This window comes from Neobacillus novalis NBRC 102450 (genome assembly GCF_001591805.1).
Taxonomy (GTDB): domain Bacteria; phylum Bacillota; class Bacilli; order Bacillales; family Cytobacillaceae; genus Neobacillus; species Neobacillus novalis.
Window position 1 is genome coordinate 1 of sequence record NZ_BCVP01000042.1, and the last position, 43,554, is coordinate 43,554.

The window sequence follows — 43,554 nt, forward strand, 5'->3', positions numbered from 1 at the left end:
TAGAGGCCGGATTCGCAACGAAGCCGGCCTTTCTTCACAACACATTTAATATAGAAAGGAGCGAATACTCGTGGAAGAAATCATTTCATTCATTAGCCAGGTCGGATTCCCGATTGTGGTGACCCTCTATCTGCTGTATCGGATTGAGTCCAAGCTAGATGCGGTGGTCCGATCGATACAGGAACTGCCCAACCGGATGAATGCGAGATCATAGATTCAGTCATTTCGCTGCGATTACGGGTGGACCGCTCTGCTGGTATCAGTGCAGGGTGGTTTACTTATAATTCGGGTGGTGACACCGGGATCACTCTACCCCATTAGATTCAATTACTTTCTTATACCAATAAAAGCTCTTCTTTTTAATGCGCCGAAGGTCGTGGGTTCCTTCTTCATGCTGATTGACGTAGACGAATCCATACCGTTTTTGGAAGCCGTTTAGCCAGCTTAACAAATCGGTGAAGGACCAGACGCAGTAGCCCAGGACATCGACACCATCTGAAATGGCTTCCTGAATCGCTAGGACATGGGAACGGAGATAATCAATCCGATAGTCGTCATGGACGATGTCACCTGCTTCCAATTTGTCATATTCACCCAGGCCGTTTTCACTAATCAAAATGGGCAGATCATAGCGGCTTGTTATTCTGCGCAAGGCAATTCTTAGACCCTGAGGATCAATCGTCCAATCCCAGTTTGTTCGTTCTAAGTTTGGATTGGTGGTCGTTTTAAATACACCGGGAATTCCGGTATCCTTTGATGTCCCTTTTTTACCGGTTGTATTCATTTCTCCTACACTGACACCGCCTACTAATGGATTCTCTTCAAAGGTGGTGGACTGATAGTAGTTTAACCCCATAAAGTCTGGCTTACCTTCTTTTAATAATTCAAAGTCTCCCTCTTCCACAATAGGAGCAAGGCCTTTTTCCATTAAATAGTTCCAGGTGGCTGTTGGATAATTCCCCCAAGCATACATATCCATCCACCAATGGCTGTTCAGATCTTCGGCATTTTCAGCGGCTACAATATCTTTTGGGCTGGAGGATGCGGCATAGGCAGGTGAGTAGGCAAAGCTGGGACCAATTTTCCCATCGGGAACATAGTGATGGAATGCCTTAATCACACTCGCATTAGCAAGATTGGCATGGTGATTCACCTGGTAAAAAAGCCTTTCATCTTGAACACCTGGTGGATGGGTGGCGTGTTGATACCCATGGCTGGTGAAAATATTTTGTTCATTTAAGCTGACCCAATATTTCACACGGTCACCAAAGCGTTTAAATAATTCAATACTATAATTTGTAAAGTCTTCGATAATTTGCCGCGATTCCCAGCCGCCATATTCTTCCTGAAGTGCCTGTGGCAAGTCCCAGTGATACAAGGTCACAATCGGCTCAATCTGATGTTCCTTTAATTCATTAATTAACTGATCATAAAACGCAAGGCCCGATTGATTGAGTTCTCCTCTCCCCTTTGGAAAAATACGTGTCCAGGCAACAGAAAATCGATAGGTCTTCAGGCCCATTTCCGCCATCAAACGGACATCTTCTTTATAGCGATGATAGTGGTCTACTGCCACATCACCGGTGGTTCCTTTGAAGGTTTTTCCCGGTATCCGGACAAACGTATCCCAGTTCGAAATCCCTTTGCCATCCTCATCCCAAGCCCCTTCCACTTGGTAGGCGGCAGAGGCAGCTCCCCATAAAAAATCCTTTGGAAACGATTTACGTGTTCGATGTATCATTCTACCCTCTCCCTATTCGTTTCTTTAGACTGCCGCTGCAAGAAGTGGTATAAGGCACCAATTAAGTTCGAATCATTACCAAACTGACATCTCTCCACTTGAACGGGTAAGCTATCTTGATCCTGTTTCATTTGATGTAACGTTTCATTAATCCGTTCAATGAACCCCTCGCGACTACTGATGGCGCCGCCAATCAGAATTTTCTCAGGGTCCATCACATACTGTAAATTATAAATCCCCACAGCCAGTCGTTTAAAAAATTTATCTACTTCCACCCGAACTTCTTCATCGCCGTTTTCAGCCAGTTCAAACACCTTTTTGCCAGTAAGGGTGGTGGGATCCAGCCGTTTTCGCTTCGCAACTTGGGTAATCAGTCCCCCAATCGCAGCTAAAGAACTCCATGTTTCCCCCACTGGCTTTTCCAAATAATCCTCCATGACCATATAGCCAAATTCACCGGCAAAGCGATTTTTTCCATGGCGGATTTTTTTATCCAGAACTACTGCGCCGCCGATTCCGGTGCCAATCACAATGACAAGATAATCCTTTACAGCTTCCGCAGCACCGAGCCATCCTTCTGCTAATCCAGCACAATTCGCATCATTTTCGAATTCAACCGGTAGCTTTGTTCGTTCTTGAAGAAGTTCTTTCATATTCGGCCCATGGATATAAGGAAGCGCCGTGATTCCCTTAATATATCCGGTTTCTACATTCACGGCACCAGGCATACTAATAGCCAAACCTTGTAGGGCATGAACTTTTTGATAATCCTTCACGATGAAATCAACAGTATCCAGCAACAGGCCGAGACTCGTTTTCGGAGTAGGAACCGAGGACTTTCGAATAAATCCTCCAATCTCATCCATAAGGGCATATTTAATAGAGGAACCGCCAATGTCAAGAACCGCATAGTAATTCACCAAATGACCTCCAATCAACCCTTTTTATATCTTTTAATAATAGTTTCCTATTAAAAAGCGCCCACTATTTTTCAAATATTGTTACGGCACCTGCGTTCCACATGACTCCCTGATCATTAATTCGGAGTCAATCAAGACAGGCTTTAATTGGGACTTACCATTAATTAAATCATTCAACATATAGGCGGATAATTTCCCGAATTTCTCTTTATCTTGTTTAACCGTCGTCAGTTTTGGGTCACTAAAGCGGCAGGCGGCAATGTCATCACATCCCACAATTCGAATATCCTGGGGAACGCGAAGCCCCGCTTCTTTTATCGCTCTGATGGCACCAAGCGCCATCATGTCCGATGTGGCAAAAATAGCTTCAGGATACTCCTTGGATTGGAGTATTTTCTTCATGGTCTCATAGCCGCTTTCTTCATGAAAGTCACCATACTGAATCCATTCTTCTCTAATTTCAAGACCAAATTGATTCATGGCTTCGAAGAAACCTTGTTTTCGATAATGAGAGATAGCTGAATCCCATTTGCCTCCGATATAGCCAACTTTTCTGATCGCATGTAAATAAAAAAACTCAACTACTTTTCTCGATAAATCAATGTTATCCGTCATGATGTAGCTTGATTTAGGCCCTTCTAACTCAATATCAATTCCCATACAAGGTATGCCTTCCTTGGCCAAACCATAGATGGCCTCCTCCACTTCCTCCCCGGCAATCACCAAACAGCCATCGACATGGAAATGCCGGCATCGTGCTAAATAACTGCCATGATCCGATTGAAAGCGTTCATTCGAAAACATTAAAATATCATAACCGAGTAACCCAATATTTTTTTTAAATGAGGAGATGACCTCATTGAAATAAGGATGTGTCATATCGACATTAATTTTCCCGGCATAGATTAGTCCGATCAGATTGGACTTTTTCGTTGCCAGTGTTCTAGCGGAAAAGTTGGGCTCATAGCCCATTCGGGTAATGACATCCATAACTTGTTTCTTCGTACTTTCACTAATTCCCTCATAGTTATTTATGACTTTTGAGACAGTGCCTTGGGAAACACCTGCCATGTGCGCGATATCTTTAATTGTTAAATTCATGTTCATCCCTTCTAACTCACTCAAAATAATAGATGCATATTGTTAGCTTACTAATAGTTGAAACCAATCGCAATGGTAATGGGTTGAGCGCTTATTTCACCGAACCATCCGTGATACTTGAAATAAATAAACGATTAAATAATAAGAAAATAATCAACAATGGTACGGTTGCCCAGAATACACCAGATAAAATCATGCCAAAGTCCACATTTTGTGTATTGCTTAATTGGGCTAAGGCAACTTGAATCGTATACTTTTCCGGATCTCTTAGTACCGTAAACTGCCATAAGAATTCTCCCCACGCAGCTGAAAAGACAATAATCCCCAATGTTGCGAAGGCCGGTAGAATAATTGGAAGCACAATGCTGCGATAAATTTTAAAGTTTGAACACCCATCTAATTTTGCTGCTTCAATTAACTCGTCAGGTACAGATCCACTAATATATTGCCTCATGAGAAAAATGCCCAGTGGATTGAGGAAGAACAAAATCATTACACCTGGTAATGTATCAAGTAAGCCAACCTTAGAAATCAGGAAATATTGTGGGATTAATCCTAATTGCGGCGGGATAATCATCGTTAAGAGGATCGCAGTGAAAAAAATATTTTTTCCGCGAAAGTTAAATTTCGCAAAAGCGAATCCTGCTAATGAACTGATAAATAACACAACAATCGTCACAATGGAACAAACAAGAAACGAGTTCCACATGGCCTGAAAGAAATCGATATGATCGAGGACCTTTTTAAAGTTTTCCACCAACAAATTCCCCGGCACGATGGTGGGCGGAATGGAGTTATAGGCAGAGCTGGGCCTTGTGGCCATGACGAACATCCAATAAAACGGAAATAGCGAACATAACGAAGCAATCGCTAAAAGTACATAAATAAGGATCTTTCCAACGGATGATTTTCTTCCTTTTTCCGATTGATTCATTTGTTTCCCCCCCTCTTCCTGCCCATACCTGAGGTTAAGAATGTATTAATGGCTGCGAATGCTGTGATCAGCACTAATAGAATAATAGCGGTGGCAGATGCTGTACCAAAGGATTGTAATTTAAAGGCATCCCGATACAAATACATGACGATGGTCATCGCTTCATCTCTCGTAAACGCGCTATTTCCTAAGAAGACGGTCGGTTCAGAAAATAGCTGCAGGGCCCCAACCGTCGACGTGAATACCGTTAAGACGATAAATGGTTTCAGCATCGGCATGGTAATGTGCAGAAGCTGTTGAAATTTATTCGCCCCATCGATGGTGGCTGCTTCATACAAGTCATTGGGGATACTTTGAATACCCGCAAGATAGATAATGGTGTTATATCCCACCCATCGCCAAAATACCATAATCGAGATCGCTATTTTCGTTCCCCATTCCGAACTGCTCCAATTCACTGGATCTAGTCCCGCCAAACTTAATACATAATTGGCTAAAGAGGATTCGTGATCACTGAACAGGACACTGAAAATAAGGGCTACAGCCACCATCGATGTGATATATGGCAAGAAGATCGTGACTCTGAAAAAGTTTTTCAATTTGAGAAAGGCAAGATTCAACAAATAAGCAAAAATGATTCCGAAAACTAATTGCGGGGCCGTCCCCATGAGCCCAATGACAATGGTATTGTATACCGATTTCCAAAAAAGCGGGTCTGTTAAGACAATTTTAAAATTAGCGAATCCCACAAACGTCATCGGGCTTAAGCCGTTCCATTTTTGGAACCCTAAAAAAATGCTAAATAGTACAGGATATAACCCAATAACGGCAAAAATAATAAAGAAAGGGGCAATATATAAATAGCCGGAAATCATGTCTTTCTTCTCCTCCGACATGTACCTTTTCTTTCTTACCTTTCCCTTATTCCTCATGGTATTCACTTTCACAGGATCCATTTTCACACCCCATTTCCTCTCAAAGTAGGATATGGTGCCCTAATGGCCACCATATCCACTTCCATTTCTAGTAAACTTGTAAAATTAGCGCTTTAATAGATCTTTTGAACGCTTAACTGCTGCGTTCCATTCTTTTTCTGGATCCGCTCCCTTATTTTGAACATTCTTCAAGGCATTCAGCACTTCCTGATAAATTGGGAAGTATTTTTCCCCTTTATAAATCGCACCATTGATATCTTGCGCAGCCTTCGCAAATACTGGCGCTGTAGCTTGCCCGCCAAAGAACTCATCTTTATTATTCTTGAAGGCATCCATATCATAAACAGATGGTGCAGATGGGAAAAGCCCCTTGGCTTGGAATGATTTTAATTGATTGTCTGGAGAAACTAACCATGCGGCAAATTTATAGGCTTCCTTCGCATGTTTGGTTTCTTTTGGAATGGCGATAAAAGAGCCGCCCCAGTTTGCAGCAAATTCAGATGGAAGTGTAGCCACTTTCCATTTCCCAATCGCTTCCGTCGCATTGCCTTCCATCCAGCCTTTTAACCAGCCAGCACCTAATTCGGCAGCGAATTCACCTTTATTCACCGCATTTGCCCATTCAGGCGACCACATTTCGAATTTCCCAACGATGCCTAGTTTGTTTAATTTCACGGCATAATCATAGGCATTCTTAACAGCGTTTCCATCTTTTTCTAGCAATAGATCACCTTTTGGATTGAGAAAGGTTTCTTGCGCAGCATCTAAATATGCTCTGAAGGCCATTTCAATACTGTCAACAAACGGCTTTCCTGTTTTGTCTTTCACCTTTTGTCCAGCTTGTTCAAAGGATGTTGGCGAATTAATTAAACTAGCCACTTGATCTGGATCTGTTGGTAAACCGGCTGCTTCAAATACATCTGTACGATAGTATAAGGCTTTAGGACCGATATCTGTTGGCAAGCCAATGAGGAAATCACCAGCATTGTTTTCACCTGTTTTCCATTTCCAATCAAGGTATTGATTTTGTATATCCTTTGCACCAAGGTCATATAAGTTTTCAAAACGATCTTGTGCTACTTTAAAGCGGTCAAGTTGGTCAATTTCCAACATCGTAATATCCGGTGCCCCACTTCCAGCAGATAAAGCTGTAAATAAGGCGTCATGATGCTCTGCCGTTTCAGCCGCTCTTACTTTAATTTTGACATTAGGGTTTTCATCTTCATATTTTTTGGCTAAATCTTCGTATCCAGTCGCACCAAACGCCCAAAAGGTTAATGTAACTTGTTTATCACTGCTTTTACCTTTATCAGTACCAGTTGACGCCTTCTCCGTTCCACTACATGCTGCTAATGAAAAGGCAAGGGCTGCTGATAATCCAATAGCGGCTAATTTTTTTAAGCTTTTCAAAATAGATTCCCCCTACTATTTTTTCGCTAATCCTTACTTACAAGTGGATTGCTGCTACAAAAATAACCATTCATCTTATTTTTGTATCATTCACCTCCCCGTTCGAGTGCAGTTCATCCTAAAAACTAAATTATTGCTTACTCATTCGGAAACCGGTTTCCGAATACCGTAAAAAAAATACCCTAATCCACCTCAGAAAACGCTTTCAATACGAATTATATAGACAATTTTCCGAAAAATCAACCTTTTGTTTAAAAATTTTAGAAAGCGGTTTCCAACATTATCAGATGAATTATTAAACCATGAAGGTTGGGAGGTCTTAACTATAACCTATGTTAATATTGGAACGATCAGAATGAATCGGAATGAAAAGGAAACAAATGAATATGGTGTTTACTTCCCAACATTGGAGATCGAAGCACGATTAAAATGACCTGCAAAACCTCAACTCCAATACCCTTAAGAAAAGGGTGGTATTTACAAAAGTGGTCAGTCACCGCTGCATGAATTAAAAGTGCCCGAATAATGTCGAAGCTTTTCGACAAAATCCGAGGCGTGACTAGGCATCGCAATTACTCCACTCCAAAAAAAACGAAAGGTACCCCCAACATTTTGGGCAGTACCTTCGCTTTTTACTCTTATACGATTCCTTACAGATATGTAATGAGATCACTGGCAAACCAACTGGACTTATAAAATCTTTTTCATTGTTTAATGCTAAAGTACGACTTTACTCTCGGCCATTATCCAAATAACTATATAAAGTAAATTTGGAAATATCCAGGAATCGGCAAACCTGATCCCCAGCTTTCTTGATCAAAAACGCTCCTCGTTTATCCAAAAATTTAATAGCTCTAACTTTGTCTTCCTTCGTCATATGAACGACAGGTTTTCCAATCTCCTTCTGACATTCTTGGATGAGGTACTCAAGAAGTTCGCTTACGTCCTGTACAAATACTTCCTTTACATCTGTTTCCAAGCTATGCATGGTAACTGCTTTAAGTGTTTTTTCGACCATGATTAAATCGGAAATATCGAAGTTAATACAAACAGACCCGACAATATCCCCATTACTATTTTTAATATAAATGGAAGTGGAACGTAAAATTTTTCCACCACTAGTATGCGTAATGTAATTATATCGGTCACCATCTTTGACGGTTCCGCGTAAAACTTCTAGCCCCAAATTTGTTCCGCTGTCGCCAATTTTCCGACCAGTTATGTAGCCGTTCTCAATAGCCACGATTGAGTTCTCATAATTTCCGGTTAAGTCGTGCAAAACGACCTCACAATTTTCACCGAATTGTGCACTTATCCCCTTGATAACTGATTTTAGAAAATCAAGCTCATCATTAATATTTTCCACTATCATCACTCAATTCAAGATATAAATTTTTTAAAGGGAAGGTTAAGAAATTATTCCATGATTTCCGCAATAACATCAATCTCAACGAGAATATTATCTAATTGACTACCAACTGTCGTTCTAACCGGATACGGTTCAGAAAAAAACTGTTGATATACTTGATTATATTGAGCGAAATCCTTTAAGTCAGCCAAGTGTGCTGTCACTTTCACAACGTCATTTAATGAAGAACCTGCGGATTCCAAAATGTGTTGGATATTCATTAATACTTGCTCTGTTTGTTCTTCAATTGAGACAGGAGTTTTACCAGTTGCTTGATTTTTGGGCCCTTGACCTGCCACATAGATACGATTACCCACTTGTAGGCCTTGGGAATAGGATCCTACTGGAGTAGGAGCTTTTTTTGTTTTTATTGCTTGTTTCACTGTTTACCCTCCTTATTTTACCTTATTTTCTATTTTTTGCATATCCAATATTGCTAAATTATGATAGATTGCGCGAATTCGTTTAATTTTTTCATTTTCACGAGTTGGGTGGACCCGATTCGTCAGTAGGATGGCAAATACATCCTTCTCTGGATCCATCCATAAACTTGTTCCAGTAAAGCCAGTATGTCCATACGAAGTTGGAGAGAAAAGGTCTCCTGCAGGCGATCCTTTTAGATCCTTTCCTTGCCAGCCAAGTGCCCTTGCTAGATTCAAAGACTTTGTATGATTTTCCGTCATTAATTTAATGGTTAATGGGTTTAAGAATTCTTCATTATCCGTTCTGCCCATCCGTAACATCATCTGACAAATAATCGACAAATCCTTTGCTGTTCCAAACAATCCAGCATGACCCGCAATTCCTCCAAGAACTACACAGTTTTCATCATGCACCATTCCGCGGATGGTTTGGTTTCGCCATGAACAATATTCCGTAGCAGCCATTCGATTAATGTACTGCTCCGGTGGATTAAACATCGTATTCACAATCCCAAGGGGAGCAAAAACTAATTCCTTCATACCGGTATCCAGTCTATTTCCTGTCACAGATTCAATTATATCTCCTAGTATCATATAACCCTGTGAAGTATATTCAACGGTTGAACCAATTTTGTTGCGAAGTGGCAATTGACGAACTGCCTCCCTCATTTCCTCAGGTGTTTTTACTTGTTTGTACAATGGCTGTTGCCCCGGAATTCCACTTGTATGGGTTAATAACTCAAACAAGGTAATGTCCGCTTTATTTGTACCCAAATAGGATGGCAAGAAATAAGATATTGGATCATCAAGAGAAACTTCACCTTGTTCAACTAATTTCATCAACGAAAGCATGATAAGTGGTTTCGATACGGAAGCTAAATCCCACAAGCTATTACTCTCAACTGGTTCGCCATCCCAGGCTAGTGTTCCAACACTTCCCTCTGCCGTTATCCCTTTTGAATTTCCATAAATGAAAACAGCACCAGAGAATACCCGAACCGCCCTTGCCCTCTCTAGAAGTGTAGAAATATTATCCATAACTATCACCTTCTTAAAAATTTTCGTGCTATCTGTTCATAGATAACAACTGCCTGCTCCACTTGTGTGATTTCTACAAATTCATCCGGCACATGAGCCTGATCTAAACTTCCTGGTCCAACGACTACGGTTGGAATACCGGCAATGGTAACCAGCTTGCTCATATCACAACCCGCTGGGAAGCCTTTCGGTTGCTGAGCATTACCGGTCACATTTTTTACAGCCGCCAATGCTTCTTTCACGATGGCTTCTGACTGGTTGGTTTCGGAAGGAACCGTCGCTACAACCACTTCGATTTCTTCTACATGTAAACTTGAAACTTTATCCTTCGTATTGGCTAACACCATTTCTAGCTCTTCGTCCGCTTTAGCATGCGTTTCGCCAGGCAGAAGTCTTCTATCTATAATGATCTCAGTATTGCCAGGAATGGTATTCTGTCTAGTACCACCTTGAATAATGGTTACTTCTGCACTTGGTGGTCCAAGAAGCGGATGTGGACACTTTACAAGTTGATTCTTTAATTTCTCATACTCCACGGTAAAATAGGCGGTATGCAAAATCGAGTTCACACCTAAATGAGGACTACCGGAATGTGCGGCACGACCACGAAACCTTAGCCTTCTCATATAAGTCCCTTTATGTGCCGTGCAAACCCCAAGCTGCGTTGGTTCTCCGACGACAGCCCCGTCTGCTTCAATCCCCTGCTCCACCAAGTGTAAACTTCCTATTCCTCCAGCTTCTTCCCCCATCACTGCTGCTAAAATCATTTTCCCCTGTAATCCATTTTTGTTTCGTGCAAGGTGCTCCATTGCTGTAATCATTGCAACAAGACTTCCTTTGGCATCACAAGCACCCAATCCGTATAGACGGCCGTCAGCGATTTTAGGTTCAAAAGGGGGATTCGACCAAACCTGACCGGTTGGATTATTCACGTCCATATGCGAGTTGAAAAGTAAGGATGGGCCCGGACCAAAATCAAGGGTAGCAATGATGTTGTCTTTACCGGGTTCGACAGTCTGACGCTCCACTTTTGCTCCAAAGCTTTTCACCCAGGCTTCGATCCACGCAGCAACAGGTTCTACGTTGCCTGGTGGCTGTGGTGTCTGAAGGGAAATACATTCGATTAATTTAGCAATAACAGGATTGATTTTTTCCACCAAGAATCCCCCAATCAGTGACCCCAAATCTCGACCAATAATTTCGCTAGTTGATTATAATCTGCATCTAACCTTAACATCGATTCAGGGATTGCCCTTTGCACGGCGGAAGATTGTTTCAAACCACTTCCAGTAATGACACAAACTACACGTTCGTCAGGTTTAATACGTCCCTCCACTACAGCACGTTTTACTGCTGCAAGAGATGCTGCGGAAGCAGGTTCAGCACAAATTCCTTCTCTTCCTAGCCACCTCATTGCCTCTAATATTTCATCATCCGTCACTGATTCTGCAAATCCTCCCGAATCATAAATAGCGTTCATTACTCTCTCGCCGCCTTGAATCGGAGCATTTCCTGCAATGCTTTGAGCAATAGTTTTCGTCGAATCCCCATACCTCTCTGCTTTTCTTAATCCACTTTGGAAAGCCCGGGTAATCGGCCCTGTAGCAGTCGGTTGAACCGCCACCATTTTTGGCAACTTTTCAATCCAGCCTAATGTATGCAATTCACAAAAGCCTTTCCACGCTCCCCAAATACCGCCTCCGGTTCCAACGGGATGAACCATCACATCGGGGGCCTGCCAATTTAGTGTCTCACTAATTTCATAAGCATAGCTTTTCATCGCTTCATGTCTAACGGGATTAATGAAATTGACAAATTGATAGAGTCCTAGTTCTTTTACTCCTTTTTCCAGCATATCGGTAATTTCGGTCATGTTTTCAAAATGGAGTGTAGCCATTGTTGCACCATACAATCCAATCGTTGCTTTTTTCACAGGATTTGCTAAATATTCTACTAAGACAGTTGCTTCAATTCCAGCACGTGCAGCATATGCCGCAAAGGATGCCCCGGCGTTACCGGAGCTGTAGGTTAAACCACGGTGTATGCCTAGTTCCTTTGCAAAGCTAATCGCAAGGCTAAAGCCTCGATCTTTGAAGCTTCCCGTTGGCATCAGCGTGTCATTTTTAAAATATAAGTTTTCCAATCCTAGTTTCGGACCAGCATATATGGATGGTGTTAGCAATGTACCGCCTTCTCCAAGTGAAATCACATTTGCAGCATCCCTTAGAGGATAAAATTCATGCCAACGCCATATGGATGTATCACGCGATGCAAACATTTTTGGGGAAAGTTCCCGTTTCATTTTGGGCAAATCATATTGCACTTCAAGTAATCCGCCACATTTTGGACAGGTGTTCAAAGACTCGGATAACGAAAACTCTGAACTACAACGGTCGCAAAGAAAGTTTGTTGCATAGGACCAAGTCATATCGTATTCTCCTATTATTTTGATTTTGGATCGAATAAATCTCGGATCCAGTCACCTAAAATATTGATTGCTAGAACCACAAGCATGATTGCTATTCCCGGGAAGAGAGAAATCCACCACGCAGAACCAATATACAGTTGACCCTGGCTTAGCATATTTCCCCAGCTCGGAATATTTATCGGCACACCAAGTCCTAGGAAACTAAGCGAGGATTCTGCGATTATGGTTGATGCCACTTGGAAAGTAGCAATGGTTATGATGGGCGCAAGGATATTTGGTAATATATGACGGAATAATAATCTGCCATCACTAACACCAATTGTTCTGGCAGCTACCACAAAATCGCTTGATTTCATACTGAGTACTTCAGACCGAATAACTCTGGCATATTGAACCCAGCCAGTAATACCTAAGACAATGATTAGATTCATCATTCCGCCACCAAGGACAGCAACGATAGCTAGTGCCAATAGAATAGTAGGAAAAGCTAATTGTATATCGGCAATCCTCATCATAATCGCATCGACTGTCCGATAATAACCCGATAGCAAACCAATTACAGCGCCGATAACCCCTGAAATGATAACCGCCAGCACGCCGATTAAAATGGAAATACGGGATCCATATAAGATTCTGCTTAATAAGTCTCTCCCTAAATTATCTGTACCCAATAAATAACCAGATACCGAACCATCTATCCATGCAGGAGGCTTTAATCGTGCCGTAAGTTCTTGAGCGTTCGGATCGTACGGAGAAATGAATGGTGCAATAATCGCGATAATGGCAAACAGTACAAGTATAATGATTGAAAACCAATTAAAGAGATTACCTATGTTGCCTTTTCTCAAAATACTTATCATAGCGATTTCCTTTCTACTTGTACTGAATGCGTGGATCGATTACAACATAAAGTAAGTCCACGATCAGATTAATGATAACGAAAATTCCAGCTAGTAAAATAATCGCTGTCTGCACTAAGGCAAAATCCCGATTATTAATTGCTTGGATAATCATTTGACCTACACCCGGCCAAGCAAACACCACTTCTGTTACAACGGATCCCCCTAAAAGGGCTCCAATTTGTAATCCAACAATTGTTACAACTGGCAGTAAACTATTTCGCAGCGCATGCTTGCCAATCACTTTTCGAGGGAATAACCCTTTAGCTCTTGCTGTTCGAATATAATCAGAACTTAATGCTTCAATTAAGGAAGACCGTAACAACCTGGTAATCAACGCCATCATATGCAATCCTAGTGCGAATGCCGGCATGATCAGATGTTCCCAACCGCCAATTCCTCCTGTCGGCAGGAGTCTCCATGTTACCGAAAATAAGAGAATTAACAGGATTCCTACCCAGAATACAGGCATGGATTGACCAATTAATACTACGGACATTACCAATCTATCAAACCATGTTCCTCTTTTTATCGCAGAAATAATACCAGCTGGAATAGCTACGATTAAGGCGATAATAAGGGATGCACCTGCCAGCTCCAATGTTGCTGGCAGCCGTTCTGTAATTAAGGAAAGCGTGGGTTCGCCATACCTTATGGATTCACCCATATTAAAATGAACCAAGTCCCAGATAAACATTCCATATTGAACAACCAATGGTTTATCCATACCGAGTTGTGCTCGTAAATGATTCATTTGCTCAACCGTTGCATCAGGAGGCAACATGATTGCAACAGGATCACCTGTTAATCTAGCAATAAAAAATGCTACTGTCGCCACTCCTAATAAAACAAAGATTGCATAAATACATCGACGAAGTATATATGAAAACAACTGCTTTCACCTCCTGTGTGATTTGATTATTTAATGGAGGCATTGTACATATTGAGTACACCCATTACATTTGGCTTCCATTCTACATCCTTACTCATCCCATACAAACCATCAAGCTGATACAAAAATAAATATGGTGACTCATCTATTAGCAATTTTTGAATCTGTGAAAACGCATCTAAACGGGTTTTAGAATCAATCGATTGCTCTTCAATATCAACAAGTTTATCTGCTTCTGCATTTTTCCAAGCATTATATCGGCGATCACTCTTAATGTAGGATTGGAAGTTACTAAGTGCATCCATCGTCCAACCAGTATTCCCTAAATAATAAAGTGGAGAGGCTTTTTTAGCAGCAATATTATTGGTTAACGTTGCACCATCCATTAAATTCACTTTAACCTTGATTCCCACTTTTCCAAGTTCAGCTGCAATCGCCTGGACAATATCCACATCTAAGTTATTTGCATCCATCTCTGTGGAAAAACCATCTGGGTAACCTGCTTGAGCAAGTAATTTCTTTGCTTTTTCAATATTATATTTAAAAGGCTTAATGGACTTATCTACACCAAAGTTTTGCGAAGGTACAATCGTCGCCACCCGCTGGGCATGGCCGCCAAGGACCGTATCAATAATTTGTTTCACATTAACAGCATAATTCATTGCCTGACGAACTTCTTTTTTCGCCATTGGTCCTTCTTTCGTCGTATCAATTACCATATAAAAAGTCCGGATCCAAGGGGTAGAAATAACATTAACATTGGAATCGCTTTTCAATTGAGTAGCAACATCCGGTGTTAAGCTTGTCGCAATATCAACTTCTCCTGTTTTCGTTGCCGCAACCATATCGGCTAAATTTGGAATAACTCTAAATGTCAATTTCTTCATTTTTGGTGCACCACGGAAATAGTCGGGATTCGCTTCCATCACCACTTGGTGGTCTTTTTGCCAAGATACAAATTTGTATGGACCTGTACCTACAGGATGTTGGGCAAAATAATCGTCGCCTTTTTCTTTAATATAATTCGGAGGCACCATGACACCGCCAAATAGAACCGTTTTATTCGGGAGAATTGGATCTGAAGCACTTGTGACAAGATTGACCGTATATTCATCAATAACAACAACTTCTTTTACAGTTTTAAGCTCGACAATTGGAGATTTCGTATCCGGATTATTTAACCTGTCGATACTAAATTTAACTGCTTCTGCATTGAACGGCTCACCATTATGGAATTTAACATCTTTACGAAGCTTAAACTGCCAGGTTGTATCGTCAATTGCTTTCCATTCTGTTGCAAGACCGGGTGCAAGTTTATTATTCTCGTCACGTGTAAGCAAGGTATCGAACATATTGATTAAAATGTTCATATCCGGCATTTTCCCTTGTTTTTGCGGATCCAATGTACCCGCATCAGACGCTTGTGCCACTACTAAGCTATCTCGCTTTTTTTCAGAAGAAGCGGTTGAATTATCTTTTGATTTTGAACTTGTACATCCAGCAAGCACCAGAAACACGATTAGAAAAAATGCCAATACTTTACTTTTCATATAATACACTCCTCTTTTTTATGAAAATATATTTTTTCAACTTGCCTACAACGATTTGAAACCCTTGGCTGTAATGACACCTGCTGGAACAATTGCTTCATCCAATTGATAAATTTGACCTTTTGAATCGCGAAATTCTCGATTAGGGTGAGGATTATTGGTTATCCGGAACAGTGTAGCGTGTTTAATCGTACCGTCAAGTTGGCACCATTCATTTAATCCCAGCACTTCCGCCGGGGAAACGGTAACAGATGCAATGACATCTTCAAGTGTCATTCCACAATACATAAGTTTTGTCATCGTTGTAGCAAGATCGAAGACTGGCCCATTTATATTTCGGATATGCAAATCGGTACTTATCGTAAATGGCGTGTACCCCTTATCAATGGCCTGTCTGCACACATCAAAACTAAAACTTGCTGCCCCATGCCCGACATCCATTTTCACCCCTTTGGCGATAGCCTTTTCCAATGCACTCACCGGAAATCCATCTGCTTTCCAAGGTGTTCCAATTTTCCCATGATAACAATGTGTGATGACATCCCCTTCATCGAGAAGGTCAAGAACGTCATCGATAACTGGTGGTGCTTCACCTATATGGACCATCAGAGGCAAGCCTGTTTCTCTTGCAGCTAGTTTTGCGAGCTTCAGTGGTTGAAGCCCCATTTCTCCCACAATTGCCCCACTTGAACGTACTTTAATCCCGCAGATAAACGGTTGATTGTCGCGAACGGCTTGAACGGTTCGGTCAACATTGATAAGGCTTAGGTCAGAAACCTCTCGTAAATGGACCAAGCCAATGGAACTAATATTTAGCCATGCACGAACATCTGTCTCAAACTGGGGGACAACATATTTCCGAAATCCTTCCAATGTTGCCTCTCCTGCGCTGCCGGCGTCAACCACCAAATGTACCCCCTTGCCTAATCCTGCCTCGTCCGGCGTAACACTTAAGGATGTAAATCCATCTAAAACATGCGTATGCAAATCAATCCAACCAGGGCTTAAAAATAGTTCTGTTTCCGTCCCCATTTCAGAAATTGCAATCGGTTCAACCTTGTACCCATCATCGGTTTCTTTTAACAATGCTGTATAGCAGCTTTTACTTACTGGATCGATTACTTTTACTGTCATTTTTTCAATCATATTCGTAAACTCCTTTTACTGGTATAGATGGCAGGCAACTGAATAATGCGGATTTACTTCCTTCAATACAGGGCGAATTTCTTTGCAAACATCCATTACTTTTGGACATCTTGTATGAAAAGGACAACCAGTCGGTGGATTTGCAGGACTTGGAACTTCCCCTTGGAGAATGATTTTTTCTTTCTTTACGTTTCTTTTCGGTTCAGGTGCCGACGAAAGAAGTGCCTTTGTATAAGGATGAAATGGATTTTGATACAGTTCATCTTTATCGCCTATTTCCACCAGATTCCCTAAATACATCACCCCCACACGGTCACTGATATGTTTAACAACAGCTAAATTGTGTGAGATAAAAATATAGGAAAGATCAAACTCCTCTTTAAGTTCCATCATTAAATTTAGGATCTGAGATTGAACGGAAACATCCAGCGCCGAAACAGCCTCATCTGCAACGATTAACTTAGGATTTAATGCCAATGCTCGAGCAATACCTATCCGTTGTCTCTGGCCCCCGGAAAATTCATGTGGAAACCGCGTACGATCCGATTCTTTTAAACCTACCCTTGTTAGTAGGGGGCCCACCTTTTTCTTTGCTTCCTTTAAACTAGCAATTCCATTTACATAAAAGGGCTCGGTGATAATTTGTTCCACACTCATCTTCGGATTTAATGAAGAATATGGATCTTGAAAAATCATCTGGAACTGACTACGGATCCTTCTTAACTTTTTCCCTTCAAGATTGGTAATATCTTGACCATTAAAAATTATTTTCCCTTCCGTTGTATCGAGAACCCGCATAATCATCCTGCCTAGGGTCGATTTCCCGCAACCAGATTCACCGACGATTCCTAATGTTTCACCCTCTTTTAAGGTGAGCGTGACTTCATCAACTGCTTTTACATTCCCGACCGTTTTTAACATTAAGCCTGCAGTAATGGGAAAATATTTTTTTACATTTTGAACTTCCAATAAATTAACGCTCATTTTGGCCTTCCTTTCCTCATAGGTTAAAACTAAACGAGATCGCAACGGACAAAGTGGCCAGGTTTAACCACCCTGAGTTCGGGCATTTTTTCCAGACAGGATGATTGTACCTTTTCACAACGTCCTGCGAATCTGCAGCCGATTGGAAAATCAGATGCATCTGGTACCGTTCCAGGTATCGAATAAAGAACATCTTTTGTTTCTTCTATTGAAGGGATCGAAGCAAGTAATGCTTGTGTATAGGGATGTAAAGTATCCTCGAAAATCGAATCCGCATCAGCAGATTCAACGACCTGACCAGCATACATGACGACAACGTGATCAGCGATTTCAGCAACTACGCCTAAATCATGTGTAATCATGACAATCGAGCTGTTAAATTGGTCTCTCATTTTCTTCATTAATTCAAGTACTTGGGCTTGGATGGTAACATCAAGTGCAGTTGTTGGTTCATCTGCAATCAGAAGCTTTGGTTCGCACGCCATCGCCATTGCAATCATGACACGTTGACGAAGACCGCCTGATAATTGATGAGGATATTCTTTAATAATTTCATTTGCACGAGGAACACCCACAAATTGAAGCATTTCGACGGCACGCTCCAAAGCTTTGCGCTTCGTAATCGAACGATGGCGTAGAAGCACCTCAGATATTTGGTCACCAATCGTCAACACCGGGTTAAGGGAAGTCATTGGTTCCTGGAAGATCATTGAAATCTCATTTCCTCTAATATCTGATATTTGCCTTTCGTTTAGTTTTAATAGGTCCGTACCCTCGAATAAGATTTCTCCATCGACAATTTTTCCAGCAGGTTTCGGGATCAATTGCATAACGGATAATGACGTAATGCTCTTACCTGACCCTGATTCACCGACAATGCATACAATTTGTCCCGGAAATACATCGAGGTCAATTCCATCGACTGCACGCACCTCTTTCCCTTTTCGAGAAAAATAAGTTTTTAAATTCCTAATTGAAAGAAGCGGCTCTGACAAAGAAAAACCTCCCTTTATGAAAATTAGTCTTATGTATTAATTTGATGCTGTATTGCAAAAAGCCATATATGAATGCGGTTTCAATTGGGTGAAAATTCTTTCTAATTAAAATTAAAACACATAGTTTTCAGAATAACAATAATTTTTTTTTTACCTAAAAAACTTTTTGGTTAAGTTTAACTGCAATTAACCATCTGTTCCCTCAATCTTTGGAAACTTTGAACTAACCTGTATTATTCTGTAGTAATGAGCGACAAACTCTATAAACTAACTTTCTTATTTTTTAAAGGGGGGCATTCGTGAAAAAGACATTCATCATTTCTGTAAGCGAGCACATTATTTCGGATTCCTATTTCAACTTTAATCCAGCGGAGAATTTGAAATATTGTGCTATTTTTTCACTTTATTTCAGAATCTGCAATATTCTAATCAAATTACTCCAGCTTAATAATCAATAAAAGAAAGCCCCTAGAAAGGGGCTTCAACTAGAATATTATCTTGTATTTTTTCGCGGTTCTTATACACCTCTTGAGTATGATTGACTTATATTCATCTATCCAAAAGGAGGTTTGTCCGACTCAAACTCTCCGCTCCTGGTGGCAGTAATCAAAGACTATTACTCCTTTCCTTATCATAAGCTACTATCCTCTATAGCTAATCTTAGAACTTCCTCGTCAATCTGATCTTTCTTTAACTGAGATCCAATAATAAACTGTTAATCGATAATGTATTCATAACCTCGAGACCAGCCTTGAGACCATAATGTAATAGCATCCACAACTTTAGTTGGGTCTGGTATATGCCCTTAAAATTCCATCAATCTTCGACAAATATCGAGGCGTGACACAGGCACCGGAACGATGCTTCTCTAATTAATCCAAGCACCGCCTGCCCCAAGTTTATATCCTTGGACGGTTGTGTTAGCGGCCATTTTACCATCTTGGAATAGGTAGTACCATTTGTTCCCGGTGTACACCCAGCCGGTCATCATTTTACCCGTTGAATCTAAGAAATACCACCTGTTATTGGATAGTAGCCAACCGGTTTGCATGGCTCCATTAGAGGCTAGAAAGTACCATTTGTTGGCATCCTTCACCCATCCGGTTTGCATGGCTCCATCGGAAGCTAGGAAGTACCATTTGTTGGCATCCTTCACCCAACCGGTTTGCATGGCTCCATTGGAAGCTAGGAAGTACCATTTGTTGGCATCTTTCACCCATCCGGTTTGCATGGCTCCATTGGAAGCTAGGAAGTACCACTTTTTGTTGGAATTAACCCAACCAACCTGCATTTTACCGTTTCCATCGTCTAAGTAATACCATTTACCGTCAACGAATGCCCACTTCGTTTGCATTTCTCCGTTACTATTAAAATAGTACCACTTGCCCTTATCTAATACCCAGCCTGTTTGCTTGCCAACTAGCTTGTTCGTGGCTGCTTCTAATCTTTTTACTGCCCGGTCTACTTCTGATTGGGTCGCATCTTCTTTGCTCCATACCTTTTCGGCATCAGTCAGAGCCTTTTCCACCGCTGCCCAGCTGTCTGCTGTATACAAGCTTGAATCGAGTGCCTTAACTTCCTTAATTTTGGCATCTAGCTGCGATTTATCCGCTACTTTCTTCAGCTGACTTAATGCACTCTTTAATGCAATCGAAGCCGCATCAAATTCTGTTTGAGTTGCATTTTCTCTTTGGAGAACTTTGTCTGCAAGTTCTTTAGCTGACTCTAAAAGACTCCAGCTATCCTTTGTATAGTCACTGCTTGTTAATTCTGTTACTTGCTTATATAAAGCAATGAATTCGGAAATATTCCCGTCCCTTTTGTCAACCTTAACTTCATAAATCGACGGAGTGTTTCCCTCTGTCCAGTCAATTTTCAGATCTAATATGTCTTGAATTAGATTCGTATTAAAGGATTGGTATCCTGATGTAATCGTTCCAAGTTCTTTCCAACCATCTAACGTTTTTACGGAAACGGTACCTCCGGACAAATTACTTGGATCCTCTAAAATGGTAATACCAGTAACCCTTGTTCCCACTTCCCCGATATGATAAAGGATTTCTCCAGCTCCTGTTCCTGCTGGTTTAAACTTTGTACTTAATTTGCCATCAATGATATTGTTAACACCAAAACCAATGTTAGTCATGGATTCTGTTGTAATGGTAGGGTCATTTATTTCTGGGAATAGTTCGCCATCATTAATAACGATTTCTTGCATTTTAAGCCAATTACCTGTCCCCACTTTAGTTTGGGTAAGTTTAAACCGTAAAAATTTTGCCTTTTGATTTAAATCTCTCACTTCTTTAAAACGATATGGCGCCTCATGTTTATCGAAAATATCCCCAATACGATCCTGATCCGTTACTTCCCCTTCATTTGGACCGTCCTGGTTTCCGATGGTCATAACGGTATTCCACTCTTTGCCATCCAAAGAAGCTTCTAGAACAGCATGACGCGGGAAATCCTTTTCACCTTCTGCCACATATAATTTTAAGCTAGTAAGCGAAATAATTTGACCTAAATGATAGGTAATATAATCTCCTGCCTTTTGCGCTTTATCCGTCCAAGTATGCGTTGCTAAATTACCATCTAAAAGAGATAGCGGTGATGATTGATAGAATGTAAGATTCGTATCTTGCAGCGATTTCGGCTCCACCTCATAGGATGTCACCTTAAATGTATCCAAGCTAAATTCAATGGCTTCAGATTTTTTATTAATCAACCTTACGTATCTTGCGCCATTTCGATTATTCACGTTTTCGACTGTATTCCACTCGATACCATTTAAAGATGATTCTAGAGTTAATCTATCCACTGCTGGTACATCGATTTCGATAACATCTTTTATTCGGCTTAACTTAATCCCCACATATTCATTTTCTTTCAGTGTGATATCTGTTGTACCATCAATAGACGTTATCTCTGGCTTTTCTATTATCGACAATTTTTTATATCCATCTACATTCGTAAAAATACTTGCTTTCGTTTCCGCTTTCTGAAGATCTAAAAACTTTGCCACCTTAGGCGTGATTTTATTCTCCAGATTATTCGTAAATGGTTGTAACCTTTTGGCAGCTGGTTTTGCTTTCATGGTTCCGCTTATAAGTAGACGATCGTAATCTAAGCTTCGCTGACGTAAAGCAATTGCTTGTCCAAAATGATTCCATGTGTCTGCTTTATTACCATCTTCAATCGCGATATCTGTTTTAATAAACTCGATATCAGCAAGAACCATATCTCTCAATGCCTTGACAAATGGCTCTAACTCTTTTTTCAGGTTAGCATTTTTTGTTTTTGCTAAGAATTCATTTGCCGCATCGGATATCTTTTGCAATTCAGCAGTTGCTTCTGGTGCAGAATCTTTTAACGTGCTGCCACTATTTACTTTAGACGTGATCGTATCTAACAAACTCTTAATATCCTCACTCTCTGAAAGGGTCAGGCCGCCTGGATTGGCATCAGACATATGTTTTGCTAAAATATGCAATTCCTTTTCCACATTAGGTTCGATATATTTAAAGCTATCTTCCCAACTTTTTTGGGCATTAAACGTCTCTGTGTTCCAGGCATAATCAGCAACGGCAAAAATCGCTACTTTCGATGCCTCTGCTTCTTGCATTGGGTTTGTCACCGCACCAGCAAGGTTTTGAATGCCAGTCTGCAGCATTTCCCCTTTTCCTAAAAATACGCGCGACATATCGACGTCATTGACAGGCCAGTTTAGCCAGAATAATGGATCTCTTCGTGTTACGCCACCATTACTGCTGTTTTTAAAGGTATTAATGGTCGACTGATTGATCGGAGCACAAGTAGTTGACCCCGTCCAGAAAATTTGAATATTTTTATCGAATCCTTTTTCATAGTCATTCAACTCGGCAGGATTCCAAGCCCAGCCTGAGTTATAGCTGGCGGGGCAATACAACGTATCATACACATCGCCTTTTGCTTTTGCCCATTCTGAAACGGAATGCATCAATGCGACAACATAATTACGTGGCAAACTGCCGACATCATCACCTAAAACGCCGAATTGTCGAACTCCTACATCGTATAATTGATCGAATTTTGCTAGCATCTTAGCGGTATTTTCCTGAAGCTTAAGCATCGGGTCGCCGCCTGTTTGCGAGATCTTGGCCACTTCAGCTAATGGAGATATCGTCCAAACGAAACGAGTTTTCGTTTCATTCCCTACTTGTGCCATTTCTCTAATTTCTGCTAATTTTTCGGGTGGATAAGCTTCCGCCCATTTTTCTCTGTGGAAAGGGTCATCCTTTGGTGCAAATACATAGGATGTCGCTTTAAATTGACCGCCAAACCGCATCAACGACATGCGATCTTCATTGCTCCATGGAATTCCGTAATACCCTTCAATAAATCCTCTAATTTTTGTATTGGCATAGTCTTGAATCGTTAAATTTCGTACCTCTTTGCCGGAAGCTTGGGCCAAGATGGCGTTTAACGTTACCACACCATAGAAGCTGGCGTCCGTGTCTTTTCCTAAAATCATGATCGTATTGTTTTGAATGTCTAATTGATACGCATCAATTTTCGAAAAGTCCATATCTTGGCTCGTATTGTTAGTGGCAGCATACGTATCCACTGGGCCGTTTGAGCCCTTCGTACCGATCAATACATTAACTTTATCATCCGCTACCTGCGTCCCAATGGTCGGAGCCGGGTAACCATTTTCTTTGAAAGTATCTTCTACTTTTTTTCTCGTTACGGAATCAATGGTGTCATCGTAGATAACTTGAATGGTTTTGTCTAATTTAGTCGAACCTTGATGATAGGTTACTTGATGAGGTATAGGGTATATTTCATACTCGATTGGGGCATTTTCATTTGCAGCAGCGGGCGGTGCTTTCATTCCAATGACTGTACTAAAAAGCACAACAAAAATGAGCACCAGATTAAGCAAAAGCCTTTTTTTCAATTCGTTTCCCTTCTTTCTCCTGAATTTGAATATTTCGACTATTGAATCCCTGTTGATCGGCTTTTCCTTCTGATCGCAACACTTCCTTCGTTTATTTTTTCTATAATTGGTTTTTTTTCAAATAAAAAAGGCATGAAAAACGACCGAGAATGCTCTCGTTCTGTTTTCCATGCCTAGTATCATCTAGTCACATGAAACCAATTATATACCGAAATTGTAAACCGCTTACATTCCAATGTCAATCTATCTTTCGGACTATTCCAACTACTTCACAGGGACGGTTTTCATGGTTATTTTCCTAATAAATGCCGGCAGAACCGTTTCCATGGACTTATTCTATTCCATTTGGATAAGTTGAAATAAACATGATTTCAGCCTCCAAAAACTTCCCATAAAACTATTTTATTGGAAAAATATCTATTAAAAAGTTCTGAATTTTTTGGTAAAATGATATCAATAACGCAAAAATGGTACTTGATGTATGTGGTGCTCTCGCCCGATTTCTAATGCATTATTGCTTTAAACTTTTTTTGGGTGATCAAATAAGTGAAAGGGGGAATAAATAACATGACTCAACAATTAAAGGCTTTTCCAATTAACGAGGTACGCAGTCAATTTCCAGCATTAAAACGAGAATTTAATGGATGGGAAGCAGTTTACTTTGATGGGCCTGGAGGTTCACAAGTCGTCAAGTCTTCGATTGATGCGATAACAAAATATATGGAAAATGGCGGTGCTAATTTGCACGGTTCCTTTCCATCAAGCCATGAGACAGAAGAAATTATCGCAAATGCAAAAGCAATTATTGGTGATTTTCTAAATGTGAAGCCAGAGGAAATTGCTTTTGGTGCAAATATGACAACGTTAGCATTTGCGATTGCCCGTGCACTAGGGAGGAATTGGGGCAAGGGTGATGAAATTGTTGTCACTGAAATTGACCACCGGGCGAATGTTGATACCTGGTTGACGATGGCCGAAGATAAAGGGTTAACGGTCAAATGGATAAAGGTTAATCCTGACACATTAACATTAGAATTAGATCATTTGAATGAAATTATCAATCAGAATACCCGCCTTGTTGCAGTCGGTCTTGCTTCGAATGCAGTAGGGACAATCAGTGATGTTGAGACAATTGCAAAAAGAGCAAAAGCTGTGGGTGCATTAGTTGCTGTTGATGCTGTTCATGCTGCACCACATATTCCTATTGATCGAGAGCAAATGGGAGCTGATATATTATTATGTTCAGCTTATAAATTTTTTGGCCCGCATGTGGGAATAGCCGTCATACGAGAAAATGCGTTTGAAAACTTAACCCCTTTTAAACTAGCACCAGCACCAACGTATATACCAGATAAATTAGAAACCGGCACACAAAATCATGAAGGAATCGCTGGAATTACCCCTGCAATCGAGTTCATTGCGAGTTTGGGGGAAGGAGAAACACGGAGGGAACAGATTGTATCTGGTTTACAGCAAATTGAAGCCTACGAAAATAAACTAGCAAATAAAATACGAATAGGTTTAGCTGAAATGGACAAGGTCACCCTATATCAAGCAGATGCTTCTGTACCAAAGACACCTACGATTGCCTTTACCATTGACGGATACACACCGCAGGAGGTTTGTAGAAGATTATCAGAAGAACATGGGATTTTTGTCGCAGATGGTCATTTCTATGCTTCTACACTGGGTGATATTTTAGGAATTAACGGGAGCGGAGGCTGGATTAGGGCAGGACTTGCTCCATATAATACTGAGGAAGAAGTGGAACGCTTTCTAAATGCTATTAAGCAATTTTAATTACGATTGCGTGGTTCAATCCTATTCCGAATCGGGTGGTGTCAGGCACCGCAATTAACATTCACCTTAACCGTTCGGCTGGCGAAAGCCTACCCGCGGGGGTGGTGTAATGTTATTCCGTGGAACAATGCTGTGAAACAAGATAATTCGAGGCGTGACAGGCACCGGAATTAAAAAAATCCTCCTGTCTACTTGACAAGGAGACAGGAGAATTTACTCGAGTTTTTTTAGTGTGCTAATTTTCGAAAACGTGTTTCTTTTAACCCATGAAGGAAGAAATAAAGCACGCCAGTTACAAGAATGACCACAGCCATAATCGCATACATCTTCGCATAGCCTGTATAGGGCGTAATGTAACCGAGTAAATATGGTGAAAGACCCAGTCCTGCATCGTAGAAGATGAAGTAGGTTGACGTTGCAAGCCCCATTCGAGCTGGCGGCGTTTCTTTAATGGCAATTGCTTGTGTAGCAGATTGCATGTTTCCAAAGCCGAGACCCATAATGGCGCCGGCAAGAAGAAGTACCCAACTGCTACCCGCAACACTTAAGATAAACATACTAATCGCATATAAAATAAACGCTGGATACATGATAATATTGGCGCCCTTGTTGTCCATTAAAGGCCCTGAGAACGGACGTGAAACAAGCGCGATAATGGAATAGACAAGGAAGAAGAAACTTGCGGCTGTAACAAGATTAATTTCTGTTGCGTAAAAGTTAATGTAAGTTAAAACACTTGAATAACCAAAGCCAAGAAGTAAGATGATAATCCCAATTGGCACCGCTTTTGGTTCGATAAAGTTTTTAATGGAGATGCCTGATTTTTTCTCATTTTGCTGTGCAGGTGTTTTTTTGATAACAACAGGCACTTTTAAACTGATACTGATCATAAAACTAATGACACCTAAAATTAAGCATAATGTAAAGATAACAGGGAAGGTTGTACTGTGCAGCATATAAAGACCAATAAATGGTCCGAGCGCTGTAGCAAGCGTTGTACTCATGCTATAATAGCTGATTCCTTCTGCTCTGCGCGGCGCCGGAATAATTTGTGCAACAACTGTACCAGCAGCTGTACTTGCCATCCCGTGTGTAATCCCGTGAAGGAGACGCAATAAAATTAAAAAGCCGATGCCAAGATGCACGAAATATAGTGCTGTCATCGCAATAAATAAAAAAGCACCCATAATTAATAGTCGTTTGCGCCCAATTTTATCGATAATGCTGCCGCAGATGAAGCGGCCAATCAGTGCACCAATGATGAATACACCACTAACAAGCCCAGATTGACTCACCGTTGCATGATATTCATCAATCGCAAATGTCGCAATGGTTACAACGAGTAAATAGAAAACTAATGTGAGAAGGAAGTTAATAAGTGAGACAATAATAAAATCCTTTGTCCATAATTTCGTATGTTGCATTAATGAAGCTCCTTTTCATTCTTAAGATTACCATCGATTTTCGGGAAAATTTCGTAAGCGATTTTACGTTCATGCTCTGGAATGTTATCCATTATACGAAATTCAAGCTCTGTGATGTCTTTACGTACAACGCGATAAATGTTCTCGCCTATATCCGTTAATTGAATAATTTTTTCCCGTTTATCATTACCTAAAATTTGTTCAACGATGCCAAGATCCATTAATTTCTTGACACGTCTTGTAATGGTTGGTTTTTCAACCTCATGTCGAGCTGCAATTTCGACCAATGTAGAAGCCCCACGATGTTTCAAATGATAAATGACAATCCATTGTGAATACGTGATGCCATAGGTACTCATCAGCTCGTTCAATCTCGTAATTACCGGTCTATATAAAGCTAAAAAACGCTGTAAATAACCTTCCAAACTAAATCCCCCTATTTTAGTTACCCAAGGTAACTAAATGATTACCGAAGATAACTATATCACAATCTCATAAAGACTGCAACGAACCACAGGGAAGGTTCTCATGGTAATGGCGTTCTTATGTTACGTATTTGGAGGCTCAAAATATGAATAAGAGTCCTTCATTATTCTATGAAGGACTCATCCCTAATTGGAAAACCTCGATTTAATCAAACCTATATTAAACGGACGTAGCTCCTTGTCCACCATCGATTCTGTAATAAGACCCACTAATAAATGATGCTTTTTCAGAAGATAAAAATACCATTAAATCTGCAATTTCTTCTGCAGTTGCATATCGCTTTAAAGGAACTGATGCTTCAAATGCTTCCCTAGCTTCTTCTGCCCTTTCACCCATAGCATTCTTCTCAATTCTTCTCATCATTTCTGTATTTACACCTGATGGAGCAACTGCATTTACACGAACCCCATATTCGGCCATTTCGAGTGCTGCTGTTTTATTCAAACCAATGACAGCATGTTTGGATGCAACATATGCGCTCATTCCTGGGGCACCTAATAGACCGCCATTAGAAGCTGTATTCACAACTGCACCACTCTTTTGCTCTTTCATAATTTGAAGGACATATTTTAAACCGAAGAATACGCCCATTACATTCACTCCAAATACATTTTTGAAGTTTTCTTCTGTTTGCTCTGTTATATTTTTAAATTCACCATTAATGCCAGCATTGTTAATAAAAACATCAATGCGCCCATAGTGATCTTTCGTCTTTTGAACATACTCTTTCACTTCATTTTCATTTGAAACGTTTGCAGTAAGTAATAAAATATCTTTTGCATCCACAGACTCAGCCGCTTTTTCTAACGGCTCCCTCTTCAGGTCTACTAACGCTAATTTTGCACCTTCTTTTGCAAATGCTTTTGCAGCAGCAATACCAATACCGCCAGCTGCACCAGTTATTAAAACTACTTTGTTTTCAAAAATCATAATGATAACCCTCCTATTTTTTAGTAAAAATCAGTTGGTGAACCCTCTTAGCACTTCTTAATATTTGGCTGTGTTAAAAGTGAATGTTGATTTCACTGTGTTTGAAAAATAAACGGAAAAATTCCGTTTAAATTGGGAAATACCCCTATTTCCTTAATAATAAAGGGAGTTTTTCCGGTTATATGTTCCAAATCGTTGGATTTTGCCTAATTTAGAGCAGTTAATCGGAATATCTCCGCTTATATCGGCTTCTTAAGCTTCCTCTATAGACATTAGCCGGAATTTCTCCGCTTATGAATATTCATACCTCCACGAAAATCAACAATGAATAATAACAGATCCTAATATTTATAAGATTGCCCGCCATCGATTGGAATAACGGTTGCGTTGATGAAGTTGGCTTGATCAGATAGTAAGAATGCCACCAAATAACCTACTTCCTCAGGTTTACCAAAACGTTTCATTGGGTTTGGCTCAACAAATTGTTTTCCCACTTCTTCCCAGTTGTCCGGATCCATTTGTTTTAATGAACCTTCAACCATTGGTGTCATGATGGCACCTGGTGCAATGGCTTTGATACTAATTCCGTATTGACCGTATTCAATCCCCGAGTTTCTTGTTAATCCAACCACGCCATGTTTACTAGCTGAATAACCTGATTGGTTTCCTACCCCACGAATTCCGCCAACAGAAGCAGTATTAACAATAGAGCCAAATCCTTGTTCTCTCATGACTTTCAATACATGTTTCAAACCATAAAACACACCATTTAAGTTAACACTAACTACTTTTTGAAACTCATCAGTGCCAAAATCCTCTGTTAGATTTTGTTTTCCTTCAATCCCTGCATTGTTGAAGAAACCATCGATTTTCCCAAACTTCTCAACTGTTTCATTTACATAGTTTTCAACCGCTTTTTCATCTGCCACATTCGCAGTAATAAGCAACACTTCTGCGTTTGGTGCAACTTCTAACACTTTACTTTTTGTTTCTTCTAATGAAGCAGGGTTTAAATCAATGAGTGAAAGTTTTGCACCTTCTTTTGCTACTTGTAAAGCTGAGGCTTGGCCTAAACCAGATCCAGCACCTGTAATTACGATCACTTTCCCATCAAAACGATTGCTCATTGGAAATTTCCTCCTTTATATTAATCAAGGCAACGATAAATAACTTATGATTAAATATCCCCTTGAATTATCCTGATTTAAAAATTCTCAAATTGAAGATATATGACAGCGTAAGTCAACTTTTCCTACTTGTATCAGTAATCTCACAAAGCTAGAATGACAAAGAACCATTCACTGTTTCAACCTTTAAACAAAAGTTGCATCCCCATGATTGATTATTGAGCCGTATACCCGCCATCCACCGTTAAACTATTGCCAGTCATAAATGAAGAATCATCAGAAGCCCCAATACCAGATGCTCCACCGGTTATCACGGCGACTTTGTCTTGTAATTTTTCCATTCCAAGATCCTCCTAGTATTAAAATTCCCTTACCACATTCCAGTGAAAAATAATAGACAAATCTATCATCTGTACTATTTTGTTCACAATTTAATTGTACTATTCTGTTCACATTTAACAATCATTAAGATATCATAAAGTGTCTACTCGTTAGACACTTACAGTAAATCTGTCTATTTTGAGGAAGGTTTTTCATGAATAACGAACAAAATTCGACATCAGGGCGACAAAATCGGACAAAAGAACATTTAAAGCAAGCATTGATTGAGCTCCTAAAAGAGAAGGGTTACCATACCGTTACTGTAAAAAACATTGTCGATTATGCCGCTTATAATCGCAGTACCTTTTATATCCATTACCAGGATAAAGTTGAATTAGCTGAAGATTTACTTATTTCCATGCTTCAAGGGTTAGAAGCTTCAGCAGGTAAACCACATGTACCTGGTCACAAAGTTTATACAGCCACGCTGCATGCACCATCTTTTAATATCGTTTCTTATATCTATAAAAACCGGAATTTTTTTGAACTGATTAACTACGATGACACGTTACCAGGGTTACACACACGGTTCCCGCAAACGATCTTAAAAATCTATCAAGAACAATTTATTTTCGAAACAATCAACAATATCCCAGTAAATATGGATTATTTTAAACGCTATACTGCCTATGGCTTTTACGGACTCCTTCACAATTGGATTCAAGATGGCTTCAGAATAACCCAAGAGGAATTTATCCACGAAGTCATTGATTTAACGAAAACACATATGTATTCATTTAAGTATATTGGAGATCACTAATAGCACCAAATAAAGTCCGGCTCATAAAAGAGACCGGACTTTATTACTTCGCCATAGGTGGGGGCATGTACCTTTTTATTACTTTACCACTTCACCGTACGTGGGATCAGACACCTTAATTCTAGGATTATATTTCTTGTAGTATACAATGGTCAGAAATATGAGCCAAGGAACGCCGACTATCCAGGAAACGCGCCAATCTTCGCTTATGCCCATTGTGAGAAGAATGGCAGCTATTAAGACAACACCGATTATTTGCAAAGCTGGAAAGAAAGGAGCTTGAACGGAGAGCTTATGTCCGCCATCCTTAACCCATTGTTTTCTAAAACGCAAATGGCTGAGCAAAGTGAGCAACCAGACAAATAGAGCGCCGAATAAGGCAATTCCAAATAAATAGTTATATGCCATTGGACTGAATTTGGCTATTAGGGCGGCACAAATAATGCCAATACTTGAAAGAACTAATGCATTAACTGGTGATCCACTTTTTGAGAGCTTTCCAAAGGATTGAGGAGCATAGTTACCGCGTGACAAAGAGAAAATCATTCTAGTAGTTAAATAAAGATTTGTGTTCATACTTGATAATGCGGCAGTCAGAACAACAAAGTTCATGACCCCGGCAGCATAAGTAAATCCAATATGATCAAATACTTTTACAAAAGGACTCTGTGTGATCTCTTTTGCCCCTGCATCTATCCATGGCACTACCGCAAGCATGATGGATATAGCAAGGAAGTAGAAAATGATAAGCCGGAATACCATTGTTTTCATTGCTCTCGGAACGGCGGTTTGAGGGTCTTTCGCTTCTCCTGCCGTGACCGCGATAACTTCTACACCGACAAAACTGAAAATAGCCATTAAAACAGCCATCCAGACACCGCTAAATCCGTGCGGTAGAAATCCACCATGGTGTGTAAAGTTTTCAAATCCAACTGCCGGGGTTCCAATTCCCAGCACCGTTGAGACACCAAAAATGATGAACGCAACAATCGCCACTACTTTGATCATGGCAAACCAATATTCGAAGGTGGCAAAATTCTCGACAGATCGCGAGTTAACATAAATAAGGATGGTACCAAATCCTAAAGTCCAAACCCAAACCGGAATACCAGGAAACCAATAGGTCATATAAATACCTACCGCGACAGCTTCTCCGCCAACCGCAATAACTTGAGCGGCCCAATACGTCCACCTGGAGGCAAATCCTGCCCAGCCTCCTAAGAACTTTTCAGCATAAACCCCAAATGAGCCGGGGGTCGGAAACGCAACCGCCATCTCGGATAAACTGAACATCATGATTACGGCAATAAAGGCGGCAATCACATAGCTAATAATCACTCCTGGACCAGCATAATTTATTGCAATGGAGCTACCCATAAATAAACCAGTACCAATCGCTCCACCCAAACCGATCATTGTCAGCTTGCTTTTTGACAACCCACGATGGAGCCCTGCTTCTCTTTCAACGATGTCATCCTTCACTTTCGAACCCCCTTAATTTTGGCAATATTCGGAAAAATTAATGCAAATAAAACCTTAACATCTCTCTCGTATAATAGAATAAGTTCTTTTACAGCTTTTCGGACTGCAAGTGGACTAAAAAAAAACAAAGATTCAACTATAAAGATCCATTGTTTCTATAAAATCAACAAGACGGCGCAAGCAGAGGTATTTTTTATATAATCAAATCTGTTCATTTTTACGTACTAACTAGACAGACTATCTATGTTAGCAGTGCTTCGCTCCTTTTGCCTCATACAGAAATCGAGTGCTTTTCCAGCTAAATAGATGGAGATGATCGTATAGATAGAACTTCCAAAACCAAACAAGAGACCTGATACAATGACGACAATTGCGTTAATGACAAACATCACATTGCCAATGGAGAACCTTGGCCAGAATTTATTAATTACCACAAACGCAATATCAAGCCCGCCTGTAGACCCTCCTACTAATAACACCATGGCTAGAAAAGCGCCGTTTAAAATTCCTCCAACAATCGATCCGATCAGCTGTTGATGGAAGCCTGTCAAAAAATCAAATAAAAATAGGAATATAGACAAAGAGAACATTCCACACAAACTGTATAAAACAAATCTCCCTCCAACAAAGCGAAACCCTGAAAAGAATAAAGGAATGTTCAATATGAAATAAGTCACCCCTAGTGAAAGCGGGACAAATTGGGCAATGATGATAGCGATGCCGCCGAGTCCCGGGGCTAGAATATGATTTGGTTTCAAAAACACATAATAATTGAGTGCCATAATGGCTGTGCCAAAAATAATTTTCAAAATATCGACAGTATGTTTTTTAATCAGGCCCTTATTTTCCATCTCTCACTAGTTCCGCTAAAGTATCAATTGCCACAATAACCTCGTTTTCTGTATTATAAAAATGAGGAGCAATCCGAATGACATCATTTCGCGCTGATACAATAAAGCCCCTTTCTTTCATCTTTCTTTCGTAGATGCTTGCCTCACCGGTAAATATCGCTGTATTAGATGCTTTTTCTTCCATATTTTCCGGGCTGGCGACGATCAACCCTCTTTCTTTAGCATGCGCAATGGCCGTTTGGGATAGTTTTTGCAAGTATGTCTCGATATGGTCTACTCCAACTTTTAATAATGTTTGAATGGCCGCATCTGCTGCATAGGCATTGATCATGGGCGGAGTTCCTGTTTCAAAACGGCGCGCCCCATCTGCATAATCGAGCAGCTTAATATCAAAAGCGAAGGGATTCACTCTGCCGAACCAGCCTGTCACCATTGGCTTCAGCTCATTGGCAACTTCTTTTTTCACATATAAAAAAGCAATCCCAGGAATTCCAAGCAAGTATTTTTGTGAACCTGCAGCAAGAAAGTCTATATCCATATCTTTTACATCAATTTGCACACTCCCGGCAGATTGATAGGCATCAACAAAACAATAGGAACCTTTCCGGTGAACAATTGAAGCAATTTTCTTAATATCCTGTTTAAAACCGTTATAATAGGAAACATGTGGAATAGAAGTAACGACCGTTTGTTCATCGACATATTTTTCGTAATATTCTAGTGGCACTTTATGATCTTCACCCGGAATAAATTGAACTTCCCCACCCCTTTCTTGTTGGGCAAGCCATACATGTCCAATGCATGGAAAATCTATTTCTGTTGTACAAATTTTATGACGTCCTTTTGAATACGTCAGTGCACTCGCAACAGATGAAGTACACTCTGATACAGAAGACAATACAGCTATTTCATCCGGAGAAGCGTTGATCAGGCTAGCAAATGAGGCTTTGGCCCGCTCAACCCTTTCCATCCAGCCCATCCAATCCATCCCTTCCCTGCTCCAGCTATCCATATATTCGTTCATGGCTTCTTTTACAGGAATGCTGATAGCACTTTGGGAACAGCTTGATAACTGGGTCATTTCATTTAAGATGGGAAATTGCTCTCTTTCTTTTGCAAATGGAAAAATCATACATAGTCCCTTCTTTCATATCATTTGAGGTGAATAATTTTGGAGAAAATAAAAAACGAATCATTGATATCTCCTTGGATCGAAAATCTACCTTTTTCATGGGAACCTTTATTACAAATCGGCCAAAAAATAACGTTTAAAAAGCATGAATACATTTTTCACCAGGATGATTCTGCAGAATATGTGTACATTGTGGCTGAAGGCAGAGTCCGGCTATTTTTAACCTCACCCTCAGGCGATGAAAATACCATCGCGATTATGGGTGAAAAAGGGATCCTAGGAGAATGTGGAGCCTTCCATTTCTCCTCCTACAATTCAAGTGCCATCGCAGCAAGCAAGGTAACCGTTATCAAAATTTCAAAACTTGCCTTTGAAGCTGCAGTTCAAGACAATCATCAACTTGCAAGGCAAATCATGATGATCATGAATATTAAGAACCGGATTTTGGCTTCACATACCACGATGCTTAGCAATTACTCTGCCGTACAAAGAATATGTTACACACTCCTGCAACTTGTCCATACGTATGGAGTGAAAACGAAAGACGGAAATTTGATCAAGATCGGATTTACCCATCAGGAGCTTGCCAATTTGGTTGGAACCTCGCGTGTGACCGTAGCGTATACAATGAAACGGCTTGAAAACGAGAGAATCCTTCAAAAGAAGGATAACAAATACCTTATAATGGATATCGATCGATTGGAACTTTTTTCAGTCACTTCTAGGTAACTGCGTTTAAAGGTATATCTTTCTTAATTAATATTGTAATAGTTGAAAGCGGTTCCATTCTGTAAACTACTTTACACCTTTTAAATTTTCTGTCTATTAACGGTGATATTCTTGTACAACTTTACCTTTGCCGTATCAAACATCTCCATTGCAGCTCATCTGGGCGGTCTAGTCGGCGGTTTGCTTCTTTCCTTTTTCGTTCCTCAACCACCCTTTCGACGGATTGCCGAATCGAGCTGGATGGGAAACAACATTCAAATAGTGGGTGTAGCCATCGTTTGGTTTTCCCTGCTTTCTGCTCCGACCTACCTTCCAGCAGCCACACAAAATGAATGGACTGCGAAACTCGAACAAGTACGGGCAAATGCATTGGATAAACTGGGTAAAGCCCCTGTATTTAGCCCTGCAGGTGGGGGTCTACACTGAAAATAAGCCGAATTACTGAAATCTAAATTAATAGTTCTAAACAACTTGGCTTATTTCCATACTTTGCGGTGGAAACCTTGGTTTCCATGTTTGTCTGACCCTAAAACTCCATTGGTAAACCCTAGCACCATTATATTCCCCATAACAAAAGCCCTCAAAAATCTGAAGGGCTTTTGTATTTTAGTTAGCTCAGTTAACTTTCGACAAATTTCGAGGGGTGATAGTGGCACTGCAATTAAATCAAACTTCGCAGGGATGGTTCTCAAGGTTATTATTGAGGTTAGTGCCACCAGAACCGTCCCCATGGTCTATTACCATTTATTGAACAACTAGAACTTACACAAAAAGTGAAATTGTTATGAATTTTTTAAACTAGAATAGATTAAAGGGATTAGTCCCTCATACAGACTAAGAAGGACTGATCCCTAATAGAAAGACTGCGATTTGTCCTTGGATCTCTAAACAAAAATCGGGACAAGGAACCTGTCCCATGTCCCATTAGTTATATATAATCTCATTAGCCATATCAATGATTTCCTTTTGTTGTTGTTCCTTCGAGATTTCTTCATTCCAGTAGATAATTTTGTAGGAGACACCCTTCAATTGGAAGTACAATGTGTTGCCTTTGTATTCTCCACGGACCTTATCATCCAATTTTATTTCAGTCACATTTATTAAGTTGTTTTTCTCAATAGGATGGCTTGCTTCAATTTTAAACTGAAATTTGGCATTTTCATCTTTAACATCAGCAACAAAGGTAGCCCGTAGATGCTTTCCGTCGTGTTTCAAATCCCGGATGTTGAATGCATATCGATACACTTTAAAAGGGAATTTTTTAGGTAATTTCATTTCATAGGGAAGCGCATTCCTGCCTACCTTTAAAGAGGGAGCATCATAGAGAATCGGAAGCTTTTTTTCACCCTCCTTCGTGAGATGTTCGTATTCCACTTTTTCCAACTTAGATGTATCAAGCACTCCAGTTTGATTGCCTCCACATCCAGTTAATACCAATGAAAGTAAAGCCGTAATAGTTAAATTCTTTATCATGAGCACCCCTCTCTCTACTAACCTATGTAAATGTATTATCGGCTTTTCTAATTTGTCAGGATTGAAGCATAAAAAAACTGCAATGAATTTTGCAGTTATTAATTATTTTTTAGATATCCTAGAAAGCTTAATAAAAACTCCCAACCCTGCAAAGAAAAAACCTAAACAAAATAAACTAGCTGGACTCCCCCAAACGATATCACTCATTTAATAACCCTCCATCACTTATTATATAGGCGTATTTTACCATATTCACAAATTTTTTAGAACATTATTTATTTTTGTTCAGGGGAAATTATTAGAAATTATTCAGAGAAAGTTTCGGAAAATACGCCGTAAGTTCTCGTGACTCGAGGTGATTTTCAATTAATATCCATTAAATGTCGTGAGTCTCTGAAAACATGTCGTATGTGGCTGATATGGTGTAACCATAAATAAAAGGTGAAAGGAGGTTGCGACAATGGCTCTAGCGTTATTAGAAGGAACAAAGCTTCATTTGGTGTTTGAAGCGGGGATGGATGACGAAGGAAATCCGATCTTCAAAGCTAAAACGTTTAGCAATGTGAAAAAAGAAGCAACGGCTGACCAGTTGTTTCAGGCTGCACAGGCAATCTCAGTTTTGTGCAAAGACACGCTAAACAAAGTGGGGCGCAATGACAGTACGGAGATTTTAGCTTAAATCTTCGGCTTAGTGAAATCTTGATGATCGGAGGTGACGGAAATGGCAAAAACATTGGAATTACAATTCGGCACAGAATTTGGCAAGACGGCAAACATTTCGATCGATAATCCAAAAGAGCCGATTAATGAAGATCTCGTGAAATTATCGATGGAACAGATTATTACAGCGGGAGTTTTCACAACAGCTGCGGTAAGTTGGCAGCTGTAAAAGGCGCGAGAGTCATCGACCGCAATGTAACGGATTACGAACTTGTTTAATAAGGAAGGGGCCGGTTTCGTATGATGCCGGCCTTTTCTATCCATCAAATTAAATGAAGAAAGGAGCGAATTCTCGTGGAAGAAGTCATTTCATTCATCAGCCAGGTCGGTTTCCCGATTGTGGTGACCCTCTATCTGCTCTATCGGATTGAATCCAAGCTAGATGCAGTGGTCCAGTCCATACAGGAACTGCCCAACAGGATGAATGCGAGATCATAGTACAGTCATTTCGCTGTGATTAAAGGTAAACTGCCCTGCTCATATCGGTGCAGGGTGGTTTTGTAAGGTACCTTTCTCGTTCTTATATGACAGATGGACCTATTACAGGCACCGCAGACAAATTCCGACCCATTTCCCCATATGAAATACCCATCAAACGTTTGATTGACATTCGGGGCGCGACAGGCACCGGAATCCATTCTTACTTTAGAATGTTTAAATGTTCCTTCTGAAATGCAAGCTCTTCTTCGTCCTGGAAGCCAATAAAATAGACTTTCTCAATTTGATCATGATTAAATAGGAACATATACTCTTCATTAATGTTTCCTTCAGGATAGAGGCAGGCAATATAATCCCATATTTGTTCCGATTTTAATTGCTGCTGTTTTCGGCCATAGATCATAATCCTCTTTGTGCCGCTCTTTAATTGGACAACAGAACCAATTGGTAAATACTTTTCCATTTCTATTTCCCCCACTTTTTTGAACGATAAATAAGAATGAATACCGCTATACTGCCAAACCCGATGATGACAGAAGCCATTAAAAACTCATATGGTACTTTCACTGTTTCAGGTTGGACAAAAAAGACATCTTTAACCATGAGCATTCCAGCGAAGGTCACAACTACTAAGCAAATGCCTCCAGCAATCGCTGCTACATACCCTTTGATACTTTTACTCTTTCTAAATAAAAGTTTCGGAGATGATAAGATATAGATTAACAAGGATAATAACGCAACAGCAATCACATATTCTACAAGTGAAAATCTTAGAAAATTTACCTGCTCTGCAATCCTGCCGGCACCCTGGTCTGCCAGATAACTGATATTTGAGATGAGGTAAAAATGAATGCTCATCAATAGTAAAAAAATCGAAGTGAAGAATCCAAACTGGTGCTTTAATTGGTAGCGAGAACGAAGCCAAAAGCCGTAAATAAACATCGCAAAGCTTCCTGTAAAAACGGCAAATGATGCGTATTCTATCCATTTTGGAACGACGGAAGAGAACTGATAGCTTGCCAATGTTGCAAAGGCATTAATGGCAAAGAAAAAAATCGTCATAAACAGGACATTTTTTCGATATAAACGCCTTTCTGCAGGCAATGATTTCGTTTCCGGGAGATTCATTTCTCATTACACCTCCGTTTCGAAAAGAATATTGGGTAAATCCCCAAAAGGATATCGGGCCAAAACGACGTGATCTCCATCTTCCGAATAAATGCTTTTAATGAAACTGATTCCGCCAAGATAACAATGAAACTTTGTTAAGATTGTACAAGGTTTTCCGATATATTCAGTAAGAATAATCATAGAATCATGTAAATGGATATAATCGAGAATCATTTTACACTCGGAAAAATTATCCTTACATATCTCCTTCAATTTTTCATTTTTATTTTTTTCATAGTATGTAAGTAATTTTTCAAACTGTTTTGCTGCTAACTGAAAATGAAACGGGGGAACTTCCAGAGTGTTCTCGCTTTGTTTCAAATGGATTGCCGTTAAGAAGCTTTCGCTAAACTCTTCTTCATTTTCAAAAAGGGTTACTTCATATTGTCCACTCACTTTCTTTATTAGCACATTTTGCCCTGAAGTGAGATAAAAAGCACTGTTTATCTGTTCACCTTCAAGCAGTGACACCACTTTATCAGCCTGAAAACAACACATGAGTGTTTCGGTAAGCGTTTCGTCTACACGCATACTATAATCGGTATCATCCACTGTAAAATATCCACGATTTTTGAAATCCTTAAGGAAGAACTCCCACTCCTTACACATATCCTTTTCCGAGACATTTCCAAACGAATTCTCTACTATTAATGGTAAGGGATGTTGAAAAATGGAACATAACAGGGCCATTTCAATTGCGGAAAATTTATATTTCATCTTTTGTTCTCCTTCCGGCATGTTATTTACTATCAGCCTGTTAGCCTCCTGTTGCAGGTTTTTCAGAATGGAAAAATCCGCCTATCCATTTTGAAGCTCCTCTAACACAATCCCCAACGGCTTTCGCTGCCTTTTCAACTTGATCGCCTGAAAAATCCTTTACAACACTCATCACTGACTTTTTATCCTTTTCTGTACCGATAAAATTCCAATTGAGAAGTTTATCTACACCATAGGCAATACCAACTCCAACAGCAGCACCAACTACCGCTCCGACAATCGTTCCTCCGACCGGAATTACAGAGCCAATTGCCCCTCCAATAACAGCCCCCGCCTCTGCTGCTCCAATGGCAATACCAACAGTAGTTCCTCCCGTGATGACAGCATTACTAATCTTTCTTTCTGTCGAGATGCTGTTTGGCGTGGTTAGTTCTTGGTAGGCTGCGGCAGCCCCTGTCATCCATGGAAGGGACTTGGAGACTACCGCTAAATTACTGACGGTCTGATTCAAATTATATAATTTCAACGCGTTCGGATATTTGCCAGCCTTCAGGTTATTCAATGTGTATCTTCTTGCTAAACCTTCGCCGCCTTTATAATTTTCACTGTTTAATATCTTCATATATTTTCCGTCTATCCTAAATCCGGGGATTTTATAATAGACTGGTAAGGCGCCTTTCGGCAGTTCGATTAAAAGATCCCTTGCGGCGCCAATTTCTGAATTCGCCAGGATACCAGCGACTTTTCGATCCCATCGCTCACTATTTTTAGTGGGCGTAGATTTCTGTGTACCCTTCATATCCACATTTTGGGCATTTTTATTAAAGGAGCTAAGAAGCGCCAATGCCTTGGCCGATAAATGGTTTTCAGCAGAAGAATACCTGTCCATAGATTCATTGATGAATTGAACGAGACTCCTAAGGTCTTTTTCTACCTCGATTAAAGATTTATAGGCAGTATTTATTCTTGCACCAATATTTCTCCGCGCCAAAACTTGCGCATCAATCGTTTGTGAAAGGGATGACAATCTATTATTAGATTCCGAAAGTTTGACGATATTTTGTCCAATATTTGTATTAACGTGCATGACTTCATTAACATTCAATTTAATCATACTCAATACATTCACCTGCCATAAGATCTATTCATGGCAGATGCTGTTGCTTCTGCCATAACTTTAGTAGCTGCCTTTTCGGCTTCCAATTTTTTTGAACTTATACTTTAGGAATCGGATGTAAGAAAATACCTAACTTCAATAGTATAATATATAAAAAGGACCAATAACCGTTTTTTCACGGCACGTGGCACAAATTAGGTGTCAGGCACTATTTGCGGGGCAAAGGCGGGCATGTTTTTCTAGTGGAATTGAGACTATAGTCCCAAAAAGGCTGCAGACATTAGGGCCAGTGGGTCAGTCCCCCGATGCTTAAAGCGGCGGAGGACTGACTCTTTTTTCCCGACAAAACTTTAGATGTATATTTCAGTTTTTACAACCGGTTGATTTCAGCTTTACCTTTAGCACACCTGAACGACAAATCTAAACAAAATTCCCTTCCATGAAAACTAAATAAACGTTTGATTAAATATGCTGGAATGCCCAATGTTTAACAAATTGGACAAATGGCTGTGGATCTCGGTTGCTCACAAAGGTGTGGGTCTGTTGAATCGACTACTATTTACTTTTTTCAGGTTCTGTAAGGGTAATAATCATTGTCTTGTAAATTTGAAATCTTAGCATCTACGTAGTCGTTTTCAGTCCAATAACTGCTACTAATATCAGACCTATAAATAATATCCGTCTCCAATCTTTTGCTTCCCCATAGAAAAGCATTCCAACTAGCGTTCCACCTACAGTTCCTATCCCAGTCCAAACGGCATAGGCTGTTCCCGCCGGGAGGGTTTTCATAGCTAAGCCTAGAAAACTAAAACTAAATATAAATCCAAGGAGCAGTATCATATATGCTTGTAAATTATTGTTTTTTGCTACTTTATTCATTCCTGTAACCCCGACTACTTCAAGGGCTCCAGCTAGAATGAGATACACCCAGGCCATTTTACGCTGCACCTTCTTTCTTACTAGTTTCATTTGTAACAAGTTTTAAACCTATAACACCAGATAGAAGTAAGAGAATAAAAAATACTTTCATCCAACTAAAGGCAACTCCAAATACCACCATCTCCACAACAACGGTCCCAGCCGTTCCTATTCCAGTAAAGATTGCGTAAACTGTAGCAACAGGTAAACTTTTTATTGCCTTTAATAGTAAAACAAATGAAATATATATAAGTAGAGCAATACCAGCCCAAGTAAGCCAATTACTAGCATGCTTCAATCCTATTGCCCACAAAACCTCAATAAATCCAGCCAGTAGGACTAATACCCAATTTCGATTCATCGTTTTTTCCTCCCATAAATATTATTACTCCTTTGAAAGACCGTGCCAAAAAACATACCAAGAAGCATCCAATCTCTTTGTTAGGCGTTCTGGACCTCCATATACCATTTCTACCAATATTCCATCTAACATCCCTAAGAATGCAGCAGTTGCTCGTTTTTCACCAATAATTGAACTAATTGTTCCTTCCGCCACAGCCTTTTTAAGAATGTGAATAAATAGCTCTTCTAACTTATCAAGATATTGGTTAACCATATTCATCACCGACTCATTGAGATGATTCGGTGGAAAGAAAGAAGTACGAGTCCAAAATTTATTTGAAACATTCTTTCCATATCGGTCTATGCTTCGCAATAGAAAATCGTATAAGAAATCCTTGATGGGTCGAGTCTGATTAGACTCTATAAAATTAATAACAGATCTTATTTCATTTTCACTCGCATCCCTGCACAGCTGAATAAACAGTTCATCTTTCCCTTTGAAATGAGTATAAATTGACTGTTTTTTTATCCCTACATCCTCGGCAATATGTGCCAATGATGCACCTTCATATCCATTTTTTGCGAAGTGCTTTAAAGAAACTTTTTTTATTTGTTCTGCTGTCATATTATCCATCCTTCCGAACGGTCGTAAGGTAAATTTAACACTTACCCTTTCCCAAGTCAAATAAACAGGTACAAGAAGCCTGTCCCCTCGTCCCACTAAATTCGACATACATCGGCTGGTGGAATAACCAAAAGACATTTCAAGCCCTTTATACATTAGAAAAACATTGCGCCGGTTGTGCAACTTATGGGGAGTAAAGTTGGAATCCATAAACAGAAAAGGCCAGAAATATCAAAGGTAATTTCCCTGGGTTTTTTTCTGGTTAAAATCATTTTGGTAGCCCTAAAGAGTTATTCCGTGGAACACTGCTGTGAAACAAGATTATTCGGGCGGTGACAGGCACCGGAATTCAAAAGGCATCCGAATAAGTTAATATTCGAATGCCTTTCCTCGACTATTTATCTAGTATTTAAGCAACGGTAGTGCCTTTTCTATGATTACCTTTAACAGTATAGTATTTGCGTACATAAGGCATTGCATATCGGTCTAAGCCGAATTTGCCTGCATTTGCTCCTGCAACAAGGACGAAGAACGCTAATAGAATCATTTGACCGTTAGTGCTAACCGTGCCGCTGAACAAGAAAGAGAAATTCATAACCAATCCCATTAGTGTTGCAAAGTTTGTGAGAAGGCCTAGGATTAACGCAATACCGACTAATAATTCGCCCCATTGCACTAAGATAGAAAACAGATCAGCGTTTGGCAATGCAATATGCTCTAGAAATGCTGCCCACCAGCCTTGAACTGCTGGGTGTTCTCCTGTACTAGAAGCGATTGCGCCCTTTAAGAACCCACTTGCATCAAATCCGCCGCCTGTTATTTTTGCAAAACCTGCATGTATAAATTGATAACCAATATAAATACGAATGATTGCTAAAACCCCTGCAGCAATATTATTTTTTCTTAAAAGATTTAACATAATACTCCATCCCCTTAGGATTAAATTAGTTTGTTCACTGTTTCACAAGATTTTGTTTGTTTCTTACTACACTTATATATTAACACTTTATCCAAGTTAAAAAAGATGTTTGTGATGTTATTCACATATTTGCAACAAAGTTTTGTCTAGATTGTGAAATATGAATCCTCCAGGCTAAAAATTACTTTTATAAATTATTTATTGTTGATTTTGTGTAGGTATGAAAATTCATAGGCGGAGAATTTCCGGCTATTGTATATAGAGGAGGCTTACGAAG

Annotated in this window: 44 protein-coding genes; 9 read left to right on the forward strand and 35 right to left on the reverse strand. The window is 40.0% G+C overall.

Annotated elements, in window-relative coordinates; all coding sequences use genetic code 11:
* Positions 1-70: 70 nt before the first annotated feature.
* Positions 71-214 (forward strand): YvrJ family protein, encoded by a 144-nt coding sequence (locus tag BANVL01_RS22785; RefSeq protein ID WP_066093300.1) that lies wholly within the window; start codon positions 71-73, stop codon positions 212-214.
* Positions 215-304: 90 nt separating this feature from the next.
* On the opposite strand, the gene BANVL01_RS22790 is transcribed toward BANVL01_RS22785, so the two are convergent.
* The 6 genes from BANVL01_RS22790 to BANVL01_RS22815 all read right to left on the reverse strand — a co-directional run bounded on the left by BANVL01_RS22790 (position 305) and on the right by BANVL01_RS22815 (position 7,041).
* Positions 305-1,741 carry a glycoside hydrolase family 1 protein gene (locus tag BANVL01_RS22790; protein WP_066093301.1) on the reverse strand — a complete coding sequence of 479 codons (1,437 nt, stop codon included), beginning with the start codon at positions 1,739-1,741 and terminating at the stop codon, positions 305-307.
* Positions 1,738-2,661 carry an ROK family protein gene (locus BANVL01_RS22795; protein WP_066093305.1) on the reverse strand — a complete coding sequence of 308 codons (924 nt, stop codon included), beginning with the start codon at positions 2,659-2,661 and terminating at the stop codon, positions 1,738-1,740. Before BANVL01_RS22795 ends, BANVL01_RS22790 begins: the two co-directional genes overlap by 4 nt.
* 81 nt (positions 2,662-2,742) lie before the next feature.
* Positions 2,743-3,762, reverse strand: coding sequence for a LacI family DNA-binding transcriptional regulator (locus BANVL01_RS22800; protein WP_066093308.1), 1,020 nt, complete (start codon positions 3,760-3,762; stop codon positions 2,743-2,745).
* Between the two features lie 91 nt (positions 3,763-3,853).
* Positions 3,854-4,696, reverse strand: a complete 843-nt coding sequence (locus tag BANVL01_RS22805) for a carbohydrate ABC transporter permease (RefSeq protein WP_066093311.1) — start codon at positions 4,694-4,696, stop codon at positions 3,854-3,856.
* Positions 4,693-5,652 carry a carbohydrate ABC transporter permease gene (locus BANVL01_RS22810; RefSeq protein WP_235845717.1) on the reverse strand — a complete coding sequence of 320 codons (960 nt, stop codon included), beginning with the start codon at positions 5,650-5,652 and terminating at the stop codon, positions 4,693-4,695. Before BANVL01_RS22810 ends, BANVL01_RS22805 begins: the two co-directional genes overlap by 4 nt.
* Before the next feature lie 84 nt (positions 5,653-5,736).
* Positions 5,737-7,041 carry an ABC transporter substrate-binding protein gene (locus BANVL01_RS22815; protein ID WP_066093314.1) on the reverse strand — a complete coding sequence of 435 codons (1,305 nt, stop codon included), beginning with the start codon at positions 7,039-7,041 and terminating at the stop codon, positions 5,737-5,739.
* A gap of 247 nt (positions 7,042-7,288) precedes the next feature.
* On the opposite strand from BANVL01_RS22815, the gene BANVL01_RS27905 reads away from it, so the two are divergent.
* The gene (locus BANVL01_RS27905) at positions 7,289-7,474 is read left to right on the forward strand and encodes a hypothetical protein (protein WP_066093317.1); all 186 of its coding nucleotides are present in this window, start codon (positions 7,289-7,291) and stop codon (positions 7,472-7,474) included.
* Between the two features lie 297 nt (positions 7,475-7,771).
* On the opposite strand, the gene BANVL01_RS22825 is transcribed toward BANVL01_RS27905, so the two are convergent.
* The 12 genes from BANVL01_RS22825 to BANVL01_RS22880 form a co-directional block, all read right to left on the reverse strand.
* A complete protein-coding gene (locus tag BANVL01_RS22825) occupies positions 7,772-8,413 on the reverse strand; it encodes a helix-turn-helix transcriptional regulator (protein WP_342342337.1) in 642 nt (213 codons plus the stop codon).
* Positions 8,414-8,457: 44 nt separating this feature from the next.
* Positions 8,458-8,832 carry a RidA family protein gene (locus BANVL01_RS22830; RefSeq protein WP_066093324.1) on the reverse strand — a complete coding sequence of 125 codons (375 nt, stop codon included), beginning with the start codon at positions 8,830-8,832 and terminating at the stop codon, positions 8,458-8,460.
* 12 nt (positions 8,833-8,844) lie between these two features.
* Positions 8,845-9,909: a serine hydrolase domain-containing protein gene (locus tag BANVL01_RS22835; RefSeq protein ID WP_066093327.1), complete on the reverse strand. Its 1,065-nt coding sequence runs from the start codon at positions 9,907-9,909 to the stop codon at positions 8,845-8,847.
* Positions 9,910-9,914: 5 nt separating this feature from the next.
* Positions 9,915-11,066, reverse strand: coding sequence for a M20 family metallopeptidase (locus BANVL01_RS22840; protein ID WP_066093330.1), 1,152 nt, complete (start codon positions 11,064-11,066; stop codon positions 9,915-9,917).
* A 14-nt stretch (positions 11,067-11,080) separates the two neighbouring features.
* Positions 11,081-12,337 carry a threonine synthase gene (locus BANVL01_RS22845; RefSeq protein WP_066093335.1) on the reverse strand — a complete coding sequence of 419 codons (1,257 nt, stop codon included), beginning with the start codon at positions 12,335-12,337 and terminating at the stop codon, positions 11,081-11,083.
* Between the two features lie 14 nt (positions 12,338-12,351).
* Positions 12,352-13,197, reverse strand: coding sequence for an ABC transporter permease (locus BANVL01_RS22850; RefSeq protein WP_066093338.1), 846 nt, complete (start codon positions 13,195-13,197; stop codon positions 12,352-12,354).
* Positions 13,198-13,210: 13 nt separating this feature from the next.
* Entirely contained in the window at positions 13,211-14,128 is a 918-nt protein-coding gene (locus tag BANVL01_RS22855) for an ABC transporter permease (RefSeq protein ID WP_066093341.1), read from the reverse strand.
* 26 nt (positions 14,129-14,154) lie between these two features.
* A complete protein-coding gene (locus BANVL01_RS22860; protein ID WP_066093344.1) occupies positions 14,155-15,678 on the reverse strand; it encodes an ABC transporter substrate-binding protein in 1,524 nt (507 codons plus the stop codon).
* A 45-nt stretch (positions 15,679-15,723) separates the two neighbouring features.
* On the reverse strand, positions 15,724-16,824 hold the full coding sequence (locus tag BANVL01_RS22865) for an amidohydrolase/deacetylase family metallohydrolase (RefSeq protein WP_066093347.1): 1,101 nt from the start codon (positions 16,822-16,824) through the stop codon (positions 15,724-15,726).
* Positions 16,825-16,839: 15 nt separating this feature from the next.
* Positions 16,840-17,808, reverse strand: a complete 969-nt coding sequence (locus BANVL01_RS22870) for an ABC transporter ATP-binding protein (RefSeq protein WP_066093350.1) — start codon at positions 17,806-17,808, stop codon at positions 16,840-16,842.
* Positions 17,809-17,837: 29 nt separating this feature from the next.
* Positions 17,838-18,803: an ABC transporter ATP-binding protein gene (locus tag BANVL01_RS22875; RefSeq protein ID WP_066093353.1), complete on the reverse strand. Its 966-nt coding sequence runs from the start codon at positions 18,801-18,803 to the stop codon at positions 17,838-17,840.
* Between the two features lie 868 nt (positions 18,804-19,671).
* The gene (locus BANVL01_RS22880; protein ID WP_066093356.1) at positions 19,672-23,736 is read right to left on the reverse strand and encodes a beta-N-acetylglucosaminidase domain-containing protein; all 4,065 of its coding nucleotides are present in this window, start codon (positions 23,734-23,736) and stop codon (positions 19,672-19,674) included.
* Between the two features lie 567 nt (positions 23,737-24,303).
* Between BANVL01_RS22880 and BANVL01_RS22885 the strand changes: the two genes are divergently transcribed.
* Positions 24,304-25,536: a cysteine desulfurase-like protein gene (locus BANVL01_RS22885; RefSeq protein WP_066093359.1), complete on the forward strand. Its 1,233-nt coding sequence runs from the start codon at positions 24,304-24,306 to the stop codon at positions 25,534-25,536.
* A 227-nt stretch (positions 25,537-25,763) separates the two neighbouring features.
* Here the strand turns inward: BANVL01_RS22885 and BANVL01_RS22890 are convergent, their stop codons facing one another.
* The 5 genes from BANVL01_RS22890 to BANVL01_RS28655 all read right to left on the reverse strand — a co-directional run bounded on the left by BANVL01_RS22890 (position 25,764) and on the right by BANVL01_RS28655 (position 29,844).
* On the reverse strand, positions 25,764-26,960 hold the full coding sequence (locus BANVL01_RS22890) for an MFS transporter (RefSeq protein ID WP_066093362.1): 1,197 nt from the start codon (positions 26,958-26,960) through the stop codon (positions 25,764-25,766).
* On the reverse strand, positions 26,960-27,385 hold the full coding sequence (locus BANVL01_RS22895) for a MarR family winged helix-turn-helix transcriptional regulator (protein WP_066093365.1): 426 nt from the start codon (positions 27,383-27,385) through the stop codon (positions 26,960-26,962). Before BANVL01_RS22895 ends, BANVL01_RS22890 begins: the two co-directional genes overlap by 1 nt.
* A 220-nt stretch (positions 27,386-27,605) precedes the next feature.
* A complete protein-coding gene (locus BANVL01_RS22900) occupies positions 27,606-28,376 on the reverse strand; it encodes an SDR family NAD(P)-dependent oxidoreductase (RefSeq protein ID WP_066093367.1) in 771 nt (256 codons plus the stop codon).
* A gap of 341 nt (positions 28,377-28,717) precedes the next feature.
* Positions 28,718-29,503, reverse strand: a complete 786-nt coding sequence (locus BANVL01_RS22905; protein WP_066093370.1) for an SDR family oxidoreductase — start codon at positions 29,501-29,503, stop codon at positions 28,718-28,720.
* Positions 29,504-29,718: 215 nt separating this feature from the next.
* Positions 29,719-29,844 (reverse strand): hypothetical protein, encoded by a 126-nt coding sequence (locus BANVL01_RS28655; RefSeq protein WP_268874965.1) that lies wholly within the window; start codon positions 29,842-29,844, stop codon positions 29,719-29,721.
* A gap of 194 nt (positions 29,845-30,038) precedes the next feature.
* Here BANVL01_RS28655 and BANVL01_RS22910 point away from each other — a divergent pair, with 194 nt between their 5' ends.
* Positions 30,039-30,644 carry a TetR/AcrR family transcriptional regulator gene (locus BANVL01_RS22910; RefSeq protein WP_066093371.1) on the forward strand — a complete coding sequence of 202 codons (606 nt, stop codon included), beginning with the start codon at positions 30,039-30,041 and terminating at the stop codon, positions 30,642-30,644.
* A gap of 78 nt (positions 30,645-30,722) precedes the next feature.
* Here the strand turns inward: BANVL01_RS22910 and BANVL01_RS22915 are convergent, their stop codons facing one another.
* From BANVL01_RS22915 to BANVL01_RS22925, 3 genes are all read right to left on the reverse strand, one after another.
* Entirely contained in the window at positions 30,723-32,126 is a 1,404-nt protein-coding gene (locus BANVL01_RS22915) for an amino acid permease (RefSeq protein ID WP_235845719.1), read from the reverse strand.
* Between the two features lie 224 nt (positions 32,127-32,350).
* Positions 32,351-32,977 (reverse strand): YitT family protein, encoded by a 627-nt coding sequence (locus BANVL01_RS22920; RefSeq protein ID WP_066093374.1) that lies wholly within the window; start codon positions 32,975-32,977, stop codon positions 32,351-32,353.
* Positions 32,967-34,109, reverse strand: a complete 1,143-nt coding sequence (locus BANVL01_RS22925) for an aminotransferase class V-fold PLP-dependent enzyme (RefSeq protein WP_066093377.1) — start codon at positions 34,107-34,109, stop codon at positions 32,967-32,969. Before BANVL01_RS22925 ends, BANVL01_RS22920 begins: the two co-directional genes overlap by 11 nt.
* 39 nt (positions 34,110-34,148) lie before the next feature.
* On the opposite strand from BANVL01_RS22925, the gene BANVL01_RS22930 reads away from it, so the two are divergent.
* Both BANVL01_RS22930 and BANVL01_RS22935 read left to right on the forward strand, forming a co-directional pair.
* Positions 34,149-34,838, forward strand: coding sequence for a Crp/Fnr family transcriptional regulator (locus tag BANVL01_RS22930; protein ID WP_066093382.1), 690 nt, complete (start codon positions 34,149-34,151; stop codon positions 34,836-34,838).
* A gap of 111 nt (positions 34,839-34,949) precedes the next feature.
* Positions 34,950-35,264: a hypothetical protein gene (locus BANVL01_RS22935; protein ID WP_066093385.1), complete on the forward strand. Its 315-nt coding sequence runs from the start codon at positions 34,950-34,952 to the stop codon at positions 35,262-35,264.
* A gap of 498 nt (positions 35,265-35,762) precedes the next feature.
* On the opposite strand, the gene BANVL01_RS22945 is transcribed toward BANVL01_RS22935, so the two are convergent.
* Positions 35,763-36,311 carry a hypothetical protein gene (locus tag BANVL01_RS22945; protein WP_066093392.1) on the reverse strand — a complete coding sequence of 183 codons (549 nt, stop codon included), beginning with the start codon at positions 36,309-36,311 and terminating at the stop codon, positions 35,763-35,765.
* Positions 36,312-36,771: 460 nt separating this feature from the next.
* Here BANVL01_RS22945 and BANVL01_RS22950 point away from each other — a divergent pair, with 460 nt between their 5' ends.
* The 3 genes from BANVL01_RS22950 to BANVL01_RS22960 all read left to right on the forward strand — a co-directional run bounded on the left by BANVL01_RS22950 (position 36,772) and on the right by BANVL01_RS22960 (position 37,469).
* Positions 36,772-36,990, forward strand: coding sequence for a DUF1659 domain-containing protein (locus BANVL01_RS22950; protein WP_066093396.1), 219 nt, complete (start codon positions 36,772-36,774; stop codon positions 36,988-36,990).
* Between the two features lie 42 nt (positions 36,991-37,032).
* Positions 37,033-37,200: a DUF2922 domain-containing protein gene (locus BANVL01_RS22955; protein ID WP_342342338.1), complete on the forward strand. Its 168-nt coding sequence runs from the start codon at positions 37,033-37,035 to the stop codon at positions 37,198-37,200.
* Between the two features lie 125 nt (positions 37,201-37,325).
* Positions 37,326-37,469, forward strand: coding sequence for a YvrJ family protein (locus tag BANVL01_RS22960; RefSeq protein WP_066093399.1), 144 nt, complete (start codon positions 37,326-37,328; stop codon positions 37,467-37,469).
* A gap of 202 nt (positions 37,470-37,671) precedes the next feature.
* Here the strand turns inward: BANVL01_RS22960 and BANVL01_RS22965 are convergent, their stop codons facing one another.
* The 8 genes from BANVL01_RS22965 to BANVL01_RS23000 all read right to left on the reverse strand — a co-directional run bounded on the left by BANVL01_RS22965 (position 37,672) and on the right by BANVL01_RS23000 (position 43,277).
* Positions 37,672-37,932, reverse strand: a complete 261-nt coding sequence (locus BANVL01_RS22965) for a DUF4176 domain-containing protein (protein WP_066093401.1) — start codon at positions 37,930-37,932, stop codon at positions 37,672-37,674.
* A 2-nt stretch (positions 37,933-37,934) separates the two neighbouring features.
* Complete coding sequence (locus BANVL01_RS22970) at positions 37,935-38,597, reverse strand: hypothetical protein (RefSeq protein ID WP_066093404.1); 663 nt, start codon at positions 38,595-38,597, stop codon at positions 37,935-37,937.
* A gap of 6 nt (positions 38,598-38,603) precedes the next feature.
* Positions 38,604-39,356 carry a hypothetical protein gene (locus BANVL01_RS22975; protein WP_156482393.1) on the reverse strand — a complete coding sequence of 251 codons (753 nt, stop codon included), beginning with the start codon at positions 39,354-39,356 and terminating at the stop codon, positions 38,604-38,606.
* 40 nt (positions 39,357-39,396) lie between these two features.
* A complete protein-coding gene (locus BANVL01_RS22980; protein ID WP_156482394.1) occupies positions 39,397-40,476 on the reverse strand; it encodes a hypothetical protein in 1,080 nt (359 codons plus the stop codon).
* A gap of 618 nt (positions 40,477-41,094) precedes the next feature.
* A complete protein-coding gene (locus tag BANVL01_RS22985) occupies positions 41,095-41,409 on the reverse strand; it encodes a DMT family transporter (RefSeq protein ID WP_066093413.1) in 315 nt (104 codons plus the stop codon).
* Between the two features lies 1 nt (position 41,410).
* Positions 41,411-41,752, reverse strand: a complete 342-nt coding sequence (locus BANVL01_RS22990) for a DMT family transporter (protein ID WP_066093416.1) — start codon at positions 41,750-41,752, stop codon at positions 41,411-41,413.
* 24 nt (positions 41,753-41,776) lie between these two features.
* On the reverse strand, positions 41,777-42,358 hold the full coding sequence (locus tag BANVL01_RS22995; protein WP_066093419.1) for a TetR/AcrR family transcriptional regulator: 582 nt from the start codon (positions 42,356-42,358) through the stop codon (positions 41,777-41,779).
* Positions 42,359-42,767: 409 nt separating this feature from the next.
* Positions 42,768-43,277 carry a DoxX family protein gene (locus BANVL01_RS23000; RefSeq protein ID WP_066093422.1) on the reverse strand — a complete coding sequence of 170 codons (510 nt, stop codon included), beginning with the start codon at positions 43,275-43,277 and terminating at the stop codon, positions 42,768-42,770.
* Positions 43,278-43,554: the final 277 nt, after the last annotated feature.

Excerpts from the sequence above, each read along its gene's own strand:
- BANVL01_RS22790 (WP_066093301.1), bottom strand. The coding sequence starts at position 1,741 with ATGATACATCGAACACGTAAATCGTTTCCAAAGGATTTTTTATGGGGA.
- BANVL01_RS22800 (WP_066093308.1), bottom strand. The coding sequence starts at position 3,762 with ATGAATTTAACAATTAAAGATATCGCGCACATGGCAGGTGTTTCCCAA.
- BANVL01_RS22805 (WP_066093311.1), bottom strand. The coding sequence starts at position 4,696 with ATGAATCAATCGGAAAAAGGAAGAAAATCATCCGTTGGAAAGATCCTT.
- BANVL01_RS22810 (WP_235845717.1), bottom strand. The coding sequence starts at position 5,652 with ATGGATCCTGTGAAAGTGAATACCATGAGGAATAAGGGAAAGGTAAGA.
- BANVL01_RS22825 (WP_342342337.1), bottom strand. The coding sequence starts at position 8,413 with ATGATAGTGGAAAATATTAATGATGAGCTTGATTTTCTAAAATCAGTT.
- BANVL01_RS22835 (WP_066093327.1), bottom strand. The coding sequence starts at position 9,909 with ATGGATAATATTTCTACACTTCTAGAGAGGGCAAGGGCGGTTCGGGTA.
- BANVL01_RS22845 (WP_066093335.1), bottom strand. The coding sequence starts at position 12,337 with ATGACTTGGTCCTATGCAACAAACTTTCTTTGCGACCGTTGTAGTTCA.
- BANVL01_RS22850 (WP_066093338.1), bottom strand. The coding sequence starts at position 13,197 with ATGATAAGTATTTTGAGAAAAGGCAACATAGGTAATCTCTTTAATTGG.
- BANVL01_RS22860 (WP_066093344.1), bottom strand. The coding sequence starts at position 15,678 with ATGAAAAGTAAAGTATTGGCATTTTTTCTAATCGTGTTTCTGGTGCTT.
- BANVL01_RS22865 (WP_066093347.1), bottom strand. The coding sequence starts at position 16,824 with ATGATTGAAAAAATGACAGTAAAAGTAATCGATCCAGTAAGTAAAAGC.
- BANVL01_RS22870 (WP_066093350.1), bottom strand. The coding sequence starts at position 17,808 with ATGAGCGTTAATTTATTGGAAGTTCAAAATGTAAAAAAATATTTTCCC.
- BANVL01_RS22885 (WP_066093359.1), top strand. The coding sequence starts at position 24,304 with ATGACTCAACAATTAAAGGCTTTTCCAATTAACGAGGTACGCAGTCAA.
- BANVL01_RS22890 (WP_066093362.1), bottom strand. The coding sequence starts at position 26,960 with ATGCAACATACGAAATTATGGACAAAGGATTTTATTATTGTCTCACTT.
- BANVL01_RS22900 (WP_066093367.1), bottom strand. The coding sequence starts at position 28,376 with ATGATTTTTGAAAACAAAGTAGTTTTAATAACTGGTGCAGCTGGCGGT.
- BANVL01_RS22905 (WP_066093370.1), bottom strand. The coding sequence starts at position 29,503 with ATGAGCAATCGTTTTGATGGGAAAGTGATCGTAATTACAGGTGCTGGA.
- BANVL01_RS28655 (WP_268874965.1), bottom strand. The coding sequence starts at position 29,844 with ATGGAAAAATTACAAGACAAAGTCGCCGTGATAACCGGTGGAGCATCT.
- BANVL01_RS22910 (WP_066093371.1), top strand. The coding sequence starts at position 30,039 with ATGAATAACGAACAAAATTCGACATCAGGGCGACAAAATCGGACAAAA.
- BANVL01_RS22920 (WP_066093374.1), bottom strand. The coding sequence starts at position 32,977 with ATGGAAAATAAGGGCCTGATTAAAAAACATACTGTCGATATTTTGAAA.
- BANVL01_RS22925 (WP_066093377.1), bottom strand. The coding sequence starts at position 34,109 with ATGATTTTTCCATTTGCAAAAGAAAGAGAGCAATTTCCCATCTTAAAT.
- BANVL01_RS22945 (WP_066093392.1), bottom strand. The coding sequence starts at position 36,311 with ATGATAAAGAATTTAACTATTACGGCTTTACTTTCATTGGTATTAACT.
- BANVL01_RS22950 (WP_066093396.1), top strand. The coding sequence starts at position 36,772 with ATGGCTCTAGCGTTATTAGAAGGAACAAAGCTTCATTTGGTGTTTGAA.
- BANVL01_RS22955 (WP_342342338.1), top strand. The coding sequence starts at position 37,033 with ATGGCAAAAACATTGGAATTACAATTCGGCACAGAATTTGGCAAGACG.
- BANVL01_RS22965 (WP_066093401.1), bottom strand. The coding sequence starts at position 37,932 with ATGGAAAAGTATTTACCAATTGGTTCTGTTGTCCAATTAAAGAGCGGC.
- BANVL01_RS22970 (WP_066093404.1), bottom strand. The coding sequence starts at position 38,597 with ATGAATCTCCCGGAAACGAAATCATTGCCTGCAGAAAGGCGTTTATAT.
- BANVL01_RS22975 (WP_156482393.1), bottom strand. The coding sequence starts at position 39,356 with ATGAAATATAAATTTTCCGCAATTGAAATGGCCCTGTTATGTTCCATT.
- BANVL01_RS22985 (WP_066093413.1), bottom strand. The coding sequence starts at position 41,409 with ATGGCCTGGGTGTATCTCATTCTAGCTGGAGCCCTTGAAGTAGTCGGG.
- BANVL01_RS22990 (WP_066093416.1), bottom strand. The coding sequence starts at position 41,752 with ATGAATCGAAATTGGGTATTAGTCCTACTGGCTGGATTTATTGAGGTT.
- BANVL01_RS22995 (WP_066093419.1), bottom strand. The coding sequence starts at position 42,358 with ATGACAGCAGAACAAATAAAAAAAGTTTCTTTAAAGCACTTCGCAAAA.
- BANVL01_RS23000 (WP_066093422.1), bottom strand. The coding sequence starts at position 43,277 with ATGTTAAATCTTTTAAGAAAAAATAATATTGCTGCAGGGGTTTTAGCA.